The organism is Stutzerimonas stutzeri, from assembly GCF_024448895.1.
GTDB classification, from domain to species: Bacteria; Pseudomonadota; Gammaproteobacteria; order Pseudomonadales; family Pseudomonadaceae; genus Stutzerimonas; species Stutzerimonas stutzeri_Q.
Genome location: NZ_JAMOIC010000011.1, coordinates 113,633 through 168,273, shown reverse-complemented (window position 1 = coordinate 168,273; position 54,641 = coordinate 113,633). Strand labels below are relative to the sequence as shown.

Here is a 54,641-nt window from a genome sequence, read left to right as displayed (position 1 = left end):
GATGGTCGCTGGCGGCTTGCTCGAGACATCGTAGGTGACGCGGGAGATACCTTCGATTTCGTTGATGATGCGGTTGGAGACTTTCTCTAGGAGCTCATACGGCAGATGTGCCCAGCGGGCCGTCATGAAGTCGATGGTCTCGACCGCACGCAGCGCGACGACCCAGGCGTAGCGCCGGCCATCGCCCACGACACCCACCGACTTGACCGGCTGGAACACTACGAAGGCCTGGCTGGTCTTGTGGTACCAGTCGAAGTTGCGCAGCTCCTGGATGAAGATATGGTCGGCACGACGCAGCAGGTCGGCGTACTCCTTCTTCACTTCCCCAAGGATGCGCACGCCCAGACCCGGACCCGGGAATGGATGGCGATAGACCATATCGTACGGCAGGCCGAGCTCGAGACCGATCTTGCGGACTTCATCCTTGAACAGCTCGCGCAGCGGCTCGACCAGCTTGAGGTTCATCTCCTCCGGCAGACCACCAACGTTGTGGTGCGACTTGATCACATGGGCCTTGCCGCTCTTGGCACCGGCGGACTCAATGACGTCCGGGTAGATGGTGCCCTGAGCGAGGTACTGGATGTTGTCCAGCTTGCTGGCCTGGGCATCGAACACGTCGATGAAGGTGCGACCTATGATCTTGCGCTTCTTTTCCGGGTCGGCTTCGCCGGCGAGGTTATCCAGAAACTGCGCTTCGGCATCGGCGCGGATCACCTTGACGCCCATGTTCTCGGCAAACATCGCCATCACCTGATCGCCTTCGTGCAGGCGCAGCAGGCCGTTATCGACGAACACACACGTCAGCTGATCGCCGATGGCCTTGTGCAACAGCGCCGCGACCACTGACGAATCGACACCCCCAGACAAGCCCAGCAGAACATTAGCCGAGCCGACCTGAGCGCGAACCTGCTCGACGAGATCGTCGACGATGTTGGACGGCGTCCAAAGCGCTTCGCAGCCGCAGATTTCCAGCAGGAAACGCGACAGAATGCGCCCGCCCTGGCGGGTATGGGTCACTTCCGGGTGGAACTGCACGCCATAGTAGCGACGGTCATCATCCCCCATGGCAGCAATTGGGCAGCTCGGTGTGCTGGCCAGGATGTGGAAGCCTTCCGGCATTGCGGTGACCTTGTCACCGTGGCTCATCCAGACGTCGAGGCCGAACACGCCGTCGTCGTCCATGTGGTCTTCGATGCCGTCGAAGAGCCTGGACTTGCCGACCAGATCGACACGCGCGTAACCGAACTCGCGCTCATCCGAACCCTGCACCTTGCCACCGAGCTGCTCGGACATGGTCTGCATGCCGTAGCAGATGCCGAACAGCGGCACGCCCAGATCGAACACTGCTTGCGGCGCGCGCGGGCTGCCTTCGGCATGCACTGACTCAGGTCCGCCAGCGAGGATGATGCCCCGCGGATTGAATTCGCGGATGTCCTCATCGCTCATGTCGAACGGATGCAGTTCGCAGTAGACACCAAGTTCCCGAACGCGACGGGCGATCAGCTGGGTGTACTGCGAGCCGAAATCCAGGATCAGGATGCGGTGAGCGTGAATGTCTTGATGGGCCATTTTTTTCCCCTGGGAAAAACAGCTGAAGGCTGAACACCGGCTGGCTGAGCGGGGCGCTGCCCTCGTCCAACCGGTCGGCGATCAGCCTCCAGCGACAGAAATATCAACCAACGCGGTAGTTGGGCGCTTCCTTGGTGATCTGCACGTCATGCACATGGGATTCAGCCATGCCGGCGCCGGTGATGCGCACGAACTGCGGATGGGTGCGCATGTGATCGATTGTCGCGCTGCCGGTATAGCCCATAGAGGCGCGCAAGCCGCCCATCAGCTGATGGATGATTGCCGCGAGCGAACCCTTGTATGGCACGCGCCCTTCGATACCTTCCGGCACCAGTTTCTCGGCACCCGCCGAGGAATCCTGGAAGTAACGATCCGACGAACCCTGCGCCTGGGACATAGCACCCAGCGAGCCCATGCCGCGGTAAGCCTTGTACGAGCGGCCCTGAAACAGCTCGATCTCGCCAGGAGCCTCTTCGGTGCCGGCAAACATCGAACCCATCATCACGGCATTGGCGCCAGCGACGATGGCCTTGGAAAGGTCACCAGAGAAACGGATTCCGCCATCGGCGATCATCGGTACGCCAGTGCCTTCGAGCGCAGCAGACACATTGGCGATGGCGGAAATCTGCGGCACACCGACGCCGGCGACGATACGGGTGGTGCAGATCGAGCCCGGGCCAATCCCGACCTTGACTGCGTCGGCGCCGGCCTTGACCAAGTCCAGTGCCGCTTCGGCGGTGGCGATGTTGCCGCCGATGACTTGCACCTGCGGGAAGTTATCCTTCACCCAACGGACGCGATCGAGCACGCCGCGGGAATGGCCGTGTGCGGTGTCTACGACGATCACGTCGACGCCGGCAGCTGCCAGGGCTTCGACACGCTCGGCGGTATCGGCACCTGTGCCGACGGCGGCGCCGACACGGAGGCGGCCCTCACCGTCCTTAGAGGCCAGCGGGTAGGTCTTGGCTTTTTCGATGTCACGGAAGGTGACCAGGCCACGCAGGTGGAAGTTGCTGTCGACCACCAGCATCTTCTCGATGCGATGCTCATGCAGCTTGGCTTTGATTTCCTCGAGCCCCGTACCTTCCTGAACGGTGATCAGCTTTTCCTTGGGCGTCATGATCGCGGCAACCGAATCACCGACGTTCGGGGTGAAGCGCAGGTCGCGCCCGGTGACGATCCCCACCAGTTCTTTGCCCGAGACCACAGGGAAGCCAGAGAAACCAAGCTCGCGCGCCTTGCGCAGCAGTTCGCTGATCTTGGTTTCAGGCGTCACGGTCGCCGGATCGTGAACGATGGCCGTTTCGTGGCGCTTGACCTTGCGCACTTCGGCGGCCTGCTGCTCGACATTCATGTTCTTGTGGATGATGCCGATGCCGCCTTCCTGCGCCATGGCGATGGCCAGGCGAGCTTCGGTGACGGTGTCCATTGCAGCCGAAACGAGGGGAATGTTCAGCTCGATTTCGCGGGTCAGGCGGGTCTTGAGGCTGACATCCTTCGGCAAGACCTCGGAATAACCCGGGATCAGGAGAACATCATCGAAAGTCAGGGCTTCTTGGCTGATACGCAGCATGGCGGGGGCTCCCAGGCGGGAAAAAGGAAGCGCGGCATTATACCCACGCAGCCCCGCTGGCTCAATGCGGTTGTGTGGCAGGTCACGCGCTCGAAACCGCTGGACGCCAGCAAAATGACCAGCCAGTCACGCGTGATCTATCACCAGCGCCACCTTGAAACCCAGGCGTGCGGCGAACTCGCTCAGAAATGACTCGCGAAAGCCGGCCTCGCCCCAGCCATTGAAAATGAAACCGAGATTGGAGAACCCGCAGGCCGGAATGAACATGAACCCGTTGATGTCATCTTCGAACCCGCATTCGGGGCACGTGAAGTTATCGGTCTGCCGCGGCATCCAGTCATCAAGGCTCTCGAACAGCGCTTCGCCAATCTCGCGGCGACACTCCGGGCAGCCCGCCTCCTCGGCAAAATCCCGTGTCGGCGTATATATGCAACGCTTGGTGATCACTTCAAGACCATTGATCGCCTCGCCGAAAGGTAACAGTTCCGGCTGCTGAACGACGTTGCGCGCGCCCGGCGCGATCGCGTAGGCCATGCCGCCGATACCACGGCCACAGGTTGTAGGCAGCGCCTCGACGATGCGCCGCTCGGAAAGCCAACGCAGGATCATCCGCGCCTTGGCTTCGTGGCCTGGAAACGTGGAAACGCGCGGCACGACGATGGCTTGGCTGTGGCTCATGGTGATTGAAACGGAGGCAAGGGATGAGCCGCGCAGCTTAGCGCTAAGCCCGATCCGGTCAAGGGTGACTGACGGATGCGTCACAGTTTCGGTTCCAGCATGACCGCGCGCGGCTTATCATCGCGGCCATGCTCAATGATCCCTTCCAACGCCTGAACCTCGACCGCGAAGTGCTGACCGTCAGCCAGCTCAACGGTCGCGCGCGGCTGCTGCTCGAAGACGTGTTCGCCCAGGTCTGGGTCGAAGGCGAAATATCCAATCTGGCCAAGCCCGCCTCCGGCCACATCTACTTCACCCTCAAGGATAAGAATGCGCAGGTCCGTTGCGCGCTGTTCCGGCAGAACGCCTTGCGCGTGCGCCAGGCGCTGCGCGATGGCCTGGCGGTGAAGGTGCGCGGGCGGGTGTCGTTGTTCGAGGGTCGCGGCGACTATCAGCTGATTCTCGATAATGTCGAGCCGGCCGGCGACGGCTCGCTGCGCCTGGCTTTCGAAGCATTGAAAGAAAAGCTCGATGCCGAAGGTCTTTTCGATGCCGCCGGCAAACGCGCCCTGCCCCTTCACCCCCGGCGTATCGGCATTGTCAGCTCGCCGACGGGCGCGGTCATACGCGACATCATTTCTGTGTTTCGGCGACGCGCCCCGCATGTCGCCCTGACGCTCGTACCGACGCCCGTCCAGGGTCGCGAAGCGACGGCGCAGATCGTCCGCGCGCTGGAGCTGGCCGACCGCGGCGGCTTCGATGCGCTGATCCTGGCCCGCGGCGGCGGCTCACTGGAAGACCTCTGGTGCTTCAATGAGGAAGTGGTCGCGCGTGCCGTGGCAGCTTGCGAGACGCCGATCGTTAGCGCTGTCGGCCACGAGACTGACGTATCGATTGCCGACTTCGTCGCCGACGTCCGTGCGCCAACACCGTCGGCGGCAGCCGAACTTCTGGCACCCAGCAGTGCTGACGTACGCCAGCGGCTGGAGGGGCTGCGCCAGCGGTTGCTGTTGCGGATTCGCGACCGGCTGCATCGTGATGCCTCCCGCCTGGAGAGCCTGACGCGACGCCTGCGCCATCCCGGAGAGCGGCTGCAACAGCAGACCCAGCGTATCGACGACCTTGAACAACGCCTGCTGCGCGGCATCGACCGCCGTCTCAGTGCGGGACATGAGCGCCTGGCCCGCCTCGACACCCGGCTTGCCGGCCAGCATCCTGGGCGAACCCTGAGCCTGCTGCGCCAGCGTCTCGATCACTTGTCCAGTCGGTTGCCCCGCGCCATGCAGGACACTCTGAAAGACCAGCGCCAGCAATTGCAGGGGCTGGCACAGACGCTGAACGTAGTAAGCCCCCTCGCCACGCTGTCACGCGGCTACAGCATCCTGCTCGATGAGCGTGGCCAGGCCATTCGGCGCGCTGATCAGACTCAGCCGGGCCAACGACTGAAAGCGCGGCTGGGTGACGGTGAGCTGGATGTGCGGGTCGAAGACAACCACCAGACGCCCGTGACCTTGTCGCTACTGGACTAACCCATCAATAGGATTTCCATGCGCTTTGCCCTCGCTCTACTGCTTTGCCTGACCCTACCCGCTCACGCCGAGGGCTTTCTGACCCGACTGTTGAACAAGCCCGTACCAGGCGGCGTTGCGGTCATCGATATCGGCAACGACCCCAGCGCGCCTAAAGCGCGCTATGACGGTAAACCCGTGCTGGTAGTGCGCGAGGATGACCAGCGCTGGATTGCCATTGTTGGCATTCCGCTAACGGTCAAAGCGGGCCAGCAATCGCTGGACGTTGATGGCAAGGCACATGGCTTCCGCGTTGAGCCCCGCACATACCGCGAGCAGCGCATCACGCTGAAGAATCAGCGCCAGGTCAATCCGAATCCGGATGACCTCAAGCGCATCGAGCGCGAGCTCGACGAACAGACCCGTGCCTACCGCCAGTTCAGCCAGCGCCAGCCCAGCAATCTGCTGTTCGACAGGCCAGTCAACGGCCCGCTGTCGTCACCGTTCGGGCTGCGCCGCTTCTTCAACGGGGAAGAACGCAATCCGCATTCAGGCCTGGATTTCGCCGCGAAGACTGGTACGCCGATCAAGGCGCCAGCGGCGGGCAAAGTCATCCTGACCGGTAATTACTTCTTCAATGGCAGTACGGTGTTCGTCGACCACGGCCAGGGACTGATCAGCATGTTCTGTCACCTGTCTCAGATAGACGTAAAGGTTGGCGACGAGCTGTCACGCGGTGCGGTGCTGGGCAAGGTCGGATCGACCGGCCGAGCGACCGGTCCGCATCTACACTGGAACGTCAGCCTGAACGATGCACGCATCGATCCGTCGATATTCATCGGTGCGTTCAAACCCTGATCTGCTTCAAGGACCCCATATGCTCATCAATGTGCAGGACTCCACGCTCCTCATCATCGACATCCAGGAACGACTGTTTCCCGCTATCGAAGGCCATAGCGACCTGGCCGAACACAGCGCCTGGCTGATGCAGGTCGCCCAACGCGTTGGCGTACCGGTGCTGGTCACCGAGCAATACAGCAAAGGCCTAGGCCCAACCATCTCGTCGCTGCGCGAGGGCGTTGCCGAAGAGGCGATCATCGAGAAACTGCATTTCTCCGCGGCGCGGGACGGCGAGCTGTTCAAACGTGCGGGCGGCGAGCGCAAGCAGTTCGTGGTCAGCGGTATCGAAACCCACATCTGCGTGTTGCAGACCGTCCTCGACCTGGTTGCCCGTGGCAATCAGGTCTTCGTTGTCGAGGAAGCCGTCGGCTCGCGCCGCGCCAGTGACAAAGCGCTCGGCCTCGCGCGCATGCAACAGGCCGGCGCCAGTATCGTTTCACGGGAAATGGTCGCGTTCGAGTGGATGGAGCAGGCGGGTACCGAGCTGTTCCGTTCCATCAGCCGCGAATTCATTCGCTGATATGAGCAGCTTCAAGGTCTCCGCTTGCCGGACGCCAAATGACAGTGAGGACGCATGCAAGAAGAAGTGAACACCTGGCTGGCATGGCTGAGCGAGCATGCGGAGCTGCAGACACTCGTGTCCAGCGCCGCGCTGATATTCGCCGCCTGGCTCGCCAACTGGGTGGTCAAACGGATTCTCGTCCGCGGCCTCTACAAGGTGCTGCGCAGCTCACGTGATACCGAGTTGCAGGATTTCGGCATCATCCGTCGCCTGTCCAACATCGTACCGGCGCTGGTGCTTTCCGTCGGCGTAAACGCTGTACCGGGCTTGCCGGAGGCAGCCGTCACGGTGGTGCGCAACGTCTGTGGTGGTTTCATCGTACTCACAATCGCGCTCGCGCTGGGCGCGCTGCTGGACATCATCAATATGATGTACCGGCGCCGATCGGACGCGCATGTGCACCCGATCAAGGGCTATCTGCAAGTCATCAAGATCGTGATCTATGCGGTCGCGACCATTCTCATCATTGCCACTCTGATCGATCGCTCACCACTGATCCTGCTGTCCGGCCTCGGTGCCATGGCCGCGGTCCTGCTCTTGATTTTTCAGGACACCATCCTGTCACTGGTGGCCAGCGTACAGATCACCTCCAATGACCTGATCCGTGTCGGCGACTGGGTGGAAATGCCGCAGCTCAACGTCGACGGCGACGTCATTGATATTGCCCTGCATACCGTAAAGGTGCAGAACTGGGACAAGACCATCAGCAACATCCCGACCAAGCGCTTCATCAGCGACTCGTTCAAGAACTGGCGCGGCATGCAGGAAAGCGGTGGAAGGCGGATCAAACGCAGCCTGTTTCTTGATCAGCAGAGCGTGCACTTCCTAAGCCGTGAAGAATGCACGCGCCTGCATCGGTTCAATCTGCTCGACGACTACCTCACTGAAAAAACCCGCGAAATCGAAGAGTGGAACGCCAAGCTGGAAGAGCGCGGCAAAGAGCCGGTCAACACCCGACGCATCACCAACATCGGCAGCTTTCGCGCGTACGTGGAGCGCTACCTGCGAAGCCACGGTGGGATTCATCAATCCATGACCCTGATGGTGCGCCAGCTCAGCCCCACCGCCGACGGTTTGCCTCTGGAAATCTACTGCTTCACCAATACCGTGGCCTGGACGCAGTACGAGGCGATCCAGTCGGATATCTTCGACCACCTGCTGGCCATCCTGCCGGAGTTCGGTTTGCGGGTATTCCAGCACCCGAGCGGTGGAGATATGCGCGACTGGCGCGAGTCAATGACAGAGCGCGGCGCACCCGCATTGCAGAGTCCGAGCAGGCGCCCGGTCGAGGAAAGGGCCGACTGAAAGCCCGCATCGAAACGTTGAGTGAGGCGCCAAAAGCGGCGCTTCACCCTGGCCTCGACCTGCCCGGCTGCATCCGAAGCAAGGAGACCTCGCTTCGTTACCGCCATCCCTCGCTCAGAAGCTCATATCGACACGCGCCCAGTAGGTGCGGCCGGGTTCGTTGATGCGCGAGTCGGCAGACAGCCCGACGCCAGCGTTGCCCGCCTGATTGAGGTGCTCGCTGTAGGCTTTGTCGAGCAGATTGTCGACACCCGTGCTGAGCTTGAAGTGCTGATTCAACCGGTAAGCCCCGTTGAGGGAAAAGACGCCAAAGCCCGAGCTTTCATCGAAATCCTTGCTGGTCACGTTACCTTTGCCTTCGGCGACACGGGTCTGAGCCGCAACGACTCGCCATAGACCTGCCGCACTCCAGTCGCCTCGCTCGTAAATCAACCCAAGGCGCGCTTCCAGCGGCGGCATCTGCGGCAATGCCTCGCCATCCGAGCTGTTCTTGCCCAAGGCGTAAGCCAGACTGGCTTCGCTTTTCCAGTTTGGCGAAAGGCGATAACTGCCGCCTACTTCGCCACCCATGATGCGAGCGTCGACGTTCTTGGCCGCAGAAGTGGACATGCCCATCATGCCCGTCTCGTAACTGAACAGAATGTAGTCACGCACCTGGCCGACATAGGCCGATGCCCAGGCTTCCAACGGTCCCCTGCTGTATTGCAGGCCCAAATCGAGCTGAGTGGTCTTCTCGGGCCGCAGTTGGTCGAACGCATCGGCTCCGCCGGAGAACAGCTCCCAGTAATCAGGAAAGCGCTGGGTATGCCCCAGCCCCACATAGACCGTCGCTGGAAATATCTGCAGGTCCTGCTCGTAGCGCATGAAACCACTGGGCAGGTTATCGCTGCGGCTGTCGCCGGACGAGGGGCCTGTCAGGCGTGAATCTCCGGTCTGCACATGATCAAGGCGTGCTCCGCCGATCAGGCGGCGCTCGTCGGGCAGATCACGCGTGAGCTCACCAAACAGGCCATAGCTATGGAAATCGGCATCCCTGGTCCAGGCGAAGCGATCATGTTCGATCAAGGTGCCGGTCATCATGTCGAACTGGGAGTTTCGCTTGCGATGCTCGTTGCGCTGCGCATCGACACCGGTCACCAGCTCATAGGCCTCCCATTGCCAGGTTGCAGCGAAGCGACCACCCAGCGTACGCCGGTCGACATTGCTCGCCATCGGCCGGCCCATCATGCCCATACCTGAGGGTGTGCGAAGGCTGTAGTTGTCCATCACATGGTCGGCGTAGTTGTAATAGATCCGCGCGTCGATCTTGCGGAGCACATCCCCCAGATTGTCTCGCTCGAAGCGCAGGGCAAGGCTTTCGCGTTCGAACTGGCTGCCGTCCATCCCACGCCCGGCATAGCGGGCTTCGCCATCCCCGCGGCCGACCGTCAGTTCCAGCAGCGTATCGTCGTCGGATGTCCAGCCGAGGACCAGATCGGTACTCCACTTGTCCCAGCGCGAGTGCACCCGATCACCGTTGCCATCCTTGTAATCATCCGAATCCGACCGATTGGCCAGCAGCCGGACGAAGCCCTGATCAGACCCAGCGGCAGCGTCGATATTGCGGTCGAATCGCCCCTCTGAGCCGACGAGCGAGCTGGCATTGATCCGCCCGCCCAACTCGGCAAAGTCCTCGGGGTCACGCTCGAATAGAATCGTCGCCGCAGAGTTCCCGGGGCCCCAGAGCACGGTCTGCGGCCCCTTGATGACGGTGAGGCGGTCGTAGTTCTCCGGGGTGATGTAGGAGCTTGGTGAATCCATGCGGCTTGGGCAGGCGCCGAGCATCTCGCCTCCGTTGGACAAGAGTTTCAGGCGCGAGCCAAACATGCCGCGGAACACTGGATCGCTGTTGGAGCCACCGCCGCGCACCGCGGAGAAGCCCGGAATGGTCTGCAGGTAATCGCCGGCATCACTTGCAGGCACTGGCTGCCGGGGAATCTTCGGATCGGTAACTACGGTCAGCGGCGACTGCTGAGCAACCCCTGTGATGACCATGGGTGCCAGCTCGACCGCGCCGGCATGATCCGAGTGATGAGCATGCTCCTCGGCGGCCAGCGCACCGCTGGTGATCATCCCCAGGAGCGCCGCGTGTGCGAGGTGCCAACGCAGACGAATCGGTTGGATCGAAAACCCTTTGGACAGGCGCTCGCGCGCCAGACAGCCATGACTATTTCTGGACATAGAGAATTCCACTTCTGCTTTGAAAGACCGCAACGAGGCGGCTGATAGACGTCAGCAGTGGGATGAAGGCGGGGCGCGGGGATTTCCGCTGCTGCGGCGGGGCGCCACTGGCAGCAGCTGTTCGGGAAGCGTCTGGAAGAAGACCGGCTGATGGCGCGGCAGAATCAGCTGCACGGCAAGGCTGAGCGGCGGATTGGCCGTCAGCAGCTCGCAGTAGCCGCAGAGCTCCAACGCTGACAACCAGGCAGGATCAGCCGCTGCCGCCGCGCCGTGATGCCCATAGGCTGAAGACTCTGGTCCCGCGTGCTGATGGTGCGGGCTTGGCTGGGCAGCCTGGACTGCCGAATACAACGGGCCGACATGAATCATCAGCATGGCGAACAGGCCAAGCCAGTAACTCATTGTCGATAGCCGTTTGCGTGTCACCGGCGCGTCCTTCATTGGAGCTTGATGCAACTCAGCGGGGATTAATTTGATGATCGCATGGCTGTCCGGCACACACCGCTGCGACAAGAGGACGCGATGTGCAGAAGCAACGAAATGTCATTTTTCCGTGAAAGGCAGCAGAAAAACCTCAGATCTAATACTTATTGATACAAATCACCATTTTTTTGGCAACTGTTGCAACTTGCCGCCAACAAGTCATAACTTTGCACCATAGACAACTGCCCAATTCTGGCAGTCACGTTGCTCGCTCAAGGAATGCCGGGGAAACACCATGACCATGCTCAAGAATCCATCGACGAAATATCGCGCCTCTCCAGCCATCGACATCGCGGACCGCACCTGGCCATCGAAGACCATCACCCAGGCGCCAATCTGGCTGAGCTCCGATTTGCGCGATGGCAACCAGTCGCTGATCGAGCCGATGGACGCGGCCAAGAAGATGCGCTTCTTCAAGACGCTGGTTCAGGTCGGCTTGAAAGAGATCGAAGTGGGCTTTCCGTCTGCTTCCCAGACCGACTTCGACTTCGTACGAGAGCTGATTGAAGGTGGTCACATCCCAGACGACGTCACCATCCAGGTACTGACCCAGGCGCGTGAAGATCTGATCACCCGCACCTTCGAGTCACTCAAGGGCGCCAAGCAGGCGATCGTCCATTACTACAACGCCACAGCGCCGAGCTTCCGCCGCATCGTCTTCAATCAGGACAAGGCCGGGGTGGTGAACATCGCCGTTAGCGCCGCGCGGGTGGTCAAACGACTGGCTGACGCGGCGCCGGAAACGGATTGGCGCTTTGAGTATTCGCCGGAAGTATTCAGCTCTACCGAGACCGATTTCGCCGTCGAGGTATGCAACGCAGTCATCGAGGTATTCCAACCAACACCGGCGAAAAAGCTGATCCTCAACCTGCCTGCAACCGTCGAAGCGGCGACGCCGAATATCTACGCCGACCAGATCGAGTATTTCGGCCGCAAGGTCAACAAGCGCGACAGCGTATTGATTAGTCTGCACACCCATAACGACCGCGGCACGGGCGTAGCCGCCACTGAGCTGGGGCTGATGGCAGGTGCCGATCGCGTCGAGGGTTGCCTGTTCGGCAACGGCGAGCGTACCGGCAATGTCGATCTGGTAACCGTTGCGCTGAACATGTACAGCCAGGGCGTCGATCCGCAGCTGGACTTTTCCGACATCGATGCGGTGCGCAAGGTGGTGGAAGAATGCAATCAGTTGCCGGTGCACCCACGCCATCCTTATGTGGGTGACCTGGTGCATACGGCCTTCTCCGGCTCCCATCAGGACGCCATTCGCAAAGGCTTCAGCCAGCAGGACCCGAACGGCGTGTGGGAAGTCCCCTACCTGCCAATCGACCCGGCCGATATCGGCCGCAGCTACGAAGCGGTGATTCGCGTGAACAGTCAGTCAGGCAAAGGTGGCATCACCTACCTGCTGGAGCAGGAATACGGCATCAGCCTGCCACGCCGCATGCAGATCGAGTTCAGCCAGGTGGTCCAGAAGGAAACCGATCGTCTGGGGCTGGAGATGAGCGCCAAGCAGATCTATGCCTTGCTTGAAGGTGAGTACCTGCAGGCGACGGCGCCTTACACGCTGAAGAGCCATAGGCTGCAGGAAGAGAACGGCACCAGTGCGGTTGAAGTGGAGGTCTCCAATGCGGGTGAGATCATGCACTGGCGCGGCATCGGTAAAGGTCCGCTGGAAGCGCTGGTCGCCGGATTACCGGTCAAGCTGGAAATAATGGACTACCACGAGCACTCCATCGGCGCCGGCAGCAATGCCCGCGCGGCGGCCTATATCGAGGTGCGCCTCGATGGCGAGCGGGCGCTGCACGGCATTGGCATCGACGAAAACATCACCACTGCAAGCATCCGTGCCCTCTTCAGCGCGCTGAACAGAGCCCTGCGCGAGGCCAAGGCCGAAGCGGCCTGATCCAACCGGCGAGCCCGAACGGGCTCGCCGCCCTTCCCTAACGCACACTGCTGTTGGCAGCCAACGAGCTCCGCGCTCCTCTCCCCCTTTTCGCAGAAACGCACCAGTCATCGACAGGATTGTGCAAACACATTGGCATGCGCGCACCTTAGGCTTGAAGGTCTTCAAACCAACTCCGACTACAGGGGAGACGCATGAGCCAAGCCATCGGTTATGCCGCCACAGACGCAAGCACACCGCTCGCACCTTTCAACTTCACCCGCCGCGCTGTTGGCCCGAATGACGTACAGATCGACATCCTCTACTGCGGCGTTTGCCATTCGGATCTGCATACCGCTCGCAATGAATGGAACAACACGCTTTACCCCTCCGTACCGGGCCACGAGATCGTCGGGCGTGTAACGGCCGTCGGTGATTCGGTCGAAAGCTTCAAGGTGGGTGATCTGGCAGGAGTCGGTTGCATGGTCGACAGCTGCCAAAGCTGCTCGTCCTGCGGCGAGGGCCTGGAGCAGTATTGCGAAAACGGCTTTGTCGGCACCTACAACGGGCACGCATTCGGCGGGGGCGAAAACACGCTCGGCGGCTATTCCGACCATATCGTGGTGGACAAGCGATTCGTGCTGCGCATTTCCCACAGCGAGGAAAACCTCGCAGCCGTCTCGCCGCTATTGTGCGCAGGCATTACGACCTATTCACCTCTGCGCCAGTGGAAAGTCGGACCCGGCCAGAAAGTCGGCGTAGTCGGTCTCGGCGGCTTGGGCCACATGGCGGTCAAGATCGCCAATGCAATGGGCGCGCACGTGGTGCTCTTCACCACCTCACCGGACAAGAAAGAGGATGCCCTGCGTCTTGGTGCCAGCGAAGTGGTGATATCCAAGAACAAGGACGAGATGGCTGCGCACCTGAACAGCTTCGACTTCATCCTCAATACCGTCGCTGCACCCCACGATCTGGATGCATTCCTGTCGTTGCTCAAGCGTGATGCGACCATGACACTGGTCGGCGCGCCGGCGTCCCCGCATCCATCCCCCAACGTTTTCGGACTCATCTTCAAGCGTCGCCGCCTGGCTGGTTCGCTGATCGGCGGGATTGCAGAAACCCAGGAAATGCTCGATTTCTGCGCCGAGCACAACATTGTTTCGGACATCGAGATGATCGACATCCAGAACATCAACGAGGCCTACGAGCGCATGCTCAAGAGCGACGTGAAGTATCGTTTCGTCATCGACATGGCTTCTCTGAAGTCAGCCTGAGTACTCTGACTTGCGCGCCGCTCAGGGCGCGCAAGTCAGCAAACGGAGCTGTGCCTGTTCCCTCATCGCGGTTGAGCGGCTAATGTCGCCGGCCGTTCTGCTGAGAAGCCTGGCATGCGCTATCTGATCTTCGTAACCCTGCTCTGGGCGTTTTCCTTCAACCTAATCGGCGCCTACCTAGCCGGTCAGGTTGACAGCTATTTCGCCGTCCTGACCCGAGTGGTGCTGGCCGGGCTTGTGTTTTTGCCGTTGACACGCTGGCGGGGCGTCGCGCCCGGCTTCATCGCGGGCGTAACCCTGGTTGGCGCACTGCAATTCGGTGTGACTTACCTGTGCCTCTATCTGAGCTTCAACGTGCTAACGGTGGCCGAAGTGCTGCTGTTCACCGTGCTCACGCCCCTGCACGTGACGCTAATCGACGACGCACTCAATCGACGATTCAATCCGTGGGCGCTTGTGGCTGCAGCGGTTGCCGTGTTCGGTGCGGGGCTGATCCGCTACGACGGCGTTTCCAACGACTTTCTCGGCGGCTTCCTGCTGATGCAGCTCGCCAACTTCACCTTTGCCGCCGGACAGGTCGGCTACAAACATCTGGCACGCCGGTATCCCTCGGATATCCCGCTGTATCGACGCTTCGGCTACTTCTTCCTCGGCGCACTGGTCATCGTGCTGCCAGCCTGGCTGCTGTTCGGCAATGTCGACAAGCTGCCAACGACCAATAGCCAGTGGGCTGTGCTTATCTGGATGGGGGTATTGGCAACAGCTCTGGGGCAGTTCTGCTGGAACAAAGGCGCCACGCTGGTGGATGCCGGAACCCTGGCCGTGATGAACAATATGGCAGTGCCTGTCGGGCTTGTGCTCAATCTCGTGTTCTGGGGTACGCAGACCAACCTGCTGCTACTGACATTTGGCGGACTGATCATCCTCGGCTCATTGTGGATCAACCGAATCGGCCGACAAACGGCTTGATAAAACTCTTCCAAACCGCTGTTTTAAAATGATTTTTTATTGATACATAGATAAGATTCGCCGCCTCCGCATGGATGCATTTCTCAGTCAGTCGTCGAGAAACCCATGCGCCGTATCTGCTTGTTTGTGCTCGTCCTGCTATTCACCACCACCGCTCTCGCTGACGCACCGCGAACCTTTCGCGAAGCGAAGAAAGTGGCCTGGAATATCTACGCGGAACGCCCCATAGACTTCTATTGTGGCTGCGCCTTCAAAGGCAAGAACATCGACCTGGCCAGCTGCGGCTACATCCCACGTAAGCAACCCAAGCGTGCTGCGCGCGTGGAGTGGGAACACATCGTCCCGGCCTGGGTGATCGGCCATCAGCGCCAATGTTGGCAACAAGGCGGGCGCAAACGCTGCACTTCGAGCGACCCGGTTTTCAGCAAGGCTGAGGCCGATCTGCATAACCTCGTGCCGGTTGTTGGCGAGGTGAATGGTGACCGCAGTAACTACGGTTTCGGGATGCTGAGCGAAAAGCCCAGCCAGTACGGCGCCTGCCCCTTCGTGGTCAACTTCAAACAGCGCACCGCCATGCCGCCGGTTTACAGCCGCGGGGCGATTGCGCGCACCTACCTGTATATGAGCGAGCGCTATAAGTTGCGCCTGTCCAAGCAAGACCGTCGCCTCTATGACATCTGGAATCGCCAGTACCCGGTCAGCGAATGGGAGCAATGGCGCAATCGCAACGTGGCCTGCGCACAGGGCAACGCCAACCGTTTTGTAGGCGCAGTGGACCTCCGGCGCTGCGCCCGGTCGATATCCCGCTCCGGTTCCCTGGCGGGTCGTCAGGGCTGATCAGCCCCGCCGTCCATCAGACCTGTCCGCCTCTCAATCTGATTGCGCCGCGCCGTGCGTCCGCGGCATGCTGCCGGCACAAACGGCAACCTTGGCAGCTGCAATGCAGGACAAAACGCTCTACGCATCCCTGGCAATGCTGGTGCTGCTGGCACTGATCTGGTCCGGTGTCGCGCCCTACGATCGAGCTACCTGGCTGCTGGAGGTGGCGCCGGTACTGATTGCCGCTCCGCTGCTGCTATGGAGTTACCCACGCTTCCCGCTGACACGGCTGCTCTATTGGGTCATCGCCATTCATTCGCTGATTCTGATTCTGGGCGGCACCTATACCTACGCCCGGGTGCCGGCGGGTTTCTGGGTGCAGGATTGGTTCGAACTCAGCCGCAACCCGTACGACAAACTGGGTCATTTCATCCAGGGGGTAACCCCGTCTCTGCTCGCTCGGGAGATTCTGCTGCGCTTGCGCATCGTTGCGCCCGGCAAGATGCTGGGCCTTCTTTCGCTCTGCGTTGCGCTTGCGTTCAGCGCGTTCTACGAACTCATTGAATGGTGGGTGGCGCTGCTCGCCGGGCAAGGTGCAGAAGACTTCCTCGGGACTCAGGGCGACCCCTGGGATACCCAGTCAGACATGTTCATGGCACTGCTCGGCGCACTGATATCCGTCAGTTGGCTATCGAGAGCTCAGGACCGCCAGATCGCCCGCCTCACTCGCTCGACTGGAGTGGCGTTGCCATGAGCTACAGGCTCGGGGCCGATGCGGTGCTCATTCTGCATTTGAGCTTTATCGTGTTCGTGCTGCTAGGCGGTCTGCTGGTTGCCTGGAAACGCTACCTGCTGGTACTCCACCTGCCGGCGGTAGCCTGGGGGGTATTCGTGGAGCTGACCGGACGCCTTTGCCCCCTCACCCATTGGGAGAATCATCTGCGCAAGCTAGCCGGCGGTGCCCGCTATGAAAGCAGCTTCGTCGAGCAGTACCTGCTGCCACTCATCTATCCATCCTGGTTGAGCGTGCCTGTGCAATACCTGCTTGCAGCAGTGGTGGTGATGGTCAATCTAGCGATCTATGGCTGGGTGCTGTGGCGTTGGCGACGGGATGCAGCCGCCCCACGTAATAACCATCCCTAAAGCTTCAATTCGAATGCATCGCCATCGTGATAAGCAGGGAATTTGCTGCGAAACGCTGCCAGATCCCGGGCCCGCAGCGTAGTGCGGAACACGCCATCCGCATCCCCCGCTTCGAGTAGCGGATCCCCCAGATAATCGAGTACCTGCGAGTCTCCGCTATAAGGATAGCCCTTGCCGTCTTCGCCGACTCTGTTAACGGCCGCGACATAGCAGAGGTTCTCGATCGCGCGTGCCGGTAACAGACGATTCCACGCATTGCGACGTGCCGCCGGCCAGTTAGCCGTATACAGCAACAGGTCGGTGTCATGAGCGTCCCGGCTCCAGACCGGGAAGCGCAAGTCGTAGCAGATCAGCGGCCGCACGTGCCAGCCGTTGAGTTCGAACAGCGCTTGCTGTTCGCCGGCAGTGTAGTGCTTGTGCTCGCCAGCCATGCGGAACAGGTGGCGCTTGTCATAGTGCGAAATCTCACCATCAGGCCGCGCCCAGAGCAGGCGATTGCGGTGACTGCCGTCCGCAGCTTCGACGATCACGCTACCGGTAATGACGGCATCCACCCGCGCAGCCTGCTCCCGCAACCAGCTGTAGGTCGGGCCTTCCTCGGGTTCGGCGAGCTCGGCGGAGTTCATGGAGAACGCCGTGGTGAACATTTCTGGCAGCACGATGAGGTCAGCACCGCGGGCCTCATCCAGCAAGCCAACGAAACGCTCTCGATTGGCCTCCGCGTCCTGCCAGACGAGGGTGGTCTGGATCAGAGCCAGTTCGAGGTCGGGCAGGTTGTTCAAATCGCGCATAGTCGTTCCGCTGCCTGGCGCAGCGTCTCCTCTCGTTTGGCAAAGCAGAAGCGGACCAGCCGCGACTCTGCAGGAGGTGTTTGATAGAAAACGGAGATCGGGATAGTCGCCACGCCGTGCTCGCGGGTCAGCCATTCGGACATGGCAACGTCGTCGAGATCGGGGCGGATCGCCGAGTAATCGGCTAGCTGGAAATAGGTGCCGGCGGCGCGGGTAAAGCTGAAGCGCGATCCGGCAAGCAGGTCGCAGAACAGATCCCGCTTGGCCTGGTAGAAGCCTGGCAGCTCGCTCAGATGCTCCGGGTGCGCTGCCATGAAGTCGGCCAGCGCCCATTGCAAAGGTGTGACCCCCGTGAAACTGACGTATTGATGGACTTTGCGCAGCTCGCTGCTGAGGGCGGCCGGAGCGACGACATAGCCGGTCTTCCAGCCGGTGACGTGATAGGTCTTGCCGAACGAACTCACAACGAATGCCCGCTGATACAGCTCCTCATGACGCAGCACACTGGCGTGCTCGCGCCCGTCAAACACCAGGTGTTCATAGACTTCGTCGCTGAGCAGGTAGATATCCCGGTCGCGGATCAGATCAGCCAGGCGATCCAGATCCGCCATGTCGATCAGCGCTCCACTCGGATTGTGCGGCGTGTTGAGCACGATCATCCGAGTGCGCGGCGTAATCGCATCGGCCAGCCTTTGCCAGTCGATGTCGAACGACGGCAAGCTCAGCGCTTGATGAATACATACGCCCCCAGCGAGCTCCACCGCGGGCTCGTAGCTGTCATAGCACGGATCGAACACGATCACCTCGTCGCCCGGGCGGATGACAGCGTGTATCGCACAGAAAATAGCCTGGGTCGCTCCCGGCGTGATGGTGACTTCGCTGTCGGCGCTGACCTGGCGACCATAGAGCGAGGCGACCTTGATCGCCACCTGCTCGCGCAGCACAGGCAAGCCGGTCATCGGCGCATATTGATTGTGTCCGGCCATGACGTGACGGCTCACCGCTTCACGCAATGCATCCGGGCCGTCGAAATCCGGAAACCCTTGCGACAGGTTCAACGCACCGGTTTCGCCAGCTAGCTGCGACATGGTGGTAAAAATCGTGGTGCCGACATTGGGCAATTTGCTGATGAGCATGAACACCTTCCAACAGGCCTGCCGCTCGGACTCCGGCAGGGGGAAAAACAGAATAGCCGATCGGGGCAGCTCGATACGAGGGGTGTGCGGCGCGCAGGACCGGGCTGCTACAGTTGAAGGTACGCTCGGATCCGAGACTTACCTGCATACCCCCGGGAGCTGACCCATGCCTATCGAACTCGCCGAATCACTATGGAATGATCTGCTTGAACAGGCCGAGAGCGCCCGCGATCACGAGCCCGCGTTGAGCGCGATGTTCAAACTTATGGTGTTGGACCACGCGAATTTGGGTCGTGCGCTGGCTTTTCGGATAAGCCAGTCATTGGCCGACACGCCTGATCAGCAGAACGCGCTATTCGATCGCTTCGCCAGTACGTTTTGCCACACACCAGAGCTGGTTGATCATGCGGGCCAAGACCTGAACGCCATCGTCAGTCGTGATCCGGCCTTCGACAACGCGCTGGAGGTATTTCTGTTCTCCAAAGGCTTCCTCGCCCTGCAGGCTTACCGTATTGGTCACCGCCTGCTGCAACAGGGCGAACGCCTGACCGCGATGTTCATTCAGGCACGCTGCAACGAGCGGCTGGGCATCGATATCAACCCGGCAAGTCGGATAGGCAGGGGCATCATGCTCGATCACGGTACGGGAATCGTGATCGGTGAAACTGCCGTGGTCGGTGACGATGTATCGATCCTGCAGGGCGTCACACTGGGCGGAACGGGAAAGGAAAGCGGCGACCGTCATCCGAAGGTACGAAGCGGCGTGATGATAGGCGCTGGCGCGAAGATCCTCGGCAATATCGAAATAGGCGAAGGGGCCAAAATCGGTGCCGGCAGCGTGGTGCTGCACGCTGTCCAACCGCATACAACAGTAGTGGGCAACCCGGCTCGCCCAGTGGGCAAGCCAAAGCATGCAAGACCGGCCCTCGTCATGGACCAGTCATGCGATGAGGACGGTTGAATTCAGCGTTTGTCGCGGCGCTTCTTCTCGGCCTTCTTGTGATGCGACATCAACCGCCGCTTCTTGTTTACCTGACGGTCGGTGAGCGTGTTCTTCTTGCCCTCGTAGGGGTTTTCACCGCCCTTGTATTCAATGCGGATGGGCGTGCCCACCAGCTTGAGGACGCGCCGATAGGTATTCTCCAGGTAGCGCGTATAGGATTTCGGAATTGCGTCGACCTGATTGCCGTGAATGATGATCAGCGGCGGATTAGCGCCGCCCAGATGCGCGTATCTGAGTTTGATCCTTCGACTGGCAACCATTGGAGGCGCATGCTCGCGCACCGCATCTTCGAGGATCTGCGTCAGGCGGCTGGTCGGCCACCGGGTGACGGCTGACGTGAAGGAAGCCTGCACCGACTTGTAGAGATTGCCAACGCCGGTACCGTGCTTGGCGGAAATGAAGTGAATATCAGCGAACTCGACGAAGAACAACCGGCGCTCAAGCTCAGTCTTCACATAGTCGCGCTCGCTCGGCTCCATGCCGTCCCACTTGTTCAGCGCTATCACCAGCGCGCGACCACTTTCAAGAACGAAGCCGAGCAGGTTCAGGTCGTGTTCGACCACCCCTTCCCGGGCATCCATGACGAAGATCACCACGTTGGCGTCCTGGATGGCCTGCAACGTCTTGACCACCGAAAACTTTTCCACCGCCTCGAAAATCTTGCCCCGGCGCCGGACGCCAGCGGTATCGATCAGTGTGTATTTTTCATCGCCGCGCTCGAACGGAATGTAGATGCTATCGCGCGTTGTGCCTGCCTGGTCATAGACGATGACCCGCTCTTCGCCAAGCATGCGGTTGACCAATGTCGACTTGCCCACATTAGGACGGCCGATGATGGCGATCTTGATGCCGTCCTTCTCGCTTGGGCCGGGAATGCGTTTGAGTTCCTCGCCCTCGGCGACCGGCTCCCCCTGTTCGCCCTCGCCTTCGCCTTCGCCTTCGAGATCTTCGGCGTTGTCCTTCGGAAAGACACCAAGCGCCTGCTCCAGCATGTGAGTGATGCCGCGACCATGGGCGGCCGCGATTGGCAAAGCGTCACCCAAGCCGAGCGGGCTGAACTCGGCCCGCGCGATGTCCGGATCGATGCTGTCGACCTTGTTGGCTACCAAGAAGTGACGTTTGTTCATCTTGCGCAGGTGCTCGGCGATCATCTGATCACCCGGCGTCATGCCGGCACGGGCATCGACCATGAACATCACCGCGTCGGCTTCTTGCATGGCTTGCAGCGACTGCTCGGCCATCTTGGCGTCGATGCCTTCTTCGTCCCCGGTCAGTCCGCCCGTGTCGATGACGATGTAGGTGCGCCCCTGCCATTTGGCCTCGCCATACTGACGATCACGGGTCAGACCTGCGTACTCCGCGACGATGGCGTCACGGCTCTTGGTCAGTCGGTTAAACAGGGTGGACTTGCCAACGTTCGGGCGGCCCACCAGGGCGATTACGGGAACCATGCGGCTCTCCACTGCGATATTTCAGAAAACACGAAGGCCGCTGCAAGGCAGCGGCCAGATATAAAGGGCTCTGCCAGAGGGCGGAGCCGAGCGAACCAGGCTGTCAGTCCGCCGGGCGAATGGTCAATGCGACAAGCTTGCCGTCATTACCATAGGCATATAGCCAATCACCTTCAACGACGGGTCGGGTGCGTACACCGGCTCGCTCGATGCGGGTCCGCGCAACGAAGCGTCCGTCAACCTGACTCAGGAAGTGGAGGTAACCTTCCTTGTCGCCGACAGCCACATAGCTTGAGAAAACAGCTGGTGCAGAAAGCTCACGGCGCAACAGAGAGTCATTGGTCCACAACACGGTGTTCGACCGCTCATCAATGCCCACAACCGACCCATCAGCCTGGCTGACATAGACGCTGCCGTAGCCCATGGCAACACCGGTCGCCGTCGAAGCGTCCCGCTGCCAGAGAATCCGACCACTCTCCATATCCAGCGCAGCGGCGCGGCCCTGGAACGAAGCGACATACAGCGTACCGCTGGAAAGTAGCAGGCCACCGTCGATATCCACTACCCGTTCAAGTTCGGACCGCCCCTGAGGGATAGCGACCCGCTGTTCCCAGATAGGCAGACCGCGGCGGGTGTCCAGAGCCACGACCTTTCCGCTGGATAGACCGGCAATTGCCAGCTCGTTAGTCAGTAACGGTGATCCGGTACCGCGCAGGGTCAGAACCGCAGGCGAACTTTCATAGCTCCAGCGTTGCGCACCTGTATCGATTTCCAGCGCGATGACCCGGTCATCCTGGGTCTGAACCACAACCACGTCGCCATTAACGGCTGGGGCTGCCAGCACCTCGCTACTGACCTGGCTGCGCCAACGCTCTTCACCGCTCGAAACATCCAGGGCGAGCACTTCACCCCGCAGAGTACCCACCAGAATCAGCCCGTAGCCCGCGCCGACCGCGCCTGAGATAGGCACGTCCAGATCATTCTTCCAGTTGACCTTGCCGGTGGTGCGGTCCATCGCCACTACCCGCCCTTCGATGTCGGCCGCGAAGATCTCATTGCCATAGACGACCGGGGTCAGAAGGTTGTAGGTCTCACCCTGGCCATCTCCGATCGAACGACTCCACTCTTCTTTGAGCTGGATCTCGGGGTCAAACTTCACCAGCTCGGCGGGCTCAGGCTCTTTCTTGTCGTTGCTGCTGCAACCCGCAGCCAAAACGGCCAGGGTCAGCAGTGCTGCAGTTTTCCAACGCATCAATTCACGCCTCTCCACGAGCCAGATCGTCCAGTTTCAGCTGTAGCCCACCGATCGCGGCGTCCTGTGACAGCAATTCTTTCGCCTTGGAATATGCCGCATGCGCCTCATCAGGCCGCTCGAGCTTGACCAGCAGATCGCCGCGCAATTCTTCACGACTCGCAGCGAAGGCTTCAGCAGCTTCGCCCTTCAGCAACGCAAGCCCTTCTTCGGCCTTGTTCTGTGCAGCCAGGATGCGGGCCAGACGCTGGCGAGCCAGCTCTTCAAGCGTTTTGTCGGCAGGCTTGTCTAGCACAGCTTGCAACTCTGTCGCCGCTTCATCAAGACGGCCTGACTCAACCGCCACCTTGGCCACGAACAAGCTGCCGTACTGGGCGTAATGGGTCCCGGCAAATTCCTTCTGCAGCAGAGTGCCCAGCCGGGATACTTCCGCAGCGTCCACCTCGCCCTCGTTCAATGCCGCATTCAGCAGCTGCTGATACGCGACCGATGCGCTTTGCGCTTGATTGAGCTGATGCTTCTGCCAAAACTGCCAGCCAAATACCAGCACCAGCGCAAGTGCGCCGCCCAGTAGCAACGGCTTACCGTTGCGCTGCCACCATTCCTTGACTTGCGCCAGCTGTTCTTCATCGGTACCCGAGGTCACACTGTCACTCCTTACATTCGCTGAATTCAAACCGGTCCGATCAAGCCAGACAGGCAGCCAGACGCTCGGGCAGAGCATCCCAGGCAATGCTTTGTTGTTCGCTGTCGTCGCGCAGCGGCTTGCAACCTACCACGCGCCCGGCCAGTTCGTCGTCACCCAGAATAAGCGCGAAACGAGCGCCGCTCTTGTCAGCCTTCTTGAACTGGCTTTTGAAGCTACCGCCACCGGCATTGACCAGAAGACGAAGACCCGGCAAGGCATCACGAAGTCGCTCGGCCAGACCCAACGCCGCCAGTTCCGCTGCCTCACCGAAGGCACAGATAAATGCATGTGCTGGCGGATTGAGCTCTTCGGGAACCAGCTCAAGGGTCTCAAGCAGCAGTACCAAGCGCTCGATGCCCATGGCGAAACCTACTCCAGGGGTCGGCTTGCCACCGAACTGGGCGACCAGACCATCATAGCGGCCGCCGGCACAGACGGTGCCCTGTGAGCCGAGCTTGTCGGTGACCCATTCAAAGACGGTGCGCCCGTAATAGTCCAGCCCACGAACCAGCTTCGGATTGATCTCATAGGCAATGCCGGCCGCCTCGAGTCGGCGCTTGAGTCCGTCAAAATGGACACGCGAGTCATCGTCCAGGTAGTCATGCAAGGTCGGCGCGTCAGCCAGCAATGCCTGAGTCTGGGTATTCTTGCTGTCCAGGATACGCAGCGGGTTGGTGGTCAATCGGCGCTGGCTGTCTTCGTCCAGCTGATCGAAATGCTGCTCAAGATAGTTAACCAACGCGTCCCTGTAGGTTGCACGCGCCTCGCTCGAACCCAGACTGTTCAACTGCAGCGTAACGGCGTCCGACATACCCAGCTTCTTCCACAGCCGAGCGGTCAAGACGATCAGCTCGGCATCGATGTCCGGTCCTGGCTGATTGAAGACTTCCACACCGATCTGATGGAACTGGCGGTAGCGCCCCTTCTGCGGTTTTTCGTAGCGAAACATGGGGCCGGCATACCAGAGCTTCTGCACCTGCCCACCGCCAGTCATGCCGTGCTCGAGTACGGCACGCACGCATCCAGCGGTGCCCTCTGGGCGCAACGTAAGCGACTCGTCGTTACGGTCGAGAAAGGTGTACATCTCCTTGTCGACCACGTCGGTGCCTTCGCCGATGCCGCGGGCAAACAGATCGGTGAACTCAAGGGTTGGCAAGCGGATCTCGCTGTAGCCATAGCTATCGAGCAGCTGTGCGAAGGTAGTTTCAAGATAACGCCAGACAGGAGTCTGCGCCGGCAGGATGTCGTTCATGCCACGGATGGCTTGCAGGGACTTGCTCAATTCGATTCCTTAATCAGCTGCGCAGGATCAGCGCAGCGTCTGTCTCGGCCTTCTCTGCAGCCTTGCGGCGGATCAGCTGCTCCAATTCGTCGACCAGATTGTCGTTGTTCAGCTTTTGCGCAGGCTTGCCATCGATATAGATGAGGTTGTTCGGCGTCCCGCCGGTCAGCCCGATGTGAGCTTCCTTGGCCTCACCCGGGCCATTGACCACGCAGCCGATGACAGCAACGTCCATGGGCACCAGCAAATCATCGAGTCGCCCTTCGAGCTCGTTCATGGTCTTGACCACGTCGAAGTTCTGCCGCGAGCAGCTTGGGCATGCGATGAAGTTGATCCCTCGTGAACGCAGGCGCAGTGATTTGAGGATGTCGAAACCGACCTTGATTTCCTCAACCGGGTCAGCTGCCAAAGAGATTCGGATAGTGTCGCCGATGCCTTCAGCCAGCAGCATGCCAAGGCCCACTGCCGATTTCACAGTGCCCGAGCGCAGCCCACCGGCTTCGGTGATACCCAGATGCAATGGCTGCTCTATTTTGTCAGCCAATAGCCGATAGGCTGCGACTGCCATGAACACGTCTGACGCTTTTACACTTACCTTGAAGTCTGGAAAGTTGAGCCGATCAAGATGTTCGACGTGGCGCAGGGCAGACTCCACCAATGCTTCAGGTGTCGGCTCACCATATTTCTTCTGCAGGTCCTTTTCGAGCGAGCCGGCATTCACACCAATTCGAATCGGAATACCGCGGTCCCGTGCAGCCTCGACAACAGCGCGTACTCGATCCTCACGACCGATATTGCCGGGATTGATTCGGAGGCAATCGACCCCAAGCTCGGCCACTCGCAGCGCAATCTGATAATCGAAATGGATATCCGCGACCAGGGGCAAGGTTACTCGCTGCTTGATCTTTCCAAACGCTTCGGCCGCTTCCATTGAGGGCACAGAAACTCTGACGATGTCGGCGCCGGCATTTTGCAGGCTTTCGATCTGACCGACCGTTGCGTCGACATCGCAGGTTTCGGTATTGGTCATGCTCTGTACGGCGATAGGGGCATCGCCACCGACCGGGACATTGCCAACCCAGATCTTTCGGGTAAGCCGGCGTTTGATTGGGGACTCGCTATGCATGATTACTGTCCGAGCTTGAGGCGCGCCGTTTCACCGCGCGTTTTGCCAGAGAGACTGACGGCTTCGCCGTTGAAGCCGACCTGAACACCGGAGGCAAAGCCCAGATGCAGATCCAGAGGGGTCTTACCGACCAAGGTACGACTGCTTCCTGCCTTAGCTAGCCCGCTATAGAGCACTTTCCCATCCGCGTCAGTAACTCGCGTCCAGCAGTCAGCGGAGAAATCCAGCGTGAGGCTGCCTTCGCCTGCCGAAACGAGCTCGGACTCAACCACCGACGCAGCGCTTCCTTCTGGACTAACAGCTGGGGCATCAGCGGAAGGTGCAGCATCGACCTGCGCAGCCGGGGCGCTCGCCGTTTCCTCGACTACGGCCGGCTCATCCAACGGAAGCGACTCGGTATCAGAAACCGGGCCTTCCTCGCCCACAACAGGCGGCAGTACATCGGAGGTAGCTTCTGCTTCTGGCTCTTCAGGCTCGTCGGCGCGGTCCAACAGATGAATTTCGGTAGTACCGTCCGCAGCTTCCACCTCGATTCGCTCGAGCGCCGTAACTGACCGGTCGGACTCTGTACGAGCGGTACGGTCCTGCCACCAGAGAAACGCACCGACGCCGATCACGAGCGTCAGGATAAAGGTGAAGAAGCGCACCATCGTACGTGACAGGCGCACTGGCTGGTCAATGTGTCCAAGACTGTTGACACTGCTACCGGTGGCATCCGTACCTGTGTGCTGATCAAACTGCTGCACCAGCCGGTTCTGATCAAGACCCAGCAATTTGGCATAGGCCCGAACATAGCCCCGGGCAAACGTGTGGCCAGGCAGCTGACTGAAATCACCGGCTTCGATCTGGGTCAGCGAGCGTTCGGAGAGATTGAGCTGCTTGGCCACGGATGAAAGCGGCCAGCTTTTGCTTTCGCGTGCGGCGCGTAGCGTTTCTCCAGGGTTGGCCAGAGACGTCGAGGCAGCGGCTTCAGAATGTGGCGCTATCATCGTTGCTCCGATAGAAACTGTTGATATTCAGGAGTACCAGGGTAGAGGCGCTTGAGCTGCAGGCCCAGGCTTGCCGCCTGATCCCGGTCCTGATGAATGTTGGCCAGACGAATCCCCAACAGCAGACTGCGGGCATTCTGCTCGGAAAGACTGCTGAAGCCCTCGTAGTAGCGCTTCGCCGGGACGTATTGCTTGTCCTCGTAAGCCATCAGGGCCAGCTCAAGCAATGCGCGGGGCTGACGACTGTCCAGGCGCAAGGAGCGGGTGAAATATGTCTCGGCCTGTTCGCGCTGACCAAGCTTAAGGGCGGTCATACCCATGTTTTGGAAGACATGAGAACGCCCGGAATAGAGATTGTCTTCAGATGCTTTAGCGAAACGCTCCATGGCTTCCTGATAGCGTTTCTGTTCGAAGAGGAAGCTGCCGTAATTGTTAAGAATACGGGCGTCGTTGCGGCTGGAAAGGGCCTTGCGATAGTGCTCGTCAGCCAGCTGGTTCTCCATCTCGTTCTGGAACACCAGTGCCAGCGCAGCATGCGCATCGGCGCTGTTTGGATCCAGCTCGAGCGCCTTACGCAACGGTGTCTTGGCGCGGGAAGCCTCACCCTGCTGCAGATAACCGATGCCAAGCTGAATGTAGGCGTCCCGTGCCTCATCGCGCCCTTCCGAGGTACGCATCGGGTTACCCGATCCGGAAGATACACAGCCTGCCATAAGGCCGGCGAGCAGAAACAGCAGCGCAACGCGCAAAATCATCAACAGCATCTCCCTCAGGAACGGTTCGAGGCAACGGGCGCCGTCACTGGCTCAGATTGCAGTTCACGCACCGCGATGTAACGCTCGCTTCGGCGTGTCCTATCGAGCACCTGACCAACCAGCTGGCCGCAAGCAGCATCGATATCTTCGCCACGCGTGGTACGTACCGTCACATTGTGCCCGGCTTTATGGAGGATGTCCTGAAATCGACGAATCGCATTGTTGCTTGGCCGCTCATATCCGGAATGCGGGAAAGGATTGAACGGGATCAGGTTGATCTTGCAGGGGATTTTGGCTAAAAGCTTGACCACCTGCTCGGCATGCTCGGGCTGATCGTTCACACCTTGCAACAGCGTGTATTCGATTGTCAGGACCCGCTTTTCACCGAGATTGGAAATGTATCGCTGACAGGCAGCAAGCAGCATTTCCAACGGGTATTTCTTGTTGATGGGAACAAGCTGGTCGCGCAGTGCATCGTTCGGTGCATGCAGTGACAATGCCAGCGAGACGTCTATCACCTTGGACAGCTCGTCGATCATCGGCACCACGCCGGACGTGGAAAGGGTCACCTTCCGCTTGGAAATGCCGTAACCCAGGTCATCCATCATGATGTGCATCGCGGCGACAACATTGTCGAAGTTCAGCAACGGCTCTCCCATTCCCATCATCACCACATTGGTAATGGCGCGATCTACCTTCGCCGGAATGGTGCCGAACGATTTGTTTGCAATCCACACCTGGCCAATTACTTCTGCAGCGGTGAGGTTGCTATTGAAGCCTTGCTTGCCAGTCGAGCAGAAACTGCAGTCGAGGGCGCAGCCAGCCTGAGAGGACACGCAAAGAGTGCCGCGACCTCCTTGGGGAATGTATACGGTTTCCACACAACTGCCCGACGCCACGCGGACGACCCATTTGCGGGTACCGTCGGTAGAGATGTCTTCGCTGACAATTTCAGGGCCGCGGATCTCAGCGGAGGCCTTGAGCTTTTCGCGCAAGGCCTTGCCAATGTTGCTCATGGCGTCGAAGTCATCGACGCCAAAATGGTGAATCCACTTCATGACCTGACCGGCACGAAAACGCTTTTCCCCGATTGAATCGAAGAAGCTCTCCAACTGAGGCTGAGTCAGCCCGAGCAGATTTACTTTACCGGTCGTAGCAGTCATCTGAATTCACCTTCGCTTATCAGCGAATGCGGGCGCACACTTCGGTGGCGGAGAAGAAGTAGGCGATTTCGCGTGCAGCGGACGCTTCGGAGTCGGAACCGTGAACGGCGTTCTCGTCGATGGACACGGCGAAGTCGGCGCGAATGGTGCCTGCTGCGGCTTCTTTCGGGTTGGTGGCACCCATCAGCTCACGGTTCTTGGCAATTGCATCTTCGCCCTCGAGAACCTGCACGATCACCGGACCGGAAACCATGAAAGCGACCAGATCCTTGAAGAATCCGCGCTCGCTGTGCTCGGCGTAGAAACCACCAGCTTCACGCTCGGACAGCTGGACCATCTTCGAAGCGACGACACGCAGACCAGCCTTTTCAAAACGAGAGGTGATCTCACCGACAACGTTTTTGGCGACGGCGTCAGGCTTGATGATGGAGAAAGTGCGTTGCAGGGCCATTTGTAACTCCAGAAATCTAAAGGTTAAAGCGAACAAGTAAACCCGCGAATTATACGCGGGTCCTATATGAAAATATAAGAGCAGTGGGCGGCTACCGACTCATGACAGCTGACCCACCAGAGAGTGTAGCCAACTCGGTCTATACGCAGCTTTGCCTAAACTTCCTCGATCCAGGCTGCCTGTATCGCCTCAAGTACTTTCTCACCGCCACGCGTCGGATCATCCGAAAAATCCGGAAGTTCGACGACCCAGCGGTGCAGCTGGACGAAGTTGACGTAACGGGGGTCCACCTCGGGCTTACTTTCGGAAAGCTCGATTGCGATATCCAACACATCTGCCCATTTCAGCGCCATTCCTCACCCCGCATTCAATGGCCTTCCGAGACTTGATTGATGGTGTATTTGGGAATCTCGACCACGAGGTCTGTTTCCGCCACAGCTGCCTGACAGGACAGGCGCGAATTGGGCTCGAGCCCCCATGCCTTGTCGAGCATGTCGTCCTCCAATTCGTCAGACGCTTCCAGCGATGCGAAACCTTCACGAATCACGACGTGACAGGTTGTGCATGCACAGGACTTTTCGCAAGCATGTTCGATATCTATGCCGTATCGCAGCGCGGCATCCAGCACCGTCTCACCGGGCTGCGCGTCGACAACAGCCCCTTCCGGGCAATGGTCGGCATGGGGCAGGAATACTATCTGCGGCATCTAAATCAATCCTCGATATCGTTAAGCCGCCGCCCGGCCAGCGCGGCCTTGACGGTGGAATCCAGCCGGCGCGCGGCAAAAGCGTCGGTAATCTGGCTTAGTCGCTTGATCTGTCGCTCGATAGCGAGCTCATCCTGACTATTTAGCAGTTCGCGCAACTCCTGCATCTGAGTCTCAATGGCTACACGCTCTTCGTCGCTTAGAAGACGCTCACCATCCGCCGCGAGCGCGGCCTCAACTGCTTCCAGCAGACGCCGCGCGTCAACCAACTGCTCTCGGAGGGCCCGAGCGGCCTTGTCTTCGCCAGCCTTGTGGAACGAATCCTCAAGCATCCGCGCGATCTCGCCGTCCGTAAGCCCGTAGGAAGGCTTGACCTGGATGCTCGACTCGACGCCCGACGCCTGCTCTTTCGCCGAAACGCTGAGCAGCCCGTCAGCATCGACCTGAAAGGTCACGCGAATCTTCGCCGCGCCTGCGACCATTGGCGGAATGCCGCGCAGCTCGAAACGCGCCAGGGAACGGCAGTCGGCGATCAGTTCGCGCTCACCTTGGAGCACGTGAATCATCATGGCCGACTGGCCGTCCTTGTAGGTGGTGAAATCTTGAGCACGAGCGACCGGGATAGTGGTATTGCGGGGGATGATCTTCTCCATTAGCCCGCCCATCGTTTCCAGCCCCAATGACAGCGGTATCACGTCCAGCAGCAGAAGCTCATCACCGTCTCGATTGTTGCCCGCTAGCGTCTCAGCCTGAATTGCGGCACCTATGGCAACGACCTGGTCAGGGTCGATATCGGTCAGAGGATCCTTCCCGAACATTTCACCGACTCTCTCGCGCACCCTCGGGACGCGAGTCGAACCACCCACCATGACAACCGCATGAACGTATTCGAGCTCAACCGCCGAATCCCGCATGGCGCGGCGGCAAGACTTGAGACTGAGCGAGATCATAGGATCGATCAGCTCATTGAGTATTTCGCGCGTAAGAACACCTTGCCAACTGCCATAACGAAGCTCAACCGAATCTTCGGAACTGAGCTGCTCCTTGGCATCGCAGGCGATTTTGAGCACCTCACGTTGAGCGCCGGGATCAAGATCTTGATACGCGCCAGCTTGAGCCAGAATCCAGCCCGCAACGGCGTGATCGAAATCATCGCCTCCAAGCGCGGTATCCCCACCCGTGGCCAGGACTTCGAACACACCCTTGGTAAGCCGGAGGATCGAGATATCGAACGTGCCACCGCCCAAATCATAGATCGCCACTACGCCCTCGGCCTCACGATCAAGCCCGTAGGCGACAGCGGCGGCAGTGGGCTCATTGAGCAAACGCAGGACATTCAGATTGGCTAATCGAGCAGCGTCCTTGGTCGCCTGCCGCTGCGCCTCATCGAAATAAGCAGGCACCGTTATCACTGCGCCAACAAGCTCTCCTCCCAGCACGGCCTCGGCCCGCTCTCGCAAGGCGCGCAGGATTTCTGCGGACACCTCTACCGGGCTCTTGGCGCCTTGTACTGTTTCAATGAAGGGCATCTGGGACTGCCCTTCAGTGAAGCGATAGGGCAGCTGGCCGCCCAACTGCTTCACATCTGCAATACCGCGCCCCATCAGGCGCTTGACCGACAGGATGGTATTCAAAGGATCGCTGGAAGCAGAAGCCTTTGCGGGGCTTCCCACGTCTACGTGATTGGCGTGATAGCGAACTGCGGAAGGCAGTATGACTTCGCCATCAGCATCGGCGAGTGGAGCCGTAACGCCGCTGCGCAACGCTGCGACGAGCGAATTAGTGGTGCCCAGATCGATACCAACCGCCAGACGACGCTGGTGAGGTTGCGGGCTTTGTCCGGGTTCAGCTATCTGAAGTAAGGCCATATCTATCTGATATAGGGCGCAGCGCCTGACGCTACGCGGTGGTTAATCGTCGAGGCGCTCTTCGAGCTGGCGCACTTCCTGGGACAGCTTGTCGAGAAATTGCATTCTGCGCACGAGCCGCTCGGCGTCCTCACGCCGCGAATCTTCCCGCCATATGCGCGCAAAAGAATCGTTGAGATCCTGCTGCGCGGTCTTGAGACGAGTCTTGAAGGAGGCGACGCCGGCCAGATCCGCTTGGTCCTGCAATTCTTCTAGCTCTTCCCGCCACTGCATTTGCTGCATGAGGAACGCAGGATCCTGAACAGTGGCCTCCAGCGGCATCTCCCGCCCATCGAGAGTCAACAGATAACGAGCTCGACGCGAAGGAATCTTCAAGACCTGATAGGCCTCGTTTAAATTCGCAGACCGTTCGATAGCATGACGCTGCTCCGTCTCGCCAGCGTCTGCAAATCGATCAGGGTGAACCTTACGTGCCAGCTCTCGATAGCGAGACGACAGCATCTCCAGGTCGATATCGAAAGCCGGTTGCAGTTCGAATAGCGCGTAGTGACAGGGATTTCCCACAGCGTCCTCAGATATTGAAGCTCTCGCCGCAGCCACATTCGCCGCGCACGTTGGGGTTATTGAACTTGAAGCCCTCGTTCAAACCTTCACGGACGAAATCGAGCTCCGTGCCGTCGAGATAAACAAGGCTTTTGGGATCAATGATTACCTTCACGCCATGGCTGTCGAAGACAGAATCTTCGGCGGCCGCTTCGTCAACGAACTCAAGCACGTATGCAAGACCGGAGCAGCCAGTCGTACGAACGCCTAACCGCACGCCAAGCCCTTTACCGCGCCCGTCAAGAGAACGGCGTACATGATCGGCCGCGGCCGTTGTCATGCTGATAGCCATTGATACCTCCTTAGGCCTGGGGCAACCCTTTCTTCTCGCGATAGTCACGAACTGCCGCCTTGATCGCATCCTCGGCGAGCACGGAGCAGTGAATCTTCACCGGAGGCAACGCCAGCTCTTCGGCCAGCTGGGTATTTTTGATGGTTTCCGCCTCTTCCAGCGTCTTGCCTTTCATCCACTCGGTTGCAAGGGAACTAGAGGCAATGGCCGAACCGCAGCCATAGGTCTTGAACTTGGCGTCTTCGATGACGCCCTGCTCGTTGACCTTGATCTGCAGGCGCATCACGTCACCGCAAGCGGGAGCGCCGACCATACCGGTGCCGATGGAGGGATCCTCAGCGTCGAACTTACCGACGTTGCGGGGATTTTCGTAATGGTCAATGACCTTGTCACTGTATGCCATGGTGCAATCCTCTTTGTGTCAGGCTATGCGGAACTCGACGATCAGTGGGCAGCCCACTCGACCTGTGAAATGTCGACGCCATCCTTGAACATGTCCCACAAGGGTGAAAGCTCACGCAATTTAGTAACCGCCTCGCTGACCTTCTGCGCGGCGTAATCAACTTCTTCTTCGGTAGTGAAACGCCCGAAGGTGAAACGAATCGAGCTATGGGCAAGTTCGTCGTTGCGACCTAGCGCGCGAAGCACATAGGAGGGCTCGAGGGAAGCCGAGGTGCAAGCCGAACCCGACGATACCGCCAGATCCTTGAGCGCCATGATCAGCGACTCCCCCTCTACATAATTGAAGCTCAGGTTCAGATTGTGCGGCACCCGCGCAGTCATGCTGCCGTTGACATACAGCTCTTCCAAATGCTCGACCTGCTTGTAAAAGCGGTCACGCAGCTTGGTGATACGCTCGTTTTCGGCAGCCATCTCTTCTTTCGCAATCCGGAACGCTTCGCCCATGCCCACGGACTGGTGCGCAGCCAATGTACCCGAGCGCATACCACGCTCGTGCCCGCCACCGTGCATCTGCGCTTCGAGGCGTACACGCGGCTTGCGACGTACGTACAGCGCGCCGACACCTTTAGGTCCATAGGTTTTATGAGCGGAAAACGACATCAAGTCGACCTTCATGTTTTCAAGGTCAATCTCCACCTTGCCGGTGGACTGCGCAGCATCAACATGCAAGAGCACGCCGCGCGAACGGGTCAGTTCGCCGATCGCAGCTATGTCGTTAACCGTTCCGATTTCATTGTTCACGTGCATGATGGACACGAGCACTGTGTCGTCACGCAGGGCAGCCTCGACCATCACCGGCGTGATCACACCATCTTCACCAGGCTCGAGATAGGTAACCTCAAAACCTTCACGCTCCAGCTGACGAGTCGTATCCAGGACAGCTTTGTGTTCGATTTTGCTGGTGACGATATGTTTGCCTTTGGAGGCATAGAAGTGCGCGACACCCTTGATCGCCAGGTTGTCGGACTCGGTCGCGCCGGAGGTCCAGACAATCTCACGCGGGTCGGCATTGACCAGCTCAGCGACTTGCCGACGAGCATTCTCTACTGCTTCTTCGGCTTTCCAGCCAAATGCATGAGAACGAGACGCAGGGTTCCCGAAGTTACCTTCGGCAGTCAGACAATCAACCATCTTCGCAGCAACGCGAGGATCGACCGGTGTGGTAGCGGAGTAATCCAAGTAAATCGGCAACTTCATCAGGTGTCTCCTATCAGGCTGTCGTCCTGCTCACTCGACGGCGGACGCTTCGATCTTATCCAGTTTGGAAGTGTGGCCATTGGCGCGGCGCATATCCTGTCGCAAAGCCACTTCTTGAACCTCGCGGCGCTTCACCAGATCTTCAAGACTGATGCCGCTCAAGAATTCGTGGATCTGCTGACTTAAGTCGCACCACAAATGATGGGTCAGACAGGTATCCCCCGAATGACAATCACCCAGGCCTTGGCAACGTGTCGCATCGACAGACTCATTTACGGCATCGATGACTTGCACCACCTGGATGCCAGCCATCTCGCGAGAAAGCTGATAACCGCCACCCGGTCCACGAACGCTGGTTACCAAGCTGCCACGGCGCAACTTGGCGAATAACTGTTCTAGATAGGAAAGGGAGATGCCCTGCCGCTCGGAAATATCCGCGAGCGACACCGGCCCATGCTGAGCATGCAGCGCAAGGTCTAACATTGCGGTAACGGCGTAACGGCCTTTGGTAGTCAATCGCATCGGTTCGCACCAAGCATCATGGTTTGGCGCAAGTATGCAATACCCGACCATTTAGATCAACTATAAGTCCTATTAAAACACTCGGACATTATTAGCGCGACGAGCCCGACAGAGGGCTAGATGCCTAGAAGGGCGCACATCATAGCAGTACGCCCCGACCTATCGCACCTCCGGCCCACTGATGTCCCCAGCGTCTTTGACTTCTGCGAAATCCTCTTCTCGCAATTCCGGCATGCGCTTGGCGCAGTAGTCACTCCCTAGCGCGGTCAATGCCTGACAAACCCCCTCCATGCGCTCCTCCACCGCCTGGACGTGGTCGAGCAGCTGACCGATAGCTCGCGCGATCGGGTCAGGCATGTCTTCAGTTACTCCGTACGCATCGAAACCGATCTTCTCCGCAATTGCCTTGCGCTTTGCCTCTTGCTCATCGTCTGGCTTCACGATCACCCGCCCCGGAATACCCACGACAGTAGCGCCAGCCGGCACTGCACGAGTCACAACCGCATTTGAACCAACCTTAGCGCCTGCCCCTACCGTGAATGGACCGAGGATTTTCGCCCCAGCACCAACGATCACCCCATCTTCAAGGGTGGGGTGGCGCTTGCCCTTGTTCCAACTCGTCCCCCCCAGCGTTACGCCATGATAAAGCGTCACGTCATCGCCGATCTGAGCCGTCTCGCCGATGACGATTCCCATACCGTGGTCGATAAAGAACCGGCGACCGATCTGCGCACCGGGATGAATTTCAATCCCCGTCAGCCACCTGGCCAGGTTCGAATTCATGCGGGCCAACCACTTGCAATCGTTAATCCACAGCCAGTGTGAGACCCGGTGAAACCAGACAGCGTGAAGCCCGGGATAGCAGGTTATGACCTCGAACGAATTACGCGCTGCAGGATCACGGTGGAATACGCTTTGAATATCTTCGCGCATGCGCTCGAACATCAATCGGATCTCCGCTTATGGGGCTCGCCGCGTGCGGCTTTCTGGGTCTCGGTAAGAATTCCACGAAGGATATTCATCTCCAACCTGCTGATGCCGCTTCGACCGTAAAGCCTGCGCAGTCGCGGCATCAGATGCCGAGGCTTCTGCGGATCGAGAAAGCCGATATCTACAAGTGTTTGTTCAAGATGACCGTAATAATGCTCTAGCTCGTCCGCCGTAACCGGCTGAGCATCGAGCATCGACGTGGTCTCAAGCTTTTCGTGCTTGCTAGGCTGGTTGTTAGCAGCCAGCCAGGACATGCGCACTTCATAGGCAAGCACCTGCACCGCGGCAGCCAGGTTCAACGAACTGAACTCAGGATCCGATGGAATGTGCACATGGTATTGGCAGCGCTGCAGCTCCTCATTGGTGAGACCGGCATATTCACGCCCGAAGACGAGAGCAACCTCCCCACCCTGCCGGACCTGCTCGACGCAAACCGAACCGGTCTCACGGGGATCTAGAAGCGGCCAGGGAATGCGCCGATCCCGCGCACTCGTACCGAACACCAGGCTGCAACCCACCAGAGCCTCTTCGAGCGTGCCGACAACTTGTGCAGAATCGAGCACATCGGTCGCACCCGAAGCTCGGGCGATAGCATTCGAGCTTGGGAAATCCTGCGGATCCACCAACACCAGGCGCGACAGCCCCATGTTTTTCATGGCACGAGCTGCGCCACCGATGTTACCGCCATGACTGGTATTGACCAGCACCACACGAATGTTCTGAAGCGACACTGTTGTTCTCGACCGGAAAGCGAACCGAAAGCTTACAGGAACGGCAAGAGGCTTCGCCATTGCACTCCACCCCCTTCAATCGCGTAACAACCGTCAACGCTTTCTGATAGAATTTCCGGCTTTCTTTAAACGACCAGGTATTTGATCGATGCAGCCCATGCTGAATATCGCGCTGCGCGCCGCCCGTAGCGCTGGCGAAATGATTGTTCGCTCCACCGAGCGCCTGGACGTGATCTCGGTTAGCGAAAAAGACGCGCGCGATTACGTCTCGGAAATCGACCGCACTGCGGAGCAGCTTATTGTCGCAGCGCTACGCAAGGCGTATCCGAACCACGGCATTCTGGGCGAAGAAGGCGGCATGCTCGAAGGCACCGGCGAGGGCAAAGATTACCTCTGGGTAATCGACCCACTGGATGGCACTACAAATTTCCTGCGCGGTGTGCCGCATTACGCCGTGAGCATCGCGTGCAAATACCGCGGTCGTCTTGAGCACGCCGTGGTCATCGACCCGGTTCGCCAAGAGGAATTTACCGCGAGCCGCGGTCGTGGCGCCGCACTCAACGGCCGCCGCCTGCGCGTCAGCACTCGCAAAAGCCTGGAAGGCGCGCTGCTCGGTACGGGCTTCCCGTTCCGCGACGGCCAGATGGACAATATGGATAGCTATCTCAACATGTTCCGCAGCCTGGTCGGTCAAACCGCCGGCCTGCGTCGCGCCGGCGCCGCCAGCCTCGACCTCGCCTATGTCGCCGCTGGCCGCTATGACGCCTTCTGGGAGTTTGGCTTATCAGAGTGGGACATGGCCGCAGGCGCACTGTTGATACAGGAAGCGGGTGGCTTGGTCAGCGACTTCGCTGGCAGTCATGATTTCCTCGAAAAAGGACAGATCGTTGCCGGTAACACCAAATGCTTCAAGGCGGTCCTGACTGCTATTCAGCCGCACCTCACGCCCTCGCTGAAACGCTAGACCCGCCCTTATAAAAAAACGCCCGATTGGGCGTTTTTTTTGCTTTCAGACTCAGCTCACTGCTGCGTCAGCACCAGCTGACCGTCGCGAACCGGGATCTTGGCACCAGGATCACGATCCATCCTGACCTTGCGGACCTCACCGCCGATGTCGTATTTCACGTCGTAGCCCACGACCTTATCTTGAGTATCGGTGACCGTATTGCAACGGGTTTCAGTAGTGGTGTAGGTGTCGTTTGACTGCATGCGACCCTGGACCTGATTACCGGCGTAACCACCGCCAACCGCTCCCGCTACGGTGGCAATCTTCTTGCCATTACCTCCACCAACCTGGTTGCCCAGCAAACCACCAACCACGGCTCCCACCGCTGTACCTGCGATTCGGTTAGTGTCCTGAACTGGCCGCTGACGCGTAACGCTTACCTCCCGGCAAACCTCGCGTGGCGTCTTGATGGTTTCCTTGACCGGCTCAACTGCTAGCACATCGGCAAATTGCGGCTCACGGTCTACCAGCGTGTATGTGGCGAAAGCACCACCAGCAGTAACAACTACGGCACCAAGAACGCTACCAACCAGCATCGACTTGTTCACTGACTCTTCCTTCTTCTGACGGGCAAGGCCCTCGGCGGCGCGTTAGGCAATCGCGCCCATCAAAAGTTCAGAAGAAATATCAGGGACGCTCGTCCACCTCTTCAACGACCGGAGGAATAAGATCATCGCGAGTTAGATTCAGCCAAACCAACAGCATTCCGGCGACATAGACCGAAGAGTAGGTGCCGGCGCCCACGCCGATCAGCAAGGCCAAGGAGAAGCCCCACAGATTCTCTCCGCCGAAGAACATAAGCGAGCCGACAGCTAGCAATGTGGATACTGAGGTAGCGAGGGTGCGCAACAGCGTTTGCGTGGTGGAGATATTGATGTTTTCCAGTAGCTCCGCCTTGCGCAGCATCCGGAAGTTTTCCCGTATCCGATCAAAGATGACGATGGTGTCATTCAGCGAGTAGCCGATCACCGCGAGCACTGCCGCCAGCACCGTCAGGTCGAACGAAATCTGAAAGAAGGAGAACACCCCAAGCACCAGAATCACGTCGTGAAACAGCGACAAGACGGCGCCAAACCCGAACTTCCATTGAAAGCGAAAAGCCACGTACACAAGGATTCCACCCAATGCCAGCAACATGCCGAGGCCGCCCTGATCACGCAACTCTTCGCCAACCGCAGGCCCCACGAACTCGACACGCTTGACCGTTATCGCGCCAGCTGCATCGCTGCCACGGAGCGCCTCGGCTATATGCTCACCCAGAAGCGGATCATCGCCTGGCATCCGGACGAGAACGTCGGTAGTGGCACCAAAGCTTTGCACCACGGCGTTCCCAAATCCGGCACCTGACAACTGAGACCGCACCTGATCCAGCGCAACTGGCTTCTCGTAGGACAGTTCGACCAAGGTGCCGCCAGTGAAGTCCAGGCCGAAATTCAATCCTTTGACGGCCAGGCTCGCAAGCGAAGCGACCGTAAGCAGTACTGTCAAAGCAAACGCCAGATGGCGAACGCCCATGAAATTAATTACACGTTTCATCGCGCTAGCCCCTTAAATCCACAACTTCTTGAGATCGCGGCCACCGTAGATCAGGTTGACCATGGCGCGGGTCACGATGATAGCGGTGAACATCGAGGTCAGGATTCCGAGTGATAATGTCACGGCAAATCCCTTGATCGGCCCCGTGCCCATCGCGAATAGAATGCCGCCGACTAGCAAGGTGGTCAGGTTGCCGTCGACGATTGCCGAGAATGCACGATCGAAGCCCTCATGAATGGCCCGCTGAACCGCCATACCATTGGCGATCTCCTCACGAATCCGAGAGAAGATCAGCACGTTCGCATCCACGGCCATACCCATCGTAAGAACAATGCCGGCAATTCCAGGCAGTGTCAGCGTAGCGCCCAGCAGCGACATCAAAGCAGTCAGTGCGACCATGTTGAACAACAGCGCGACTGTCGCCAGCACTCCGAAGAATTTGTAGATCAGCACCATGAACACGGCGACGAAGAGAAAGCCCCACATCGCTGCCTGAACACCCAGCTTGATGTTTTCTGCACCAAGGCTTGGGCCAATGGTGCGTTCTTCCGCGAAATACATCGGAGCTGCAAGGCCGCCCGCGCGCAGCAAGAGCGCCAGCTCGGACGATTCACCCTGACCATCCAGACCGGTAATACGGAACTGGCCACCAAGGGCCGATTGGATAGTTGCCAGGCTGATTATTTTCTTTTCTTCCTGAAACGTTTCGACGCGCACTTCCTGCTCGACACCGTCCACCATCTGCTTGACGTAACGGGTGGTGGGTCGCTGCTCGATGAAGATCACCGCCATGCTGCGGCCTACGCTATTGCGGGTGGCGCGGTTCATCAGGTCGCCGCCATGACCATCCAGGCGAATGTTCACTTGCGGCCGGCCATTCTCATCGTAGCTGGCCTGAGCATCGGTAACCTGGTCGCCAGTGATGATGAGGTTGCGCTCAAGTTGCGCTGGCGGTCGCCCTTCTTCGCGGAACTCGAACGACTCGGTGGAGGCCCGCGTAGCGTCAGCCTCGGCAGCAAGACGGAACTCAAGGTTGGCAGTCTTGCCGAGAATGCGCTTGGCTTCTGCGGTGTCCTGAACACCAGGCAACTCAACCACGATGCGATTGGCGCCCTGACGCTGAACCAGCGGTTCGGATACGCCCAGCTCGTTGACACGATTGCGCACGGTGGTCAGGTTCTGCTTGATCGAATACTCACGAATTTCTGCGAGCTTGGTCTCTGTGATAGCCAGACGCAGCACCTGTTGGCCATTGCGCTCACTTGAGGTCAATTCGAAGTCAGTAAAGTTCTTGCGTATCAGGGCCTGCGCGGTAGAGAGCGTGCCCTCATCGGAGAAGCCAAGCTGTACGGCGTCTTCAGCCTTGGGCAGACTGCGGTAGCGGATCCGCTCCTTGCGCAGCAGGCTCTTTACTTCACCCTCGTACACATTGAGGCGGGTATCGATGGCCTTTTCCATGTCGACTTCAAGCAGAAAATGCACGCCGCCAGAAAGATCCAAGCCCAACTTCATGGGGCTGGCACCGAGATTACGCAACCACTCGGGCGTGGTAGGCGCAAGGTTCAGCGCAACCACGTAGGCATCACCCAAGGCACGCCGAACCACGTCCTTCGCAGGAAGCTGGTCGTCCTGATCACTCAGTCGCAACAAGCCACCCCGTCCCTGTTCATCAAGACTGGCGGCTTTGACTTGAATGCCTGCGTCGGTCAGCGCCTTACTGGCGCGGTCTAGTTCAGCCTCGGTAACACTGAGGGAGGTTGCAGCACCGGTGATCTGTACAGCTGGATCGTCCGGATAAAGATTTGGCGCTGAATAGACCAAGGCAATGCCGAGCACTACCACTATCAGCAAGTATTTCCAGAGAGGGAATCTATTGAGCATGACGCAGCCCGTCTAATGACGCGGGGCGCCTTGCGCGCCCCGTCGTTGGTATTGAGTAGAAGTCAGCTCAGATGGCTTTCAGCGTGCCCTTGGGCAACGTTGCGGCAATCGCCACCTTCTGGAACTTCAGCTCTACCGAGTCAGAAACTTCAATCACGACGAAGTCGTCGGTTACCTTGGTGACCTTGCCCGCGATACCGCCGGAGGTGACCACTTCGTCACCCTTCTGCAGGCCGCCGATAAGGTTCTTGTGCTCTTTGGCACGTTTGGCCTGCGGACGCCATATCATCAGATAGAAGATGACCAGAAAGCCGACTAGGAACAGCCACTCGAAGCCACTGCCAGCGGGACCAGCGGCAGCCTCTTGAGCGTAGGCGGCGGGAATCAGAAAGCTCATGTAGCACTCCTGTTGCAGAGATCAGTTGGTTAAGAATTCGTCACGCAAGCGGCGGGGTTGGCAAGCCGCGCTTGGCATAGAAGGCATCGACAAAGGCGGCCAATGTACCCTGTTGGATAGCATCGCGTAAACCAGCCATCAGGCGCTGGTAATGCCGCAAGTTATGGATTGTATTCAACATGCTTCCGAGCATTTCGCCGCACTTGTCCAAATGATGCAGATATCCTCTGGAGAAGTGTTTGCAGGTGTAACAATCACATCCGGCATCGAGTGGTGAGTCATCATGACGGTGAACAGCATTGCGGATCTTGACTACACCGGAATCGGTAAACAGATGGCCGTTTCGAGCGTTGCGTGTCGGCATGACGCAATCGAACATGTCCACCCCACGGCGAACACCTTCGACGAGATCTTCTGGTTTACCGACGCCCATCAGATACCGTGGCTTGTCTGCCGGCATTTGCGGGGGAAGGAAATCCAGCACACGGATCATTTCCTCCTTAGGCTCTCCGACCGAAAGCCCACCGATCGCAAGCCCATCGAAACCGATCTCGCACAAACCGTCCAGCGAGCGCATCCGCAAGGACTCGTGCATGCCGCCCTGAACAATTCCAAAGAGGGCCGCAGAGCTATCTGCGTGCGCATCTTTGGATCGCTTCGCCCAGCGCAACGATAGCTCCATGGAGCGCCGTGCAACCTCTTCGTCCGCTGGATAGGGTGTGCATTCATCGAAGATCATCACAATGTCGGAACCTAGATCCCGCTGAACCTGCATCGACTCTTCAGGCCCCATGAAGACCTTTGCACCATCAACCGGAGAGGCGAAGTAAACACCCTCCTCCTTGATCTTTCGCATCGCACCCAGGCTGAACACCTGGAAACCACCCGAGTCGGTAAGAATCGGGCCCTGCCACTGCATGAAATCATGCAGGTCTCCGTGCGTCTTGATCACCTCGGTACCGGGCCGCAGCCAGAGGTGGAAGGTATTGCCAAGGATGATTTGCGCGCCGATTTCCTCAATATCTCGCGGCAACATGCCCTTGACGGTACCGTAAGTGCCTACCGGCATGAACGCAGGCGTTTCAACGGTTCCACGCGGAAAAGTAAGCCTGCCGCGGCGCGCCCTCCCCTCGGTGGCCAGCAACTCGAAGGACATACGACAGGTGCGACTCATTGAGAATCCTCGGGACCACGCGGGGCCGGATTGCGGGTGATGAACATGGCATCGCCGTAACTGAAGAAGCGATAACCTTCAATGATCGCTTCGGCATAGGCTGCCATGGTTTCTTGATAGCCAGCAAAGGCCGAGACGAGCATCAAAAGGGTGGATTCGGGCAGGTGGAAGTTGGTGACCAATGCGTCGACAACATGGAAGGGCTTGCCTGGGTACAGAAAGATATCGGTGTCGCCACTGAAAGGCTTGAGCACCCCATCGCGCGCTGCGCTCTCCAGCGACCGCACGCTGGTCGTACCAACCGCAACCACTCTGCCGCCGCGCGCCCGGCATGCCGTGACCGCCTCGACGACGTCCTCGCCCACCTCAAGCCACTCGCGGTGCATGTGATGCTCTTCGATGCGCTCCACGCGCACTGGCTGAAAGGTTCCAGCCCCCACATGCAGCGTGACGAAAGCGCTCTGCACCCCTTTTTCCTTCAGCGCCGCCAGCAGATCGGTATCGAAATGCAAGCCCGCTGTTGGTGCCGCAACGGCACCCGCGCGCTGCGCATAAACGGTCTGATAACGCTCGCGGTCGGCGCTGTCGTCCGGGCGATCTATATAAGGAGGCAATGGCATATGCCCGACGCGATCCAGCAACGCCAGCACGTCTTCACCGAAGTCCAGCTCGAACAGGGCATCATGTCGCGCCAACATCGTAGCTCGACCACCCCCATCGAGATTGATGCTGGTTCCCGGCTTCGGTGACTTGCTGGAGCGGATGTGCGCCAACACCCGTCGACCATCAAGCACACGCTCGACAAGCACCTCGACCTTCCCGCCCGTTTCCTTCTGACCAAACAGACGCGCAGGAATAACCCGCGTGTTGTTGAACACCATCAGATCACCGGGGCGCAGGTAGTCGAGCAGATCGGCAAATCGTCGATGCTCCAGCCCCCCGGACGCGCCATCCAGCACCAGCAGGCGGCTGGCGCGGCGTTCGGCCAGCGGATGCCGAGCGATTTGGGAATCGGGAAGCTGAAAGGAGAAATCGGAGACTTGCATAGCAGAGGACATCAGCGCGGAGCTCAGGGGGCGCAAAGCTTAGCGGAAACCCTGCAACATGACCACGCTAGACGATTGACCGACTCGCATCGCATCCCTATACTGCGCCGCCACTGTGCCTCGATGGCGGAATCGGTAGACGCAGCGGATTCAAAATCCGCCGTTGGTAACAACGTGAGAGTTCGAGTCTCTCTCGAGGCACCACTAATCAGTGACCAAGGGCTATCGGTAGCCATTGGTGATGGGGAACCGCACAGAAGCAGCGGCGTCACCCCAGCAGGAATCGGTGCACCGCATCGATCATACGCGATAGCAGTCCCCGGCCGGACATAGATACTGGCCATCGACAGCGAGATCAAAGCACCTCAACAGCACTCAAAACGCGCCGGACTGGTGCAGCTTGCGGTGGGAAACTCCATGTCCGCGAGGGCTTGGCAGCGCCCGGCGAGTTATCGTAGAGTGTGCCCACTGTGTTTGCATGGGTCGCCGTTGAATCGTGACCTGGTGCAGTAGATCTCAAGATCCGCTACATCCCGTTCGACTCTTTACTCCTTGCAACCAGTCTCCGCCTCCCGCCAATGCAGGGGCGCTTCTACTATTGAGTTTCAAGGATACAAAGCTATGTCGAATCGTCAGAACGGTACCGTCAAGTGGTTTAACGACGAAAAAGGTTTTGGTTTCATCACTCCCGAGAGCGGTCCGGATCTGTTCGTGCACTTCCGCGCGATCGAAGGCAATGGCTTCAAAAGCCTGAAAGAAGGCCAGAAGGTCAGCTTCGTCGCCGTGCAAGGTCAAAAGGGCATGCAGGCTGACCAGGTTCAAATCCAGGAATAAGCCCAGCGCCTAAAAGCCCCTGATGGATACATCAGGGGCTTTTTTATGGGCGCGATTCCGTAGAATGCCCGACTGCCTTTCCCAGCGAGACGCCACCATGCGCAACCATCTGCTCAGCCCCCAGGGCCAGTTCCCTGCGGCCGCCCTGATCCGTCGAATCGCCGCCATTTTCTACGATGCGTTCTTATCGATTGCATTAATGATGGTCGTCACACTGTTCTACCAGCAGGTGATCTTGCGCCTCTTTTATGGCAGCGAAGGACTGAAAGCTGTATCAGAGTCGGGCGGCCTGGACATAGATCCCATCCTGTCGACACTGCTGCTGTTCGCAGTGTTCGCGTTCTTCGCCAAATTCTGGACGCACAATGGCCAGACGCTCGGGATGCAGGTGTGGGGTGTACGCATTCAGAATGCCGACGGCACTGCCATCGACCTCTGGCAGGCGCTGCTGAGGTTCCTGATCGCGATAATGTCCTGGCTCGCCCTGGGGCTGGGTTACTGGTGGATGCTCTGGGACAAACAGCATCGGACCTGGCAGGACATCTATTCGGAAAGCCAGGTCGTTCAGCTACCCAAGAACATCCATAAGAAATGATGAAGGGAGGTACGCCCCTCCTCTAATCACGCTGCGCCAACGACGCAGCGCTATCCGGCTCGACGTAGCAGGTAGATACCGGCCAGCGCGCAGAGTCCCGCCGGCACCGCCACGGCCAGCAAGGGCGAGAAGCCGAACACCTGGCTGGCCGGACCCAGAAGATCCTGCAGAATTCGAAACACGAAGCCTACGATCACGCCGGTGAAAATCCGCTGTCCAAGCGTCACGGAGCGCAGCGGTCCAAAGATGAACGAGATTGCCAGCAAGACCAGCGCCACGGTCACGGCCGGCTGCAACACCTTGGTCCAGAACGCCAGCCAATAGCGCCCGTTATTAAGACCTTGCTCACCGAGGTAGTGTATGTAACGCCATAGCCCTGTGATGGACAGAGCGTCTGGCTCCATGACGACCGTACCCACTAGTTGAGGCGTAAGCTGCACATCCCAACGCTCTTCGGCCACGCTCAAGACCTCGGTATGGTCGCCACGAAAATGGGTCGTAGCGACATCGCTGAGCACCCATATATCACTCTCATAACGAGCCCGCCGAGCAAAGCTCGCCGAGAGAAGTTGGCGCTGATCATCGAACCGATAGCGTGTGACACCGAGCAGCACGCCGCTGGGCTGAACAGCATTGATATGCACGAATTCGTCACCCTGGCGATGCCAAAGTCCACGCTTGCTGCTCTGCGCTTCGCCAGCACCCTGCGCCGAGGAGCGACTAGCCTGCGCAATGTTTTCACTCCAAGGCGCCACGTACTCGTCGATCAGCACGCCGACCAACATCAACAGAAGCATCGGCTTCATGACTGCCAAAACGATTCGACCAAGCGACACGCCGGCGGCACGCATGATGGTCAGTTCGCTGCTGCTGGCAAGCGTGCCAAGGCCAATAAGACAGCCAATCAATGCGGCCATCGGTAGCATTTCGTAGACACGCGAGGGGGTCGTGAGAAGAACATAGACAGCGGCATTCAGCGTGCTGTAGCTACCTTTTACATCGCCCAATTCGTCGATGAACGCGAACAGGAGCGCCAGCCCGACGATAATGCCGAGCACGGTAAGAATTGCCAGCAGGACATGACTACCGATGTACCGATCGAGCTTACGCATGGGCACCCCCCAACACTGCGCGACGCTTGTCGATCGCAAGCCTCAGTGGCTCCCAGTAGAGCATCAGCATTCCTATCGCAAAAAAGATCCCATGCACCCACCAGAGCCCAAGGGTCGGAGGGATTCTCCCTTTGTCCAGCGAGCCGCGCGCAGCAATAAGCAACGCAAGGTAAGCCATGTATAGAAGGATGGCGGGCAGCAACTTGAGAAAGCGGCCCTGGCGCGGATTTACCTTAGCCAGCGGCACCGCCAGCAGCGTGACGATGAATACCAGCAGCGGCAGGGACAGTCGCCATTGAAGCTCGGACTGCATCCGGATGTCGTCATTTCCAATCAGCTCGCTGGTCGGCATCGCCTCGCGCGCACTGAGCTCTATGCTGACCTCGGGCTTGGGCAGAAGCACGCCGTAGGTGTCGTACTGAATAGCCCGATAGTTAGCTTGCCCCGGATTACCGTCGTAGCGATAACCGTTTTCCAGAATCAGGTAGCGGCTACCGTCAGGCTGGACTTCCTGCCGCCCGGACTCTGCAACCAGAACCGAAAGCCCGCGAGCTCCTCCGGTCGCGCTGGACAGATTGGTTTCCGAAATGAACACACCGGCCAGCTCGGTTCTATCGGATGTAAGCTCTCGGGTGTAGGTGACGCGGGTCCCGTTGCGCAAGGTCTGGAAACGGCCCGGGACCAAGGTATCGAATTCGGTCAGCGAGTCCTGCTCATTGAGAATCCGATCGACCTCGGCAACACCCTGTGGTGCCAATCCAAGGCTGAGCCAGCCTACGATGCCGGCAATTAGCGCGGCGGGCGCCAGGCTATAGACAAGCAGGCGACGCTGACTCATGCCGGTAGCAGAAAGAACCGTCATCTCGCTATCGAGATAGAGCCGACCGTAGGCCAGCAGGATGCCGAGAAACAAACCCAGCGGCAGGATCAACTGAAGAAACCCCGGCAGCCGAAACCCCATGATCATCAGGAGCACGCCCGGATCGAGCATGCCCTGCGCCGCCTGCGCCAGATATTTGATGAAACGGCCACTCATGATGATCACCAGCAGCACGGCACTAACTGCGCTCAGCGTGACCAAAAGCTCGCGGGACAGGTAACGAAAGACGATCAAACCGGACACTCCAGGGTTGTCAGGCTCCGGCGGCTACGCTCAAACTAGCCGCCAAACAGCCGGTCCGCCGCAACAGGGCATTGGAGATCAAACGATACCTCCCCAACGCCCCGGTAGACGAACCACCGGAAAATAAGCCCGGCATTATCCTGCAAACCCGACTCTTTGTCTTGGGGACTCGACGCCATGGAATTTGTTGTAAAAAACACTAAAGCCGCTGTAGCTAAAACGGCCACGCTCGTTCTGGCCGTGAGCGAAAACCAGCAACTCGATGCCGTTGCGCAAAGTGTGGATCAAGCCAGCGGTGGAGCTATCAGCGCAGTTCTCAAGCGTGGCGACTTGCAAGGGAAGCCTGGCCAGACACTGCTGCTGCACAATCTGCAAGGGTTGAAAGCCGACCGCATCTTGCTGGTTGGCACAGGTAAGGATGAAGAGCGCGACGCGCGGCAGTTCCGCAAGATCGCCAGTGCGGCGCTAGGCGTATTGAAAAGCCTGGGCGGGAGCGATGCGACCTTCGCCCTACAGGATGTTCAGGTAAAGGAGCGCGACGCTTACGCGCGCACTCGTATGCTCGTCGAGGTATTGGGCGACGGTCAGTATGTTTTCGATCAGTTCAAGAGCAAGAAGAACGAGGCGCCAAAGCTCGGCAAGATCACGATTCTGACCGACAAGGCCGAACAGGCACAGATCGAGGAGGCCGCGCGCCATGCGGCAGCAATCACTGCGGGCATGAGCTTTGCTCGTGATCTGGGGAATTTGCCTCCGAACGTCTGCCACCCGAACTACATCGCCGATCAGGCTAAGCAACTCGGCAAAACCTTCAAGGGCTTGAAAGTCGAAGTCCTTGACGAAAAGAAACTGCGCGAGCTGGGCGCGGGCTCGTTCCTCGCCGTATCTCAGGGCAGCGATCAACCCGGCTGTATTGTCGTCATGCAATACAACGGCGGCAAAAAAGGCGAGCAACCCTATGCACTGGTGGGCAAGGGCATCACCTTCGATACCGGCGGCATCAGCCTTAAGCCCGGCCAGGGCATGGACGAGATGAAGTACGACATGTGTGGCGCCGCGAGCGTGCTCGGCACCTTCCGCGCAGCACTCGAGTTGCAGCTGCCGATCAATCTGGTCGGCCTCCTCGCCTGTGCGGAAAACATGCCCAGCGGCAATGCCACTCGCCCAGGAGATATCGTCACCACCATGAGCGGACAGACGGTCGAAATCCTGAATACCGACGCCGAAGGCCGTCTGGTGCTCTGCGACACCCTGACCTACGCCGAACGGTTCAAGCCGCGCGCCGTCATCGACGTAGCCACCCTTACCGGTGCCTGCATCGTTGCGCTGGGCAGCAATACCTCGGGCCTGCTGGGTAATAACGACGAACTGATACAGCAGGTCCTTGGAGCGGGCCAGAAGGCTGGCGACCGCGCTTGGCAGCTGCCGTTGTTCGACGAATATCAGGAGCAGCTCGACAGCCCCTTCGCCGACATCGCCAATATCGGCGGCCCCAAGGCAGGCACCATCACGGCAGCCTGTTTTCTTTCGCGATTCACCAAGGCATATCCGTGGGCGCATCTGGACGTTGCCGGGACTGCCTGGGTCAGCGGCGGTAAGGAAAAAGGCGCCACAGGTCGTCCGGTCCCACTATTGACCCAATACTTGCTGGACAGAGCCGCGCAGGCATGACGACAGCGATCGGAAAACAGGCATGACGCGTATCGAGTTCTACGTACTGCCTGACAGCGAGCCGGCAGGTCGCGCTAGAGCGGCCTGCCAGCTGGCAAGCAAGGGCTGGCAGCACGGCATGACTGTTTTCATTCGCTGCGAAGATGACCAACAGTGTCGCGAACTCGACGAGCTGCTCTGGAGCTTCCGGGCTGAGCGCTTCGTGCCGCACGAATTGCATGAGGACGATCCGCAAGCGCCGGTAGTAATCGGCACGGACCAACCGCCGGCCTCAGCGCAGGGCTTGCTGATCAACCTGTCTCGAACGCTGTCGCCACACACTGACCAGTTCAGCCGGGTCATCGAGATCGTCAACCAGCAGCCGGAGCTACTAACCGTCTGCCGGGACAATTTTCGCGTCTATCGCCAGCGCGGCTATGATCCAAAGAGAGTCGAACTCTAGCCAGCATCAGCGGATCGCCGTTGGTGACGCCTGAGCGACCCGCCAAGCAGAGCTATCGGACACCTGTCCACTTCTGGAGCAACACGACCTGCCTGGATGCTTCAATTTCCGGAACCCACCGCACATGACGCAAACACCTCCCCATAAAGCTCATCTGCTCGACGATCTCGAGTCCATCCGGGCGTTGCTCGGCGATCAGGATCCACCCCTGCTCGATGACGCCCTGGACCCTGACAGCATCCCCATGCTTTCCGACGTCGTCGGGCGAGCCCCGATAGCGCCTGCCCAAATTCAGGCCGAACCTCGAGAGCCGGCCGTGCGAACTGCGTTTCGCACGCTGGCCGAGCGTCATCTCGACCATGAATTGCGCACCGCGGCGCAGCTTATTCTGCAGGACGTGATCGATGACTTCGTGCCACAGATCGAAGCGGAATTGCGCAATCGCCTGGAGGCGCGCGCCGAGCAAGTGATCAGGTCCAAGCGGCCCTGATCTCTGCCTGAATAGCCGGGCGAATTGGCTCAAGGAGCACCTCGCCCCGCGAATGAACAGGCCTGGCCGGATAAAAGCGGCATGCGAGCCTGCTGCCAGCGCACTTTGCCTTTATACTTGCCGGCTTTTCCGATCAGCCGTTCTAAGGGTCCCGCCGCATGGACAAGACCTACCAGCCGCACGCCATCGAAACCTCCTGGTATCAGACTTGGGAATCGAATCACTATTTCGCCCCCCAAGGTTCAGGCGAGTCCTACACCATCATGATCCCGCCGCCGAACGTGACCGGCAGCCTGCACATGGGTCATGGCTTCAACAACGCGATCATGGATGCGCTGATTCGTTTCCGACGGATGCAGGGCCGCAACACCCTGTGGCAGCCCGGCACCGATCACGCAGGCATCGCCACGCAGATGGTGGTCGAGCGTCAACTGGGCGCGCAGGGTGTCAGCCGTCACGATCTCGGGCGCGAGAAGTTTCTGGACAAGGTCTGGGAATGGAAAGAGGAGTCCGGTGGCAATATCACCCGGCAGATCCGCCGTCTTGGCTCGTCGGTGGACTGGTCCCGCGAGCGCTTCACCATGGATGCCGGCCTCTCCAATGCGGTGAAGGAAGCCTTTGTCCGCCTGCACGAGGATGGCCTGATCTACCGCGGCAAGCGCCTGGTCAACTGGGACACCAAGCTGCACACCGCGATCTCAGACCTTGAAGTCGAGAACCATGACGAGAAAGGCCATCTCTGGCACATGCGTTATCCACTGGCCGACGGCTGCAAGACTGCTGACGGCCTGGACTATCTGGTCGTTGCCACGACCCGTCCGGAGACCATGCTTGGTGACGCCGCGGTTGCGGTGCATCCCGAGGATGAGCGCTACAAGAATCTGATCGGCCGTCACATCATGTTGCCGCTGGTGAACCGTCTGATCCCGATCGTCGCTGACGATTACGTCGATCTGGAGTTCGGAACCGGCTGTGTGAAGATCACGCCCGCGCACGATTTCAACGACTACGAAGTGGGCAAGCGCCATCGCCTGCCGCTGATCAACATCTTCGACCGCAATGCTGCTGTACTGGCCAAGGCCCAGGTGTTCAACATCGACGGCACGCCGAACGATAAGGTCGACGCCAGCCTGCCAGACGGCTACGCACACATGGACCGCTTCGATGCGCGCAAGGCCATCGTTGCCGAGTTCGAAGCCATGAGCCTGCTCGAAAAGATCGACGATCATGCACTGAAAGTCCCCCGAGGCGACCGGTCTGGCACCATCATCGAACCGTGGCTGACGGACCAGTGGTACGTTTCCACCAAGCCGCTGGCCGAGAAAGCCATTGCCGCTGTTGAAAGTGGCGACATCCAGTTCGTGCCCAAGCAGTACGAAAACATGTACTTCAGCTGGATGCGAGACATCCAGGACTGGTGCATCAGCCGCCAGCTCTGGTGGGGCCACCGTATTCCGGCCTGGTATGACGAGGCCGGCAATGTCTACGTCGGCCGTGACGAAGCTGAGGTTCGCAGCAAATATAACCTCTGCAACAACGTCGAACTGCGCCAGGACGAGGACGTGCTGGACACCTGGTTCAGCTCCGGCCTGTGGACGTTCTCCACTCTCGGCTGGCCCGAGCAGACCGAGTTTCTCAAGACCTTCCACCCCACCGATGTACTCGTTACCGGTTTCGACATCATCTTCTTCTGGGTCGCTCGGATGATCATGCTGTCTACGCACCTGACCGGGCAGATTCCGTTCAAGACGGTGTATGTGCACGGTCTGGTCCGCGACGGCCAGGGTCAGAAGATGTCCAAGTCAAAGGGCAACGTGCTCGACCCGCTGGACATCGTCGACGGCATTACCCTCGACGACCTGCTGACCAAGCGCACCAGCGGCATGATGCAGCCCAAGCTCGCCGATAAGATTGCCAAGCAGACGCGCGCAGAATTCCCCGAGGGCATCGCCAGCTATGGCACCGACGCCCTGCGCTTCACCTTCTGCTCGCTGGCATCAACCGGCCGCGACGTGAAGTTCGACATGGGCCGCGTCGAGGGCTATCGCAATTTCTGCAACAAGATCTGGAATGCCGCCAACTTCGTTTTCGAGAATACCGAAGGCAAAGACACTGGCATCGATGGCGCTCCGGTTGAGTTGTCGGCGGTCGATCGCTGGATCATCTCGGCGCTTCAGCGCACCGAGGCGGAAGTGACTCGCCAGCTGGAAGCCTTCCGCTTCGACCTCGCGGCTCAAGCGCTCTACGAGTTCATCTGGGACGAGTACTGCGCCTGGTACCTGGAGCTGGTCAAGCCGGTGCTCTGGGACGAAAGCGCCAGCCTGGAGCGCCAGCGCGGCACCCGCCGCACCCTGGTGCGCGTGCTGGAAACCGCGCTACGCCTGGCTCACCCCTTCATGCCCTTCATCACGGAAGAAATCTGGCAGCGTGTTGCGCCCCTGGCGGGCAAGTCGGGGCCGACGCTGATGCTGCAACCCTGGCCCGAATTCAACCCGGAACGTCTCGACGAGGCAGCCGAGAACGATATCGAGTGGGTCAAGGCCTTCATGCTCGGCATCCGGCAGATCCGCGGCGAGATGAACATCTCCATGGCCAAGCGCATCGACGTGGTTCTGAGCAACGCCAGCGACTCCGATCAACGTCGGCTCTTGGATAACGAGCCGCTCCTGAAGAAGCTTGCCAAGCTGGAAAGCGTTCGTGTTCTTGCTGCCAGCGAAGAGGCCCCGCTCTCTGCCACGGCACTGGTAGGCGACATGCAGGTGCTGGTGCCGATGGCGGGCCTGATCGACAAGGATGCTGAGCTCGCTCGTCTGGACAAGGAAATCGCCAGACTCGATGGGGAGGTCAAGCGTGTCGGCGGCAAGCTTGGCAACGCAGGCTTCGTCGACAAGGCACCTGCCGAGGTGATCGACAAGGAGCGCGCCAAACTGGCCGAGGCCGAACACGCCAAGGCCCAGCTGCTGGAGCAACGCGACCGCATCGCCACTCTGTAACAAGCCGAAGGCCAGCACTTGATGTGCTGGCCTTTTTGCTTAGGCAACCGCACTTGATTGATGACAAGTAAAAACCGGTGCGGCCGATACACTATGTCGCACATCGCACTATCGAATCACAACTGACAGGCCAGAACCGACGCGCAAATGCGCTACGACATGAAATAAGTCAGCAGCGAAGCGAACCCAACCGGGTAGCCGTACGCGCAGCCGTTAACGATGTAGGTATCGCCCTGCGTGTCGCGGTCGCACTTAATTCAATCGCACCGCTAGTCGCCCATTTTTTTTAGCCTGTCAGCCACCGCGCCAACTTCGACAATAACGAACGGCCGGTCCGGTTTCTAAAAAATGGAGCCCCTCCGATGTATGTCCTCATGGCAGTTGTATTCGTGCTCGGCTATCTCTGTATAGCTTTCGAGCACCCGCTGAAAATCGACAAGGCCGCGGCCGCAATCCTGACTGCTGTGCTGTGTTGGACAGCACTGGTATTCGGCGCCGACACTATCGTCCCGTTACTGCAGCCGGGGAGCCATAATCCGGGGGACTCATCCGCCGTCGTGGTCGAATCACTCAGGCATCACCTGGGCGAAATATCGGAGATCCTGTTCTTCCTCCTCGGCGCCATGACCATTGTCGAGCTGATCGACTCCCATGAAGGGTTCAAGGTCATCACCGATCGTATCCAGACCCGCAAGCGCGTTCAGTTGCTGTGGATCATCGGCTTTTTGACCTTCTTCCTCTCGGCCGCGCTGGATAACCTGACCACCACCATCGTCATGGTCTCGTTGCTTCGCAAGCTGATCCGTGGCCGCCCCGAGCGTTGGCTGTTCGTCGGTGTCGTGGTCATCGCCGCCAACGCTGGTGGCGCCTGGAGCCCAATTGGCGACGTCACCACCACCATGCTCTGGATCGGTAACCAGATCACCGCCTCGGGCGTGATTGTCGGCTTGTTCCTGCCGAGTCTGGTCTGCCTGCTGGTGCCTTTGCTGATTCTCAGCTTCCGCATGAGCGGCGAAGTGCCTCGCCCCCGCGCACGCGCTCACCTCGCAGAAACAAACCCACCCACCACTACGGCGTTCGAACGCAACCTGGTGCTGGCGCTCGGTATCGGTGCGCTGGTGTTCGTGCCCATCTTCAAGACCGTCACCCACCTGCCTCCTTACATGGGCATTCTGTTCGGGCTCGGCGTGCTCTGGGTCACCACCGAATTCCTGCACAGGCACAAGGAAGACGATCACAAGCACCCGCTTTCTGTGGTGGGTGTTCTGCGCAAGGTGGATACGCCGAGCGTGCTGTTCTTCCTTGGCATCCTACTCGCTGTTGCAGCACTGGCCACTGCCGGCCATCTCACGCAGGTCGCGGTTGCATTGCGCGAGTCGATGGGCCACATCTACCCGATCAATTACACCATTGGCCTACTTTCAGCGGTGGTGGACAACGTGCCGCTGGTGGCCGGTTCTATGAAGATGTATCCGCTGGTCAGCCCTGCCGTGCTCGCCGCGTCCGCACCGGAAGAAGCCGCCTGGCTGTCTCAATTCGTCGTCGACGGCAACTTCTGGGAAATGCTGGCCTACTGCGCAGGAACAGGTGGCAGCACACTGATCATTGGCTCGGCTGCAGGCGTAGCCGCCATGGGTATGGAAAAGATCAGCTTCACCTGGTACGTCAAGCGCGTCAGCCTGTTGGCTTTCCTCGGTTACACTGCCGGCGCCGTGACTTACATAGGCATGCTCGCCCTACGCTGAGCAAATCGCCAAAAACGGGCCATCGAGCAGCGCAATGCGGCTCGGCAGCTCGATGACCAGTTTTGGAAGACCGGATGACCATCAGCAAGACCAAAAGCAGCTTCTACCGGCGACTCTATGTCGCCTGGCTGATCGATACTGGGGCCGCTACCAGTGTGCCTGCATTGATGGCCGCGACAGGCATGCCCAGGCGTACGGCTCAGGATACCCTTGCGGCCCTGGCCGAACTCGACATCGATTGCCGCTTCAGTCAGGACAACGGCGAGCGGCA

The 54,641-nt window shown here is 59.2% G+C and carries 54 protein-coding genes and 1 tRNA gene (1 of these 55 cut by a window edge); 21 read left to right on the top strand and 34 right to left on the bottom strand.

Features of this window, described 5'->3' with window-relative positions; all coding sequences use genetic code 11:
• The 3 genes from guaA to NA619_RS14885 form a co-directional block, all read right to left on the bottom strand.
• The coding region (gene guaA / locus NA619_RS14895; protein ID WP_255962624.1) for a glutamine-hydrolyzing GMP synthase at nucleotides 1-1,569 on the bottom strand (1,569 nt) is incomplete at its 3' end.
• A 103-nt stretch (nucleotides 1,570-1,672) separates the two neighbouring features.
• Nucleotides 1,673-3,142, bottom strand: coding sequence for an IMP dehydrogenase (guaB, locus tag NA619_RS14890; RefSeq protein WP_127839809.1), 1,470 nt, complete (start codon nucleotides 3,140-3,142; stop codon nucleotides 1,673-1,675).
• A 126-nt stretch (nucleotides 3,143-3,268) separates the two neighbouring features.
• On the bottom strand, nucleotides 3,269-3,820 hold the full coding sequence (locus NA619_RS14885) for a sugar ABC transporter ATPase (RefSeq protein WP_255962630.1): 552 nt from the start codon (nucleotides 3,818-3,820) through the stop codon (nucleotides 3,269-3,271).
• A 128-nt stretch (nucleotides 3,821-3,948) separates the two neighbouring features.
• Between NA619_RS14885 and xseA the strand changes: the two genes are divergently transcribed.
• The 4 genes from xseA to NA619_RS14865 are packed head-to-tail and all read left to right on the top strand — an operon-like array spanning nucleotide 3,949 to nucleotide 8,074.
• On the top strand, nucleotides 3,949-5,328 hold the full coding sequence (gene xseA / locus NA619_RS14880) for an exodeoxyribonuclease VII large subunit (RefSeq protein WP_255962623.1): 1,380 nt from the start codon (nucleotides 3,949-3,951) through the stop codon (nucleotides 5,326-5,328).
• Nucleotides 5,329-5,346: 18 nt separating this feature from the next.
• A complete protein-coding gene (locus tag NA619_RS14875) occupies nucleotides 5,347-6,165 on the top strand; it encodes a M23 family metallopeptidase (protein ID WP_255962622.1) in 819 nt (272 codons plus the stop codon).
• A gap of 19 nt (nucleotides 6,166-6,184) precedes the next feature.
• Nucleotides 6,185-6,727 carry a hydrolase gene (locus tag NA619_RS14870; RefSeq protein WP_255962621.1) on the top strand — a complete coding sequence of 181 codons (543 nt, stop codon included), beginning with the start codon at nucleotides 6,185-6,187 and terminating at the stop codon, nucleotides 6,725-6,727.
• Nucleotides 6,728-6,781: 54 nt separating this feature from the next.
• Nucleotides 6,782-8,074, top strand: coding sequence for a mechanosensitive ion channel family protein (locus NA619_RS14865; RefSeq protein WP_255962620.1), 1,293 nt, complete (start codon nucleotides 6,782-6,784; stop codon nucleotides 8,072-8,074).
• Nucleotides 8,075-8,188: 114 nt separating this feature from the next.
• Here NA619_RS14865 and NA619_RS14860 read toward each other — a convergent pair whose 3' ends face one another.
• Nucleotides 8,189-10,294 (bottom strand): TonB-dependent copper receptor, encoded by a 2,106-nt coding sequence (locus NA619_RS14860; protein ID WP_255962619.1) that lies wholly within the window; start codon nucleotides 10,292-10,294, stop codon nucleotides 8,189-8,191.
• A 51-nt stretch (nucleotides 10,295-10,345) separates the two neighbouring features.
• Nucleotides 10,346-10,696 carry a DUF2946 domain-containing protein gene (locus NA619_RS14855; RefSeq protein WP_255962618.1) on the bottom strand — a complete coding sequence of 117 codons (351 nt, stop codon included), beginning with the start codon at nucleotides 10,694-10,696 and terminating at the stop codon, nucleotides 10,346-10,348.
• A gap of 316 nt (nucleotides 10,697-11,012) precedes the next feature.
• On the opposite strand from NA619_RS14855, the gene leuA reads away from it, so the two are divergent.
• From leuA to NA619_RS14825, 6 genes are all read left to right on the top strand, one after another.
• Nucleotides 11,013-12,683 carry a 2-isopropylmalate synthase gene (gene leuA, locus NA619_RS14850; protein ID WP_255962616.1) on the top strand — a complete coding sequence of 557 codons (1,671 nt, stop codon included), beginning with the start codon at nucleotides 11,013-11,015 and terminating at the stop codon, nucleotides 12,681-12,683.
• 194 nt (nucleotides 12,684-12,877) lie between these two features.
• Nucleotides 12,878-13,936 carry an NAD(P)-dependent alcohol dehydrogenase gene (locus NA619_RS14845; RefSeq protein ID WP_255962615.1) on the top strand — a complete coding sequence of 353 codons (1,059 nt, stop codon included), beginning with the start codon at nucleotides 12,878-12,880 and terminating at the stop codon, nucleotides 13,934-13,936.
• 114 nt (nucleotides 13,937-14,050) lie between these two features.
• A complete protein-coding gene (locus tag NA619_RS14840) occupies nucleotides 14,051-14,905 on the top strand; it encodes a carboxylate/amino acid/amine transporter (protein WP_255962614.1) in 855 nt (284 codons plus the stop codon).
• 105 nt (nucleotides 14,906-15,010) lie between these two features.
• Nucleotides 15,011-15,742, top strand: a complete 732-nt coding sequence (locus NA619_RS14835; RefSeq protein ID WP_255962613.1) for an endonuclease — start codon at nucleotides 15,011-15,013, stop codon at nucleotides 15,740-15,742.
• Nucleotides 15,743-15,845: 103 nt separating this feature from the next.
• Nucleotides 15,846-16,478: a DUF2238 domain-containing protein gene (locus NA619_RS14830; RefSeq protein ID WP_255962612.1), complete on the top strand. Its 633-nt coding sequence runs from the start codon at nucleotides 15,846-15,848 to the stop codon at nucleotides 16,476-16,478.
• Nucleotides 16,475-16,867 (top strand): DUF2784 domain-containing protein, encoded by a 393-nt coding sequence (locus NA619_RS14825; RefSeq protein WP_255962611.1) that lies wholly within the window; start codon nucleotides 16,475-16,477, stop codon nucleotides 16,865-16,867. Before NA619_RS14830 ends, NA619_RS14825 begins: the two co-directional genes overlap by 4 nt.
• Here NA619_RS14825 and NA619_RS14820 read toward each other — a convergent pair.
• A complete protein-coding gene (locus NA619_RS14820; protein ID WP_255962610.1) occupies nucleotides 16,864-17,658 on the bottom strand; it encodes an amidohydrolase in 795 nt (264 codons plus the stop codon). The two genes, NA619_RS14825 and NA619_RS14820, sit on opposite strands and share 4 nt — an antisense overlap.
• Nucleotides 17,646-18,794, bottom strand: a complete 1,149-nt coding sequence (locus NA619_RS14815) for a pyridoxal phosphate-dependent aminotransferase (RefSeq protein WP_255962609.1) — start codon at nucleotides 18,792-18,794, stop codon at nucleotides 17,646-17,648. The genes NA619_RS14820 and NA619_RS14815 overlap by 13 nt, the downstream gene beginning before the upstream one ends.
• 166 nt (nucleotides 18,795-18,960) lie before the next feature.
• On the opposite strand from NA619_RS14815, the gene cysE (NA619_RS14810) reads away from it, so the two are divergent.
• The gene (gene cysE, locus NA619_RS14810) at nucleotides 18,961-19,755 is read left to right on the top strand and encodes a serine O-acetyltransferase (protein WP_255962608.1); all 795 of its coding nucleotides are present in this window, start codon (nucleotides 18,961-18,963) and stop codon (nucleotides 19,753-19,755) included.
• A gap of 2 nt (nucleotides 19,756-19,757) precedes the next feature.
• Here cysE (NA619_RS14810) and der read toward each other — a convergent pair whose 3' ends face one another.
• The 19 genes from der to trmJ all read right to left on the bottom strand — a co-directional run bounded on the left by der (nucleotide 19,758) and on the right by trmJ (nucleotide 36,385).
• Nucleotides 19,758-21,248 (bottom strand): ribosome biogenesis GTPase Der, encoded by a 1,491-nt coding sequence (gene der, locus NA619_RS14805; RefSeq protein WP_255962607.1) that lies wholly within the window; start codon nucleotides 21,246-21,248, stop codon nucleotides 19,758-19,760.
• Between the two features lie 103 nt (nucleotides 21,249-21,351).
• Nucleotides 21,352-22,500 (bottom strand): outer membrane protein assembly factor BamB, encoded by a 1,149-nt coding sequence (gene bamB / locus NA619_RS14800; protein ID WP_255962606.1) that lies wholly within the window; start codon nucleotides 22,498-22,500, stop codon nucleotides 21,352-21,354.
• Nucleotides 22,501-22,504: 4 nt separating this feature from the next.
• The gene (locus tag NA619_RS14795; RefSeq protein ID WP_255962605.1) at nucleotides 22,505-23,146 is read right to left on the bottom strand and encodes a tetratricopeptide repeat protein; all 642 of its coding nucleotides are present in this window, start codon (nucleotides 23,144-23,146) and stop codon (nucleotides 22,505-22,507) included.
• A gap of 40 nt (nucleotides 23,147-23,186) precedes the next feature.
• Complete coding sequence (hisS, locus tag NA619_RS14790) at nucleotides 23,187-24,470, bottom strand: histidine--tRNA ligase (protein WP_255962604.1); 1,284 nt, start codon at nucleotides 24,468-24,470, stop codon at nucleotides 23,187-23,189.
• Between the two features lie 13 nt (nucleotides 24,471-24,483).
• Nucleotides 24,484-25,596, bottom strand: coding sequence for a flavodoxin-dependent (E)-4-hydroxy-3-methylbut-2-enyl-diphosphate synthase (gene ispG, locus NA619_RS14785; RefSeq protein WP_255962603.1), 1,113 nt, complete (start codon nucleotides 25,594-25,596; stop codon nucleotides 24,484-24,486).
• A gap of 2 nt (nucleotides 25,597-25,598) precedes the next feature.
• Nucleotides 25,599-26,585, bottom strand: coding sequence for a RodZ domain-containing protein (locus NA619_RS14780; RefSeq protein ID WP_255962602.1), 987 nt, complete (start codon nucleotides 26,583-26,585; stop codon nucleotides 25,599-25,601).
• The gene (pilW, locus tag NA619_RS14775; protein WP_255962601.1) at nucleotides 26,582-27,340 is read right to left on the bottom strand and encodes a type IV pilus biogenesis/stability protein PilW; all 759 of its coding nucleotides are present in this window, start codon (nucleotides 27,338-27,340) and stop codon (nucleotides 26,582-26,584) included. The genes NA619_RS14780 and pilW overlap by 4 nt, the downstream gene beginning before the upstream one ends.
• A 14-nt stretch (nucleotides 27,341-27,354) precedes the next feature.
• Nucleotides 27,355-28,503, bottom strand: a complete 1,149-nt coding sequence (gene rlmN / locus NA619_RS14770) for a 23S rRNA (adenine(2503)-C(2))-methyltransferase RlmN (protein ID WP_255962600.1) — start codon at nucleotides 28,501-28,503, stop codon at nucleotides 27,355-27,357.
• 19 nt (nucleotides 28,504-28,522) lie between these two features.
• The gene (gene ndk / locus NA619_RS14765) at nucleotides 28,523-28,954 is read right to left on the bottom strand and encodes a nucleoside-diphosphate kinase (RefSeq protein WP_255962599.1); all 432 of its coding nucleotides are present in this window, start codon (nucleotides 28,952-28,954) and stop codon (nucleotides 28,523-28,525) included.
• Nucleotides 28,955-29,109: 155 nt separating this feature from the next.
• Nucleotides 29,110-29,307: a Fe-S cluster assembly protein IscX gene (iscX, locus tag NA619_RS14760; RefSeq protein ID WP_255962597.1), complete on the bottom strand. Its 198-nt coding sequence runs from the start codon at nucleotides 29,305-29,307 to the stop codon at nucleotides 29,110-29,112.
• 14 nt (nucleotides 29,308-29,321) lie between these two features.
• Complete coding sequence (gene fdx / locus NA619_RS14755; RefSeq protein ID WP_255962595.1) at nucleotides 29,322-29,660, bottom strand: ISC system 2Fe-2S type ferredoxin; 339 nt, start codon at nucleotides 29,658-29,660, stop codon at nucleotides 29,322-29,324.
• 5 nt (nucleotides 29,661-29,665) lie between these two features.
• Nucleotides 29,666-31,528 carry a Fe-S protein assembly chaperone HscA gene (hscA, locus tag NA619_RS14750; RefSeq protein ID WP_255962594.1) on the bottom strand — a complete coding sequence of 621 codons (1,863 nt, stop codon included), beginning with the start codon at nucleotides 31,526-31,528 and terminating at the stop codon, nucleotides 29,666-29,668.
• A gap of 42 nt (nucleotides 31,529-31,570) precedes the next feature.
• Entirely contained in the window at nucleotides 31,571-32,092 is a 522-nt protein-coding gene (gene hscB / locus NA619_RS14745; protein ID WP_255962593.1) for a co-chaperone HscB, read from the bottom strand.
• Nucleotides 32,093-32,099: 7 nt separating this feature from the next.
• Nucleotides 32,100-32,423 (bottom strand): iron-sulfur cluster assembly protein IscA, encoded by a 324-nt coding sequence (gene iscA / locus NA619_RS14740; RefSeq protein WP_222909110.1) that lies wholly within the window; start codon nucleotides 32,421-32,423, stop codon nucleotides 32,100-32,102.
• Between the two features lie 10 nt (nucleotides 32,424-32,433).
• A complete protein-coding gene (gene iscU, locus NA619_RS14735; protein WP_045425243.1) occupies nucleotides 32,434-32,826 on the bottom strand; it encodes a Fe-S cluster assembly scaffold IscU in 393 nt (130 codons plus the stop codon).
• Nucleotides 32,827-32,867: 41 nt separating this feature from the next.
• Nucleotides 32,868-34,082, bottom strand: coding sequence for an IscS subfamily cysteine desulfurase (locus tag NA619_RS14730; RefSeq protein WP_255962592.1), 1,215 nt, complete (start codon nucleotides 34,080-34,082; stop codon nucleotides 32,868-32,870).
• A 30-nt stretch (nucleotides 34,083-34,112) separates the two neighbouring features.
• Nucleotides 34,113-34,604 (bottom strand): Fe-S cluster assembly transcriptional regulator IscR, encoded by a 492-nt coding sequence (gene iscR, locus NA619_RS14725; protein WP_255962591.1) that lies wholly within the window; start codon nucleotides 34,602-34,604, stop codon nucleotides 34,113-34,115.
• 159 nt (nucleotides 34,605-34,763) lie between these two features.
• Nucleotides 34,764-35,549, bottom strand: a complete 786-nt coding sequence (gene cysE / locus NA619_RS14720) for a serine O-acetyltransferase (RefSeq protein ID WP_255962590.1) — start codon at nucleotides 35,547-35,549, stop codon at nucleotides 34,764-34,766.
• Nucleotides 35,549-36,385, bottom strand: coding sequence for a tRNA (cytosine(32)/uridine(32)-2'-O)-methyltransferase TrmJ (trmJ, locus tag NA619_RS14715; protein WP_255962589.1), 837 nt, complete (start codon nucleotides 36,383-36,385; stop codon nucleotides 35,549-35,551). Before trmJ ends, cysE (NA619_RS14720) begins: the two co-directional genes overlap by 1 nt.
• Before the next feature lie 88 nt (nucleotides 36,386-36,473).
• On the opposite strand from trmJ, the gene suhB reads away from it, so the two are divergent.
• Nucleotides 36,474-37,289, top strand: a complete 816-nt coding sequence (suhB, locus tag NA619_RS14710) for an inositol-phosphate phosphatase (protein WP_255962588.1) — start codon at nucleotides 36,474-36,476, stop codon at nucleotides 37,287-37,289.
• Between the two features lie 56 nt (nucleotides 37,290-37,345).
• Here suhB and NA619_RS14705 read toward each other — a convergent pair whose 3' ends face one another.
• The 6 genes from NA619_RS14705 to queA all read right to left on the bottom strand — a co-directional run bounded on the left by NA619_RS14705 (nucleotide 37,346) and on the right by queA (nucleotide 43,365).
• On the bottom strand, nucleotides 37,346-37,879 hold the full coding sequence (locus tag NA619_RS14705) for a glycine zipper 2TM domain-containing protein (RefSeq protein WP_255962586.1): 534 nt from the start codon (nucleotides 37,877-37,879) through the stop codon (nucleotides 37,346-37,348).
• A gap of 79 nt (nucleotides 37,880-37,958) precedes the next feature.
• Entirely contained in the window at nucleotides 37,959-38,867 is a 909-nt protein-coding gene (gene secF, locus NA619_RS14700; protein WP_255962585.1) for a protein translocase subunit SecF, read from the bottom strand.
• A 12-nt stretch (nucleotides 38,868-38,879) separates the two neighbouring features.
• On the bottom strand, nucleotides 38,880-40,748 hold the full coding sequence (secD, locus tag NA619_RS14695; RefSeq protein ID WP_255962584.1) for a protein translocase subunit SecD: 1,869 nt from the start codon (nucleotides 40,746-40,748) through the stop codon (nucleotides 38,880-38,882).
• A 67-nt stretch (nucleotides 40,749-40,815) separates the two neighbouring features.
• Nucleotides 40,816-41,145, bottom strand: coding sequence for a preprotein translocase subunit YajC (gene yajC, locus NA619_RS14690; RefSeq protein ID WP_222909120.1), 330 nt, complete (start codon nucleotides 41,143-41,145; stop codon nucleotides 40,816-40,818).
• Nucleotides 41,146-41,185: 40 nt separating this feature from the next.
• Nucleotides 41,186-42,301, bottom strand: a complete 1,116-nt coding sequence (gene tgt / locus NA619_RS14685; RefSeq protein WP_255962629.1) for a tRNA guanosine(34) transglycosylase Tgt — start codon at nucleotides 42,299-42,301, stop codon at nucleotides 41,186-41,188.
• Between the two features lie 14 nt (nucleotides 42,302-42,315).
• Nucleotides 42,316-43,365 carry a tRNA preQ1(34) S-adenosylmethionine ribosyltransferase-isomerase QueA gene (gene queA, locus NA619_RS14680; protein ID WP_255962583.1) on the bottom strand — a complete coding sequence of 350 codons (1,050 nt, stop codon included), beginning with the start codon at nucleotides 43,363-43,365 and terminating at the stop codon, nucleotides 42,316-42,318.
• 117 nt (nucleotides 43,366-43,482) lie between these two features.
• Between queA and NA619_RS14675 the strand changes: the two genes are divergently transcribed.
• The 3 genes from NA619_RS14675 to NA619_RS14665 all read left to right on the top strand — a co-directional run bounded on the left by NA619_RS14675 (nucleotide 43,483) and on the right by NA619_RS14665 (nucleotide 44,794).
• A tRNA-Leu gene (locus tag NA619_RS14675) sits at nucleotides 43,483-43,569 on the top strand.
• A gap of 417 nt (nucleotides 43,570-43,986) precedes the next feature.
• Complete coding sequence (locus tag NA619_RS14670; protein ID WP_003284681.1) at nucleotides 43,987-44,199, top strand: cold-shock protein; 213 nt, start codon at nucleotides 43,987-43,989, stop codon at nucleotides 44,197-44,199.
• Between the two features lie 97 nt (nucleotides 44,200-44,296).
• Nucleotides 44,297-44,794, top strand: a complete 498-nt coding sequence (locus NA619_RS14665) for an RDD family protein (protein WP_255962582.1) — start codon at nucleotides 44,297-44,299, stop codon at nucleotides 44,792-44,794.
• 50 nt (nucleotides 44,795-44,844) lie between these two features.
• Here NA619_RS14665 and lptG read toward each other — a convergent pair whose 3' ends face one another.
• Nucleotides 44,845-45,906 carry an LPS export ABC transporter permease LptG gene (gene lptG / locus NA619_RS14660; RefSeq protein WP_255962581.1) on the bottom strand — a complete coding sequence of 354 codons (1,062 nt, stop codon included), beginning with the start codon at nucleotides 45,904-45,906 and terminating at the stop codon, nucleotides 44,845-44,847.
• Entirely contained in the window at nucleotides 45,899-47,020 is a 1,122-nt protein-coding gene (gene lptF / locus NA619_RS14655; RefSeq protein ID WP_255962580.1) for an LPS export ABC transporter permease LptF, read from the bottom strand. The genes lptG and lptF overlap by 8 nt, the downstream gene beginning before the upstream one ends.
• Nucleotides 47,021-47,206: 186 nt before the next feature.
• Here lptF and NA619_RS14650 point away from each other — a divergent pair, with 186 nt between their 5' ends.
• The 6 genes from NA619_RS14650 to NA619_RS14625 all read left to right on the top strand — a co-directional run.
• The gene (locus NA619_RS14650; protein WP_255962579.1) at nucleotides 47,207-48,700 is read left to right on the top strand and encodes a leucyl aminopeptidase; all 1,494 of its coding nucleotides are present in this window, start codon (nucleotides 47,207-47,209) and stop codon (nucleotides 48,698-48,700) included.
• A gap of 22 nt (nucleotides 48,701-48,722) precedes the next feature.
• Nucleotides 48,723-49,142 (top strand): DNA polymerase III subunit chi, encoded by a 420-nt coding sequence (locus NA619_RS14645; RefSeq protein WP_255962578.1) that lies wholly within the window; start codon nucleotides 48,723-48,725, stop codon nucleotides 49,140-49,142.
• A 124-nt stretch (nucleotides 49,143-49,266) separates the two neighbouring features.
• Nucleotides 49,267-49,632: a DNA polymerase III subunit chi gene (locus tag NA619_RS14640; protein ID WP_255962577.1), complete on the top strand. Its 366-nt coding sequence runs from the start codon at nucleotides 49,267-49,269 to the stop codon at nucleotides 49,630-49,632.
• A gap of 158 nt (nucleotides 49,633-49,790) precedes the next feature.
• Nucleotides 49,791-52,625: a valine--tRNA ligase gene (locus NA619_RS14635; RefSeq protein ID WP_255962576.1), complete on the top strand. Its 2,835-nt coding sequence runs from the start codon at nucleotides 49,791-49,793 to the stop codon at nucleotides 52,623-52,625.
• 362 nt (nucleotides 52,626-52,987) lie between these two features.
• Nucleotides 52,988-54,370 carry a sodium:proton antiporter NhaD gene (gene nhaD, locus NA619_RS14630; RefSeq protein ID WP_255962575.1) on the top strand — a complete coding sequence of 461 codons (1,383 nt, stop codon included), beginning with the start codon at nucleotides 52,988-52,990 and terminating at the stop codon, nucleotides 54,368-54,370.
• A 74-nt stretch (nucleotides 54,371-54,444) separates the two neighbouring features.
• A protein-coding gene (locus NA619_RS14625; RefSeq protein ID WP_255962574.1) for a winged helix-turn-helix domain-containing protein crosses the window boundary here: on the top strand, nucleotides 54,445-54,641 show its 5' portion. 100 nt of this gene lie beyond the right edge of the window; only the first 197 of its 297 coding nucleotides appear in the window; its start codon is at nucleotides 54,445-54,447; the stop codon falls past the right edge of the window.

Excerpts from the sequence above, each read along its gene's own strand:
- tgt (WP_255962629.1), bottom strand. The coding sequence starts at position 42,301 with ATGTCCTTCGAGTTGCTGGCCACCGAGGGGAGGGCGCGCCGCGGCAGG.
- NA619_RS14835 (WP_255962613.1), top strand. The coding sequence starts at position 15,011 with ATGCGCCGTATCTGCTTGTTTGTGCTCGTCCTGCTATTCACCACCACC.
- bamB (WP_255962606.1), bottom strand. The coding sequence starts at position 22,500 with ATGCGTTGGAAAACTGCAGCACTGCTGACCCTGGCCGTTTTGGCTGCG.
- NA619_RS14820 (WP_255962610.1), bottom strand. The coding sequence starts at position 17,658 with ATGCGCGATTTGAACAACCTGCCCGACCTCGAACTGGCTCTGATCCAG.
- rlmN (WP_255962600.1), bottom strand. The coding sequence starts at position 28,503 with ATGACTGCTACGACCGGTAAAGTAAATCTGCTCGGGCTGACTCAGCCT.
- NA619_RS14875 (WP_255962622.1), top strand. The coding sequence starts at position 5,347 with ATGCGCTTTGCCCTCGCTCTACTGCTTTGCCTGACCCTACCCGCTCAC.
- NA619_RS14665 (WP_255962582.1), top strand. The coding sequence starts at position 44,297 with ATGCGCAACCATCTGCTCAGCCCCCAGGGCCAGTTCCCTGCGGCCGCC.
- NA619_RS14815 (WP_255962609.1), bottom strand. The coding sequence starts at position 18,794 with ATGCTCATCAGCAAATTGCCCAATGTCGGCACCACGATTTTTACCACC.
- NA619_RS14640 (WP_255962577.1), top strand. The coding sequence starts at position 49,267 with ATGACGCAAACACCTCCCCATAAAGCTCATCTGCTCGACGATCTCGAG.
- yajC (WP_222909120.1), bottom strand. The coding sequence starts at position 41,145 with ATGAGCTTTCTGATTCCCGCCGCCTACGCTCAAGAGGCTGCCGCTGGT.
- iscA (WP_222909110.1), bottom strand. The coding sequence starts at position 32,423 with ATGGCTATCAGCATGACAACGGCCGCGGCCGATCATGTACGCCGTTCT.
- iscX (WP_255962597.1), bottom strand. The coding sequence starts at position 29,307 with ATGGCGCTGAAATGGGCAGATGTGTTGGATATCGCAATCGAGCTTTCC.
- NA619_RS14870 (WP_255962621.1), top strand. The coding sequence starts at position 6,185 with ATGCTCATCAATGTGCAGGACTCCACGCTCCTCATCATCGACATCCAG.
- queA (WP_255962583.1), bottom strand. The coding sequence starts at position 43,365 with ATGCAAGTCTCCGATTTCTCCTTTCAGCTTCCCGATTCCCAAATCGCT.
- NA619_RS14825 (WP_255962611.1), top strand. The coding sequence starts at position 16,475 with ATGAGCTACAGGCTCGGGGCCGATGCGGTGCTCATTCTGCATTTGAGC.
- ispG (WP_255962603.1), bottom strand. The coding sequence starts at position 25,596 with ATGCATAGCGAGTCCCCAATCAAACGCCGGCTTACCCGAAAGATCTGG.
- cysE (WP_255962608.1), top strand. The coding sequence starts at position 18,961 with ATGCCTATCGAACTCGCCGAATCACTATGGAATGATCTGCTTGAACAG.
- nhaD (WP_255962575.1), top strand. The coding sequence starts at position 52,988 with ATGTATGTCCTCATGGCAGTTGTATTCGTGCTCGGCTATCTCTGTATA.
- guaB (WP_127839809.1), bottom strand. The coding sequence starts at position 3,142 with ATGCTGCGTATCAGCCAAGAAGCCCTGACTTTCGATGATGTTCTCCTG.
- NA619_RS14780 (WP_255962602.1), bottom strand. The coding sequence starts at position 26,585 with ATGATAGCGCCACATTCTGAAGCCGCTGCCTCGACGTCTCTGGCCAAC.
- secF (WP_255962585.1), bottom strand. The coding sequence starts at position 38,867 with ATGAAACGTGTAATTAATTTCATGGGCGTTCGCCATCTGGCGTTTGCT.
- suhB (WP_255962588.1), top strand. The coding sequence starts at position 36,474 with ATGCAGCCCATGCTGAATATCGCGCTGCGCGCCGCCCGTAGCGCTGGC.
- NA619_RS14860 (WP_255962619.1), bottom strand. The coding sequence starts at position 10,294 with ATGTCCAGAAATAGTCATGGCTGTCTGGCGCGCGAGCGCCTGTCCAAA.
- hscA (WP_255962594.1), bottom strand. The coding sequence starts at position 31,528 with ATGGCCTTACTTCAGATAGCTGAACCCGGACAAAGCCCGCAACCTCAC.
- NA619_RS14635 (WP_255962576.1), top strand. The coding sequence starts at position 49,791 with ATGGACAAGACCTACCAGCCGCACGCCATCGAAACCTCCTGGTATCAG.
- secD (WP_255962584.1), bottom strand. The coding sequence starts at position 40,748 with ATGCTCAATAGATTCCCTCTCTGGAAATACTTGCTGATAGTGGTAGTG.
- iscR (WP_255962591.1), bottom strand. The coding sequence starts at position 34,604 with ATGCGATTGACTACCAAAGGCCGTTACGCCGTTACCGCAATGTTAGAC.
- NA619_RS14830 (WP_255962612.1), top strand. The coding sequence starts at position 15,846 with ATGCAGGACAAAACGCTCTACGCATCCCTGGCAATGCTGGTGCTGCTG.
- fdx (WP_255962595.1), bottom strand. The coding sequence starts at position 29,660 with ATGCCGCAGATAGTATTCCTGCCCCATGCCGACCATTGCCCGGAAGGG.
- pilW (WP_255962601.1), bottom strand. The coding sequence starts at position 27,340 with ATGATTTTGCGCGTTGCGCTGCTGTTTCTGCTCGCCGGCCTTATGGCA.
- der (WP_255962607.1), bottom strand. The coding sequence starts at position 21,248 with ATGGTTCCCGTAATCGCCCTGGTGGGCCGCCCGAACGTTGGCAAGTCC.
- NA619_RS14885 (WP_255962630.1), bottom strand. The coding sequence starts at position 3,820 with ATGAGCCACAGCCAAGCCATCGTCGTGCCGCGCGTTTCCACGTTTCCA.
- cysE (WP_255962590.1), bottom strand. The coding sequence starts at position 35,549 with ATGTTCGAGCGCATGCGCGAAGATATTCAAAGCGTATTCCACCGTGAT.
- ndk (WP_255962599.1), bottom strand. The coding sequence starts at position 28,954 with ATGGCCCTGCAACGCACTTTCTCCATCATCAAGCCTGACGCCGTCGCC.
- NA619_RS14840 (WP_255962614.1), top strand. The coding sequence starts at position 14,051 with ATGCGCTATCTGATCTTCGTAACCCTGCTCTGGGCGTTTTCCTTCAAC.
- trmJ (WP_255962589.1), bottom strand. The coding sequence starts at position 36,385 with ATGGCGAAGCCTCTTGCCGTTCCTGTAAGCTTTCGGTTCGCTTTCCGG.
- NA619_RS14845 (WP_255962615.1), top strand. The coding sequence starts at position 12,878 with ATGAGCCAAGCCATCGGTTATGCCGCCACAGACGCAAGCACACCGCTC.
- NA619_RS14645 (WP_255962578.1), top strand. The coding sequence starts at position 48,723 with ATGACGCGTATCGAGTTCTACGTACTGCCTGACAGCGAGCCGGCAGGT.
- NA619_RS14855 (WP_255962618.1), bottom strand. The coding sequence starts at position 10,696 with ATGAGTTACTGGCTTGGCCTGTTCGCCATGCTGATGATTCATGTCGGC.
- iscU (WP_045425243.1), bottom strand. The coding sequence starts at position 32,826 with ATGGCATACAGTGACAAGGTCATTGACCATTACGAAAATCCCCGCAAC.
- NA619_RS14650 (WP_255962579.1), top strand. The coding sequence starts at position 47,207 with ATGGAATTTGTTGTAAAAAACACTAAAGCCGCTGTAGCTAAAACGGCC.
- NA619_RS14865 (WP_255962620.1), top strand. The coding sequence starts at position 6,782 with ATGCAAGAAGAAGTGAACACCTGGCTGGCATGGCTGAGCGAGCATGCG.
- leuA (WP_255962616.1), top strand. The coding sequence starts at position 11,013 with ATGACCATGCTCAAGAATCCATCGACGAAATATCGCGCCTCTCCAGCC.
- NA619_RS14730 (WP_255962592.1), bottom strand. The coding sequence starts at position 34,082 with ATGAAGTTGCCGATTTACTTGGATTACTCCGCTACCACACCGGTCGAT.
- NA619_RS14670 (WP_003284681.1), top strand. The coding sequence starts at position 43,987 with ATGTCGAATCGTCAGAACGGTACCGTCAAGTGGTTTAACGACGAAAAA.
- xseA (WP_255962623.1), top strand. The coding sequence starts at position 3,949 with ATGCTCAATGATCCCTTCCAACGCCTGAACCTCGACCGCGAAGTGCTG.
- lptG (WP_255962581.1), bottom strand. The coding sequence starts at position 45,906 with ATGCGTAAGCTCGATCGGTACATCGGTAGTCATGTCCTGCTGGCAATT.